Origin of the sequence: uncultured Slackia sp., assembly GCF_934630525.1 — a bacterium.
Classification (GTDB): domain Bacteria; phylum Actinomycetota; class Coriobacteriia; order Coriobacteriales; family Eggerthellaceae; genus Slackia.
This window is the reverse complement of sequence record NZ_CAKTVX010000010.1, coordinates 1-57,472: the sequence shown is the minus strand read 5'-3', so window position 1 is coordinate 57,472 and position 57,472 is coordinate 1. Positions and strand designations below refer to the sequence as shown.

At 59.5% G+C, this 57,472-nt stretch carries 50 protein-coding genes, 2 tRNA genes and 1 riboswitch (1 of these 53 cut by a window edge); of the genes, 38 read left to right on the top strand and 14 right to left on the bottom strand.

Features of this window, described 5'->3' with window-relative positions; translation table 11 throughout:
• Nucleotides 1–121: the end of a vitamin B12 dependent methionine synthase gene (locus tag Q0D41_RS08365; RefSeq protein WP_294377815.1), read on the top strand. The gene continues 575 nt to the left of window position 1, outside the view; 121 of the gene's 696 nt are visible here — the last part of the coding sequence; its start codon lies off the left edge, out of view; it ends in the stop codon at nt 119–121.
• 139 nt (nt 122–260) lie between these two features.
• Here Q0D41_RS08365 and dinD read toward each other — a convergent pair whose 3' ends face one another.
• On the bottom strand, nt 261–1,115 hold the full coding sequence (gene dinD / locus Q0D41_RS08360) for a DNA damage-inducible protein D (RefSeq protein ID WP_294377813.1): 855 nt from the start codon (nt 1,113–1,115) through the stop codon (nt 261–263).
• Nucleotides 1,116–1,304: 189 nt separating this feature from the next.
• On the opposite strand from dinD, the gene nrfD (Q0D41_RS08355) reads away from it, so the two are divergent.
• The 16 genes from nrfD (Q0D41_RS08355) (at nt 1,305) to Q0D41_RS08280 (ending at nt 21,552) form a co-directional block, all read left to right on the top strand.
• Entirely contained in the window at nt 1,305–2,228 is a 924-nt protein-coding gene (gene nrfD, locus Q0D41_RS08355; protein WP_294377811.1) for an NrfD/PsrC family molybdoenzyme membrane anchor subunit, read from the top strand.
• 14 nt (nt 2,229–2,242) lie between these two features.
• Entirely contained in the window at nt 2,243–2,716 is a 474-nt protein-coding gene (locus Q0D41_RS08350) for a GntR family transcriptional regulator (RefSeq protein ID WP_294377807.1), read from the top strand.
• A 53-nt stretch (nt 2,717–2,769) separates the two neighbouring features.
• On the top strand, nt 2,770–3,732 hold the full coding sequence (locus tag Q0D41_RS08345; RefSeq protein ID WP_294377887.1) for a slipin family protein: 963 nt from the start codon (nt 2,770–2,772) through the stop codon (nt 3,730–3,732).
• 265 nt (nt 3,733–3,997) lie between these two features.
• Complete coding sequence (locus tag Q0D41_RS08340) at nt 3,998–6,424, top strand: molybdopterin-dependent oxidoreductase (protein WP_294377804.1); 2,427 nt, start codon at nt 3,998–4,000, stop codon at nt 6,422–6,424.
• A 10-nt stretch (nt 6,425–6,434) separates the two neighbouring features.
• Nucleotides 6,435–7,052, top strand: coding sequence for a 4Fe-4S dicluster domain-containing protein (locus Q0D41_RS08335; RefSeq protein WP_294377802.1), 618 nt, complete (start codon nt 6,435–6,437; stop codon nt 7,050–7,052).
• 10 nt (nt 7,053–7,062) lie between these two features.
• Nucleotides 7,063–8,229, top strand: coding sequence for an NrfD/PsrC family molybdoenzyme membrane anchor subunit (gene nrfD / locus Q0D41_RS08330; protein WP_294377799.1), 1,167 nt, complete (start codon nt 7,063–7,065; stop codon nt 8,227–8,229).
• Between the two features lie 57 nt (nt 8,230–8,286).
• Nucleotides 8,287–8,949: a molecular chaperone gene (locus tag Q0D41_RS08325; protein WP_294377796.1), complete on the top strand. Its 663-nt coding sequence runs from the start codon at nt 8,287–8,289 to the stop codon at nt 8,947–8,949.
• 135 nt (nt 8,950–9,084) lie between these two features.
• Entirely contained in the window at nt 9,085–10,182 is a 1,098-nt protein-coding gene (locus tag Q0D41_RS08320; protein ID WP_294377793.1) for a DUF917 domain-containing protein, read from the top strand.
• A 160-nt stretch (nt 10,183–10,342) separates the two neighbouring features.
• Nucleotides 10,343–11,914 (top strand): hydantoinase/oxoprolinase family protein, encoded by a 1,572-nt coding sequence (locus Q0D41_RS08315; protein WP_294377790.1) that lies wholly within the window; start codon nt 10,343–10,345, stop codon nt 11,912–11,914.
• Nucleotides 11,915–12,408: 494 nt separating this feature from the next.
• Entirely contained in the window at nt 12,409–13,491 is a 1,083-nt protein-coding gene (locus Q0D41_RS08310) for a DUF917 domain-containing protein (protein WP_294377787.1), read from the top strand.
• A gap of 889 nt (nt 13,492–14,380) precedes the next feature.
• Nucleotides 14,381–15,610, top strand: coding sequence for a glutamine amidotransferase family protein (locus Q0D41_RS08305; RefSeq protein ID WP_294377784.1), 1,230 nt, complete (start codon nt 14,381–14,383; stop codon nt 15,608–15,610).
• A 3-nt stretch (nt 15,611–15,613) separates the two neighbouring features.
• The gene (locus Q0D41_RS08300; RefSeq protein ID WP_294377781.1) at nt 15,614–17,122 is read left to right on the top strand and encodes a glutamate synthase-related protein; all 1,509 of its coding nucleotides are present in this window, start codon (nt 15,614–15,616) and stop codon (nt 17,120–17,122) included.
• A gap of 5 nt (nt 17,123–17,127) precedes the next feature.
• Nucleotides 17,128–17,601 (top strand): 4Fe-4S dicluster domain-containing protein, encoded by a 474-nt coding sequence (locus Q0D41_RS08295; protein ID WP_294377779.1) that lies wholly within the window; start codon nt 17,128–17,130, stop codon nt 17,599–17,601.
• 1 nt (nt 17,602) lies between these two features.
• Nucleotides 17,603–18,964, top strand: a complete 1,362-nt coding sequence (locus Q0D41_RS08290) for an NAD(P)/FAD-dependent oxidoreductase (RefSeq protein ID WP_294377776.1) — start codon at nt 17,603–17,605, stop codon at nt 18,962–18,964.
• 1 nt (nt 18,965) lies between these two features.
• Nucleotides 18,966–19,742, top strand: a complete 777-nt coding sequence (locus Q0D41_RS08285; RefSeq protein WP_294377773.1) for a glutamate synthase — start codon at nt 18,966–18,968, stop codon at nt 19,740–19,742.
• A gap of 466 nt (nt 19,743–20,208) precedes the next feature.
• Nucleotides 20,209–21,552 carry an MFS transporter gene (locus Q0D41_RS08280; RefSeq protein WP_294377771.1) on the top strand — a complete coding sequence of 448 codons (1,344 nt, stop codon included), beginning with the start codon at nt 20,209–20,211 and terminating at the stop codon, nt 21,550–21,552.
• 218 nt (nt 21,553–21,770) lie between these two features.
• On the opposite strand, the gene Q0D41_RS08275 is transcribed toward Q0D41_RS08280, so the two are convergent.
• Genes Q0D41_RS08275 through Q0D41_RS08260 form a run of 4 tightly spaced genes read right to left on the bottom strand, consistent with a single transcriptional unit; the run spans nt 21,771 to nt 24,657 of the window.
• On the bottom strand, nt 21,771–22,538 hold the full coding sequence (locus tag Q0D41_RS08275) for a carboxymuconolactone decarboxylase family protein (RefSeq protein WP_294377768.1): 768 nt from the start codon (nt 22,536–22,538) through the stop codon (nt 21,771–21,773).
• Nucleotides 22,539–22,543: 5 nt separating this feature from the next.
• Nucleotides 22,544–22,777 carry a hypothetical protein gene (locus tag Q0D41_RS08270; RefSeq protein WP_294377763.1) on the bottom strand — a complete coding sequence of 78 codons (234 nt, stop codon included), beginning with the start codon at nt 22,775–22,777 and terminating at the stop codon, nt 22,544–22,546.
• A 4-nt stretch (nt 22,778–22,781) separates the two neighbouring features.
• Nucleotides 22,782–23,846, bottom strand: a complete 1,065-nt coding sequence (locus Q0D41_RS08265; protein ID WP_294377760.1) for an aldo/keto reductase — start codon at nt 23,844–23,846, stop codon at nt 22,782–22,784.
• Nucleotides 23,809–24,657 carry an aldo/keto reductase gene (locus Q0D41_RS08260; RefSeq protein WP_294377759.1) on the bottom strand — a complete coding sequence of 283 codons (849 nt, stop codon included), beginning with the start codon at nt 24,655–24,657 and terminating at the stop codon, nt 23,809–23,811. The genes Q0D41_RS08265 and Q0D41_RS08260 overlap by 38 nt, the downstream gene beginning before the upstream one ends.
• A gap of 150 nt (nt 24,658–24,807) precedes the next feature.
• Between Q0D41_RS08260 and Q0D41_RS08255 the strand changes: the two genes are divergently transcribed.
• The 11 genes from Q0D41_RS08255 (at nt 24,808) to Q0D41_RS08205 (ending at nt 36,834) form a co-directional block, all read left to right on the top strand.
• The gene (locus Q0D41_RS08255; RefSeq protein ID WP_294377757.1) at nt 24,808–25,716 is read left to right on the top strand and encodes a LysR family transcriptional regulator; all 909 of its coding nucleotides are present in this window, start codon (nt 24,808–24,810) and stop codon (nt 25,714–25,716) included.
• A gap of 334 nt (nt 25,717–26,050) precedes the next feature.
• A complete protein-coding gene (rpsB, locus tag Q0D41_RS08250) occupies nt 26,051–26,803 on the top strand; it encodes a 30S ribosomal protein S2 (RefSeq protein WP_294377753.1) in 753 nt (250 codons plus the stop codon).
• A 127-nt stretch (nt 26,804–26,930) separates the two neighbouring features.
• The gene (gene tsf, locus Q0D41_RS08245) at nt 26,931–27,800 is read left to right on the top strand and encodes a translation elongation factor Ts (RefSeq protein ID WP_294377748.1); all 870 of its coding nucleotides are present in this window, start codon (nt 26,931–26,933) and stop codon (nt 27,798–27,800) included.
• Between the two features lie 256 nt (nt 27,801–28,056).
• The gene (murA, locus tag Q0D41_RS08240; RefSeq protein WP_294377745.1) at nt 28,057–29,343 is read left to right on the top strand and encodes a UDP-N-acetylglucosamine 1-carboxyvinyltransferase; all 1,287 of its coding nucleotides are present in this window, start codon (nt 28,057–28,059) and stop codon (nt 29,341–29,343) included.
• A gap of 12 nt (nt 29,344–29,355) precedes the next feature.
• Complete coding sequence (locus Q0D41_RS08235; protein ID WP_294377744.1) at nt 29,356–30,990, top strand: LCP family protein; 1,635 nt, start codon at nt 29,356–29,358, stop codon at nt 30,988–30,990.
• Nucleotides 30,991–31,055: 65 nt separating this feature from the next.
• Nucleotides 31,056–31,898, top strand: a complete 843-nt coding sequence (gene lgt, locus Q0D41_RS08230; protein ID WP_294377742.1) for a prolipoprotein diacylglyceryl transferase — start codon at nt 31,056–31,058, stop codon at nt 31,896–31,898.
• A gap of 164 nt (nt 31,899–32,062) precedes the next feature.
• Nucleotides 32,063–32,443, top strand: a complete 381-nt coding sequence (locus Q0D41_RS08225) for a desulfoferrodoxin family protein (protein ID WP_294377741.1) — start codon at nt 32,063–32,065, stop codon at nt 32,441–32,443.
• A gap of 121 nt (nt 32,444–32,564) precedes the next feature.
• A complete protein-coding gene (locus Q0D41_RS08220; RefSeq protein ID WP_114615131.1) occupies nt 32,565–32,795 on the top strand; it encodes a NifU family protein in 231 nt (76 codons plus the stop codon).
• 334 nt (nt 32,796–33,129) lie between these two features.
• Nucleotides 33,130–33,489 (top strand): hypothetical protein, encoded by a 360-nt coding sequence (locus tag Q0D41_RS08215; RefSeq protein WP_294377739.1) that lies wholly within the window; start codon nt 33,130–33,132, stop codon nt 33,487–33,489.
• Between the two features lie 3 nt (nt 33,490–33,492).
• On the top strand, nt 33,493–35,079 hold the full coding sequence (locus Q0D41_RS08210) for an aminoacetone oxidase family FAD-binding enzyme (RefSeq protein WP_294377736.1): 1,587 nt from the start codon (nt 33,493–33,495) through the stop codon (nt 35,077–35,079).
• Nucleotides 35,080–35,082: 3 nt separating this feature from the next.
• Nucleotides 35,083–36,834, top strand: a complete 1,752-nt coding sequence (locus Q0D41_RS08205; protein ID WP_294377731.1) for an NAD(P)/FAD-dependent oxidoreductase — start codon at nt 35,083–35,085, stop codon at nt 36,832–36,834.
• A 112-nt stretch (nt 36,835–36,946) separates the two neighbouring features.
• On the opposite strand, the gene ribE is transcribed toward Q0D41_RS08205, so the two are convergent.
• The 4 genes from ribE to ribD are packed head-to-tail and all read right to left on the bottom strand — an operon-like array spanning nt 36,947 to nt 40,573.
• Nucleotides 36,947–37,411, bottom strand: a complete 465-nt coding sequence (gene ribE, locus Q0D41_RS08200; RefSeq protein ID WP_114615129.1) for a 6,7-dimethyl-8-ribityllumazine synthase — start codon at nt 37,409–37,411, stop codon at nt 36,947–36,949.
• Nucleotides 37,412–37,459: 48 nt separating this feature from the next.
• Nucleotides 37,460–38,659 carry a bifunctional 3,4-dihydroxy-2-butanone-4-phosphate synthase/GTP cyclohydrolase II gene (locus Q0D41_RS08195; RefSeq protein ID WP_294377727.1) on the bottom strand — a complete coding sequence of 400 codons (1,200 nt, stop codon included), beginning with the start codon at nt 38,657–38,659 and terminating at the stop codon, nt 37,460–37,462.
• A 40-nt stretch (nt 38,660–38,699) separates the two neighbouring features.
• Complete coding sequence (locus tag Q0D41_RS08190) at nt 38,700–39,386, bottom strand: riboflavin synthase (RefSeq protein WP_294377724.1); 687 nt, start codon at nt 39,384–39,386, stop codon at nt 38,700–38,702.
• On the bottom strand, nt 39,371–40,573 hold the full coding sequence (gene ribD / locus Q0D41_RS08185; RefSeq protein WP_294377721.1) for a bifunctional diaminohydroxyphosphoribosylaminopyrimidine deaminase/5-amino-6-(5-phosphoribosylamino)uracil reductase RibD: 1,203 nt from the start codon (nt 40,571–40,573) through the stop codon (nt 39,371–39,373). The genes Q0D41_RS08190 and ribD overlap by 16 nt, the downstream gene beginning before the upstream one ends.
• A gap of 271 nt (nt 40,574–40,844) precedes the next feature.
• A riboswitch (FMN riboswitch) is annotated at nt 40,845–40,959 on the bottom strand.
• Nucleotides 40,960–41,218: 259 nt separating this feature from the next.
• Between ribD and murB the strand changes: the two genes are divergently transcribed.
• A complete protein-coding gene (gene murB, locus Q0D41_RS08180) occupies nt 41,219–42,148 on the top strand; it encodes a UDP-N-acetylmuramate dehydrogenase (RefSeq protein WP_294377718.1) in 930 nt (309 codons plus the stop codon).
• Between the two features lie 85 nt (nt 42,149–42,233).
• On the opposite strand, the gene Q0D41_RS08175 is transcribed toward murB, so the two are convergent.
• Nucleotides 42,234–42,725, bottom strand: coding sequence for a phosphatase PAP2 family protein (locus Q0D41_RS08175; protein ID WP_294377716.1), 492 nt, complete (start codon nt 42,723–42,725; stop codon nt 42,234–42,236).
• 235 nt (nt 42,726–42,960) lie between these two features.
• Nucleotides 42,961–43,914, bottom strand: coding sequence for an L-lactate dehydrogenase (locus Q0D41_RS08170; protein ID WP_123218945.1), 954 nt, complete (start codon nt 43,912–43,914; stop codon nt 42,961–42,963).
• 329 nt (nt 43,915–44,243) lie between these two features.
• Between Q0D41_RS08170 and feoB the strand changes: the two genes are divergently transcribed.
• Entirely contained in the window at nt 44,244–46,664 is a 2,421-nt protein-coding gene (gene feoB / locus Q0D41_RS08165; RefSeq protein ID WP_294377713.1) for a ferrous iron transport protein B, read from the top strand.
• Between the two features lie 383 nt (nt 46,665–47,047).
• On the opposite strand, the gene Q0D41_RS08160 is transcribed toward feoB, so the two are convergent.
• Nucleotides 47,048–48,325: an O-acetylhomoserine aminocarboxypropyltransferase/cysteine synthase family protein gene (locus Q0D41_RS08160; RefSeq protein ID WP_294377710.1), complete on the bottom strand. Its 1,278-nt coding sequence runs from the start codon at nt 48,323–48,325 to the stop codon at nt 47,048–47,050.
• A gap of 353 nt (nt 48,326–48,678) precedes the next feature.
• Here Q0D41_RS08160 and metA point away from each other — a divergent pair, with 353 nt between their 5' ends.
• The 4 genes from metA to Q0D41_RS08140 all read left to right on the top strand — a co-directional run bounded on the left by metA (nt 48,679) and on the right by Q0D41_RS08140 (nt 53,695).
• Nucleotides 48,679–49,593 carry a homoserine O-succinyltransferase gene (gene metA / locus Q0D41_RS08155; RefSeq protein WP_114615123.1) on the top strand — a complete coding sequence of 305 codons (915 nt, stop codon included), beginning with the start codon at nt 48,679–48,681 and terminating at the stop codon, nt 49,591–49,593.
• A gap of 292 nt (nt 49,594–49,885) precedes the next feature.
• Nucleotides 49,886–50,323 carry a thioesterase family protein gene (locus Q0D41_RS08150; protein ID WP_114615122.1) on the top strand — a complete coding sequence of 146 codons (438 nt, stop codon included), beginning with the start codon at nt 49,886–49,888 and terminating at the stop codon, nt 50,321–50,323.
• A 162-nt stretch (nt 50,324–50,485) separates the two neighbouring features.
• A complete protein-coding gene (locus Q0D41_RS08145; RefSeq protein ID WP_294377705.1) occupies nt 50,486–51,811 on the top strand; it encodes a molybdopterin-binding protein in 1,326 nt (441 codons plus the stop codon).
• A gap of 51 nt (nt 51,812–51,862) precedes the next feature.
• Nucleotides 51,863–53,695 carry an ABC-F family ATP-binding cassette domain-containing protein gene (locus Q0D41_RS08140; protein ID WP_294377703.1) on the top strand — a complete coding sequence of 611 codons (1,833 nt, stop codon included), beginning with the start codon at nt 51,863–51,865 and terminating at the stop codon, nt 53,693–53,695.
• A 133-nt stretch (nt 53,696–53,828) separates the two neighbouring features.
• Here the strand turns inward: Q0D41_RS08140 and Q0D41_RS08135 are convergent, their stop codons facing one another.
• On the bottom strand, nt 53,829–54,464 hold the full coding sequence (locus Q0D41_RS08135; RefSeq protein WP_294377700.1) for a YigZ family protein: 636 nt from the start codon (nt 54,462–54,464) through the stop codon (nt 53,829–53,831).
• A gap of 152 nt (nt 54,465–54,616) precedes the next feature.
• On the opposite strand from Q0D41_RS08135, the gene trpS reads away from it, so the two are divergent.
• The gene (gene trpS, locus Q0D41_RS08130; protein ID WP_123218939.1) at nt 54,617–55,666 is read left to right on the top strand and encodes a tryptophan--tRNA ligase; all 1,050 of its coding nucleotides are present in this window, start codon (nt 54,617–54,619) and stop codon (nt 55,664–55,666) included.
• Between the two features lie 258 nt (nt 55,667–55,924).
• Here trpS and dtd read toward each other — a convergent pair whose 3' ends face one another.
• Nucleotides 55,925–56,371, bottom strand: a complete 447-nt coding sequence (dtd, locus tag Q0D41_RS08125) for a D-aminoacyl-tRNA deacylase (protein WP_294377696.1) — start codon at nt 56,369–56,371, stop codon at nt 55,925–55,927.
• A 228-nt stretch (nt 56,372–56,599) separates the two neighbouring features.
• On the opposite strand from dtd, the gene Q0D41_RS08120 reads away from it, so the two are divergent.
• The 3 genes from Q0D41_RS08120 to Q0D41_RS08110 all read left to right on the top strand — a co-directional run bounded on the left by Q0D41_RS08120 (nt 56,600) and on the right by Q0D41_RS08110 (nt 57,465).
• Nucleotides 56,600–57,253, top strand: a complete 654-nt coding sequence (locus tag Q0D41_RS08120) for an HAD family hydrolase (protein WP_294377693.1) — start codon at nt 56,600–56,602, stop codon at nt 57,251–57,253.
• A gap of 58 nt (nt 57,254–57,311) precedes the next feature.
• Nucleotides 57,312–57,388 (top strand) — tRNA-Pro (locus Q0D41_RS08115).
• A 3-nt stretch (nt 57,389–57,391) separates the two neighbouring features.
• Nucleotides 57,392–57,465, top strand: a tRNA-Gly gene (locus Q0D41_RS08110).
• Nucleotides 57,466–57,472 lie beyond the last annotated feature (7 nt).

Sequence of the window (57,472 nt, the reverse complement as noted above, 5' to 3'; positions counted from 1 at the left end):
CCTGTTCGACGCCGACGCGAACCTCGATGAAATATCGGGCGTGAAGGCAAGCTGCGATGGTTGCGCCTGTAGGCAGAACTGCACGCTGCGCGCCGCCGGCACGCCTTGCTGGAAGCGGTAGCGTACAGGCCCGGCGTTCTTCTCCCAAGAGGGAACATATACTTCGATGTGCCCATTCCTCCGCCATGTTAATGGTGGGGGAATTCTTTTATTTCCTTCTTGCGATTGTGGGTGTTTTGGGGCCATATTGTACGCCCTGCCTATTCTTCCGACGGAAACCCCTTCGATTCTTGCTCGAGCTTTCTTTTATCGCCGTCTACCTTGCGACGTAACTTCTTGACGTCCTCTTCCGCGGAAAGGTCTTCCGGTTTAATGCCTCGTTTCCCGAGCAAGTCGCGAACACCTTCGTTATTTTGAACATGTTCAACGGTAATGGATTTTTCACCATAGAGGTCGCGTTCTTCGATGTTGTGGTTGGTGAGCTCTGTCGCAAGCTGCTTTGCGGCGATTGTTACTGCTGGTAGGCGGTCGGCGAGGGGAGCGCTGTCTCTGATACCAATCCGCTTCTTCATGGATGCTGTCGAATGCCCGCCGAAAAGGGCACGGTCGCCCTTCGAACGAACGCGTCCGATGCCTGCACTGTCGACACCGCGTTCGTACACGTTAGCCGAGAACACCCTTTCGGCTTCGATGAGCCCGTCTCGTGCTGCTATTCTGGAAATCGCAAGCATGCGCTCTTCGATGAGCTCTTGCTTGCGGGTCTTCAATGCGAAATAGCTCTGCGCGAACGCAATTTCTTCTTTACGTGGATCGCCGTTCATCGCGATGAGATAGCACGCGTACCGAGTGAGCTTGTAGTCTCTTATTTTTCGTTTGCTTCCGCTACCGAGTTCGACCATTTTGCCGACCTCGGCAAAATGGTGTTCACCTGGTCTTTTTGAGGTTTTCTCGGAAATCATTGCTCTCTTGATGGCATCCTCGAAGCGCCGCCATTGCTCATAGCCAAAGAGCTCCATGATTTCTCGCGCGTACCAGAATTCAACTTCGGCGGTTTTGTCGTAGTGCGCTAAATCATCAAGCGTAAGCCTGCGATTTTCAATCTCCTTGCTGTCCATATGTGCCCCTTGCTCCTGCTTTTCCCGTTACTGCGCAGCATAGCAAACAAATGTTCTAAATAATAGCGAACAAACGGTAACGGTTCGTGACTCTCGCGTCTCTGCGCCTTTTCCGTTCTTTGTCATACGACAATCGAGTGTGATTCGGTGTATGATTTCCCAAAGGCGGTTTGGCAATGGGGGCATTCGGTGCTGAGCGACTTGGTCGTGGCATATTTGTTTTTGGGCGGCGCGGGTGCGGGCGCGTGCTTTGTCGCGTCGGTTTTGGCGCTGCGTTCGCCTCGCGGTGTCGTGGCGAACGCCGAATTCGCCCCGTATTACGGCCGATTCTACGTCGCGGCCTATTCGTGCGCGGCGGCGTGCCTCCTTGTGGGTGCGGCGTGCTTGTCGTTTGACCTGGGACGTTTCGATGCGTTGGTCGCGCTGCTCTTCTCTCCAAGAGTCAGCTATATTGCCGTTGGCTCGTTTGCCGTTCTTGCGTGCTTTGTGCTTTCGCTCGCGCTTGCGCTCGCGTGGCTGCGCATCGGCTGGCGAGGTTCAAGCGGCCGACGCTTGCGCGTGGTTTTCGCGACGCAGGCCGTCGCGCTGCTCGTTTCTTTCTGCGTCATGGCCTACACGGGGCTTTTGCTGCAGAGCATTGGCTCGGTACCGCTGTGGAATTCCCCGTTCGTGCCGGTACTGTTCGTGGCGTCGTCGGCGTCGTGCGGCTGCGCACTCGCGGTGCTTTCGGCTCATGCCGCCAATATGGCGAAAGCCTTCGACAGGGCGCTTTCGGTCATTGCAAAATGCGACGCGGCCCTTATTGCGGTAGAGGTCGCTTGTCTTGTGGCGCTCACGGTTTCGGCGTTGCATGTTGACGCTGCAAGCCAGACCCAGGCGACGCTTCTCACGTCTGCTGAGAACCTCGTGCTCGGCGATTTCGCGCCCGCGTTTTGGCTCGGTCTTATTGCGGTAGGCCTTGCGGCTCCATTGCTGTTCGACAGCCTTTGGGTGAAATCGGGCCATTCCTCGCGATTTGCGCTCGCGGCATGCGCGTGCGTACTTGTCGGCGGCATTGTCTTGCGAGTGTGCCTGGTGGGTGCGGGTGCGCATCCGGAAATATCGACCCTTTAGGCGGAAGGAACCCCATGCTTTCGTTTCAAATAGACCAAATGAGCGACGTGCCCGTGTGGGCTCAACTTTCGCGCCGCATCGCGCACCTTATCGAGACGGGCGAGCTTGCCCCGGGTGACCAGCTGCCAACGGTGCGTGGCTTGGCGTCTGAAATCTCAGTGAACTACAACACGGTGAACAAGGCGTATTTGAGCCTTGCATCCGATGGATACATCGAGTCGGTGCGTGGGCGCGGCGCGTTCGTGCGCAACATCGAAGACGAGGTGTGGTCGGAACATGCCAGCGAGGTCGATGGTGTGATTGACGATTGTATCCAGGCGTGTTTGGACATGGGACTTTCACCCGATGACGTGGTGGCCCTTGTGTCACGCAAAGTGAGCAAGCTGAAGCGAGCGGGCGCCACGGCTTCTGTCGATAAAGCGGCGAGCAGGGTGATCAAGCTCGACATGGGCGCGGGCGACGTGCCTTCGGCTAAAACGGGAGCGTGATACGCGTGGCGTTCGGAAAGAAGAGCAAGCAGCAAACCAATTTTTCGGGCGCGGTGCCCGCGACGACAGCGCCGGCGGGCCCGGCCGCGTCGGCCAAGGGCGTGGTGCCCGCGCCGCATACTGAAATGGTGGGCGAGCGTGCGAACAATGCGGGCGTGTGGTTGTTCTCGGCAACGGTGTTCGTAATTGCGTTCGCGCTGGTCGCAGGGATATGGTACGCGGTTGCGGGCCGCATTGGCGCCATTGGTATCGTGGCGGCGGCGGTTGTGGCGCTTTTGGCAATTATGGGTATTCACATTGCGCAGCAGTGGGAAAAGGTGGTCGTGCTGCGGCTGGGCAAATTCAATCGCGTCAGCGGTCCCGGCCTGTTCTGGACGTTCCCCATCATCGAGCAGAATGTGATGCGCGTCGACGGGCGCATGCGCGTGACTACATTCGGCGCCGAGGAAACGCTGACAAGCGACTTGGTGCCGCTTAATGTGAACGCCGTGCTGTTCTGGATGGTGTGGGATGCGAAGGCGGCATGCACCGAGGTGAGCGATTTCACGCGCGCGGTGGAGCTTGCCGCCCAAACGGCGCTGCGCGATGCGATTGGCCGTGCGAATGTGGCCGAGGTCGCCATTCGCCGCCAACAGCTCGACCGCGAGCTGAAAAAGGCGCTCGAAGAAAAGTGCGCCGACTGGGGCATCACGGTATTGTCGGTCGAGGTGCGTGACATTCTGCTGCCGCGCGAGTTGCACGATGCCATGTCGCTTGAGGCTCAGGCCGAGCAGCGCCGCAAGGCCCGCATCATCCTCATGGAAGGCGAGCAAGACGTGGCCGATATGCTCGACGGCATTGGGCGCGTGTACGAAAACAACGATGAAGCCCTGCGTCTGCGTGCGATGCATCTGCTGTATGAAAGCGTGCGCGAGACGGGCGGTACGGTGGTTATGCCGAGCAGCTTCAGCGAAGGATTCGGCGATGTGCTCGGCGACTCGATGAAGGATGCGCTGAAGAAGAACGCGGGCGCGTAGTCCGCTTGGGTGCTCGGGCGTCCTTCCCATGCTTCGGTTACCCCTCCCGCGTTGAATTATCCTCAAAATAGAATTGTCCTATGACAAATTGTCTTATGATAATTATTGATTGTCATAAGACAATTTCGTATATTGGTGGCATGGAATTTGGCCAATTTCAGCGAAGAAGTATTGGGGAATGCTGAGCGAATTGGTCCTGGGGGCGGCCGACGGGCCGTAAGGGGGCATTTGCGGAAAGGCATTCCGATGTTTCGAAGGGGGAGAGATGTCGGAATCGACGACGCCGCGCGCCATGATGACGCGCAGGAACTTTCTCAAAACAACCGCCGCGGTTGGCGCGGTCGGTCTCGCTGGCGCTGGCGGTATGGCGACAACGAACGGCTGGTTCGCGCCCGCCGAGGCGCATGCCGATGGCGGTGAACGGGTTGCTCATCTTTGCCATCAGTTCCATTGCTTGACTGGCTGCAATCTTAAATGCACTATTCGCGATGAACGCGTGAGCCTCATCGAGCCGAGCGACTTGGCCGAGGAAAGCCACCGCACAATCTGCCTGCGTGGCATTAATGAGGTCGCCCATATTTATTCCGAGGATCGCCTGCAGACTCCTATGAAGCGCGTGGGCGAGCGCGGCGAAGGTAAGTTCGTCCAAATAAGTTGGGATGAAGCAATCGATACCATCTATCAGGAGCTTAAGAAATCCCAGGAAACATACGGCGAGAATTCGGTATTCGTGCGCAAATCGACCGAGGCTGGTATCGGTTTTGAATGGATTACTTCGCTGATTCATGCGGAGACGGGTGGCAATTGGGGCCTCGACCGTGGCCAGGCGAATGGCACCACGCCGGCATTCGGAGCGTTCACTTTCCTTCCTGCGCGTTCTATCAAGGAATTCTCTGACGCGTCAACTATCATCCAGCTTGGCCATAATCCTCTCGAAAGCGCCATTGTGTGGTCGCGTTCGCTTATGGATGCCAAAGAGGCTGGCGTGTATATCGTGACGGTCGATCCCCGTTTCAGCGGAACGGCGTCAAAATCTGACGAATGGCTGCCGATTCTGCCGGGTTCTGATGCGGCGCTTATCCAGGGCATGATTAACTCAATCATTGAGAACAAATGGTACGATGAAAAATTCATGAAAGCGAATACTTCGGTATGCTTCTTGGTGAATCGCGAAACAGGCAAGAACTATCGCAGCGCGGACGAAATGTGTCCTAATCCGACGGTCGTCGATAAGGAAGAAGTTGGAAAGCCGTATGTATGGGATACGCTAACCGATTCCCCGAAGCTCTACGATGATCCGTCTGCGGTTCCCGCGCTTGAAGGCGAATGGGTAGTTGCCGGCGAGAAATACGTTACCGAGTTCTCCCTGATCAAAGAGTGGATTGCCAATTGCACTACCGCTTGGGCTTCTAGCGTGTCGGGTATTGACGAAGATACTATTGTCGCGCTTGCCGACCGCTATGCAAATAACGGCCCGGCGATTATCGATTTCGGCCTTGGCGGTCCCGATAAATACACTAATGCCGACGTTTTGGGCCATTCCGTATCAATCCTGACGGCTCTTACGGGTAATTTTGGAAAGAAAGGCGCGGGTTCGGGCCACTATGGGGCGGGCGGAACGAACGACCCCTCGCCGACATTCAATGCGTGGGAGCTTCCCAAAGAGTATGTGCCCTCGGAATCGCAAATCGCGCTCTACGATATGCCTTACAAAAAGAATAATGTGCATGCTGCGCTCACGTTTGGCGACGTGTTTACGCTTGAGGCGGGTAGCGCAAATGACATGCTCGAATGGGTTAAAACGCTCGACTTCTTTGCGATTTGCGATATCTATCACTCGTCTGCGGTCGATTACGCCGACATCGTGCTTCCCGCGTGCACGAAGTTCGAATGCGAGGAAAACGTCAAACAATTGCGCGCTAGCTATGGCCATGTGATGCTTGCGAATGGCATGATTGACCCGCTGTTTGAGTCGAAGAGCGATCTTCAAATTGAGCGCTTGCTGGCAGCGAAGTGGGGTCTAGAGGACCTTCTGCCGAAATCGTATGAGGAGTTGGCGCGTTTCTCGCTCGAGGGCGCTAAAGAACTCGATCCGGCGATGGAGGGCATTACCTATGATGCTTTGCTGAAGCAAGGCGGCTGCATCGCCATGCCCGAAACGGGGCCGGATTATCGTCCCGATGGATTTGCCGACCAGGTGTATCTAACGCCGTCGACGAAGATAGAGTGTTATTTCGAGACGCTTTTGGATCAAGGGCATCAGCTTCCGGTGTATGAGACGCCCGACGAGGCCTACGAAGAGAACCCTCTTAAAGAGAAATATCCGCTGTACTTTATGCAGGGTAAGAGCCGCTATCGTATCCATGCGTATTACAGCGCGTCTCCGTGGTTCCAGGAAGACTTTGGGCCGTGTGTGAATATGTGTCCGAGCGATGCCGAGGTGCGTGGCCTGAAGACCGGAGACGACGTGCGCGTGTTCAACGAACGCGGCGAATTTGTTGCAACGGTGCTCGTGAACCAGAGCCTGCGCCCGGGTGTGCTCTTTATGGCCGAAACCACGTATACGAAATACTACAAGCAGGGCTTTTTGCAGAATGTGACAAATTCGGCGCGCAACGAGCGTTGCTATGTGATGATGCATGGCCCCCAGATTCCGTATAACGACACGTTGGTCCAGGTCGAGAAAGCGTAGGTGACAAACGATGACGAAATTGGCTATAGCAATCAATCAAACGCGCTGCATCGGGTGTCAGACATGCGCGTTCGCCTGCAAAATGCAGAACGGCGTGCCCGACGGCATGCGTTGGAATCGCGTGCTCACCGAGGGCTGCGATGTGGAAGACGGTGCTTTGGGGACGTACCCCAATCTTGAGCGTGTGTATACGCCGCTTGCGTGCCAGCATTGCGAGAACCCGGCGTGTTTGCGCGTGTGCCCGACGGGTGCTACCTACAAAGACGATAAGGGCCGCGTGGAAATCGACTACGACAAGTGCATCGGCTGCCGTATGTGCATGGCCGCCTGCCCGTACAACGCTCGTGTGTTCAACTGGAGCGAACCGAAGCGTACGCCCGATTTTGTATACGGAGACGCGTCTGTTCCAACAAGACAGAAGGGCGTAATGGAGAAGTGCACGCTGTGCAAAGAGCGCACCGACCGCGGCGAAGAACCTATGTGCGTGGCATGTTGCCCCGCAAAGGCTCGAATCTATGGTGATCTTGACGATCCGGCTAGCGAAATCTCGCAGGTTATCGCGAAGCGCCATGCCTATGTGCTGCTCGAAGAGCAGGGTACGCGTCCGCAAGTCCACTACTTCAATTAGGAGGTGCGCAATGTCTAGCAAATTGAAGATGACGTACGGCATCCTGGGCGCCTTCGTGGTGGCGGGCGGTGCCGCGTGGATCTACCAGCTTATCAACGGCCTCGGCGTGACCGGTATGAACAACGGCGTGTCGTGGGGCCTGTATATTACCTGCTTCATGTTCTTCGTGGGCCTGTCGGCGGGTGGTCTTATTGTGGCCAGCTCGGCGAGCGTGTTCCATATCGCCGAGTATAAAAAAGTGGCGCTGCCTGCGGTTATCTGTTCTACCGTGTGCATTTGCCTCGCCGGCATGTTCGTGCTTATCGATCTGGGCGGCATTCAACGTGTGTGGCGCATTATTACCGGGCCCAACCCCGCGTCGGTCCTGCTGTGGGATATGGTCGTCATCACGTGCTATCTCATCATCAACATCGTGTACTTGGTGTTTATGTGCTCGAAGAAGCCTGGCGCCGAGCATAAGGTGTCTATCGTGTCGCGCTTCGCGCTGCCCATCGCCATTCTGGTGCACAGCGTGACTGCGTGGATCTTCGGCCTGCAGCTCGCCAAGGAATGGTATTCAGCCATCATGGCGCCGATTTTCGTGGCGTCCGCCATGGATTCGGGCCTGGCGCTTTTGCTGCTGTCGCTCATGGGACTGAACAAATCGGGCCTGTTCAAGGTCGAGAAAAAGCTCATTTCCAGCCTGGCCGGCCTGCTTGCCACCTGCATCGCCATCGACGCGTTCTTCATCGGCTGCGAATGCCTCACCATGGCATACCCCGGTGCGAAGGGTGCCGAGGCGCTGGGCATCATGGCCATGGGCATTACCGCGCCGTTTTTCTGGATCGAGATTATCGGTGGCCTAGTGATTCCGTTCTGCCTGATGGTTTTTGAGAAAAACCGCGCAAACATGAAGCTCGTCGGCGTGTCGTGCGTGCTGGTTATCGTGGGTGTGTTCTGTAAACGCGTGTGGTTGCTGTTCACCTCGTTCTTTACGTTCAACATCTCGGGCGCGCCCGGCGTGATTTCCGGCTCGACGGCCGCGCGCGGTGCCTCGGGCATGGATGTGTGGGCGACGCTTGGCACCTACAGCCCCACCTGGGTCGAAATTGTGGTGGTGCTCGGCGTGGTGGCCCTGGGCGTGCTCGCGTTCATCACGCTGTCGCGCAAGCTGCTGGCAGGCCGCCAGCAGGCGTAAGTATTGTGTAGGGGCGCGGCTGCGCGCTGCGCCCCAAGGTTCGAGAAAGGGTTTGTCATGAGCTACGAACAGCTTGCCGAGGCGTTTGCGTTTTGCGGGAACTCGCTGCTTGCGCCCATGACGCAAACGTCGAGCATCGGGCTCGACCCATCGTTTTGGAGGAATTTCCCCGCCTTCGACGACGGGCGGGTTGCGGCGGCGACGGAAGGCCTTGCACAATGGGCCGAAGGGTTTGCCAAGAGCGCCGAGCGCAATGGGGTCGACCCGGCTTTAATATGCGCCGTCGAATACACGCAGCTGTTCGTGGGGCCGCCCTCGCCGGCGGCGGCGCCGTGGGAAACCATGCATCGCGCGCACGGCCAGGCCGCACAAGAAGTGACCGTCGGTTTTGGCGAGCCCACCTTCGAAATGCGTGGCCTGTTGCGCGAGCTCGGCCTTGAGCTGAACAACGAGAATCGCCAGTACGAAGACCATATGGGCATCGAGCTTTTATATCTTTCGGAACTGTGCCACAGGCGCGCAGCTGGCGGCGAATGCGACGGCGAGCCTTGGAGCGACGAGCGCATTGTGGAGTTCGTCCACGACCATCCTCTCGCGTGGATTGACGCTTTCGCATCGAAGGTGCGTGAGGCCGCGCCGGATGGGTATTTCGAACGCCTGCTTGCGCTAGCCAGGGCTCTGCTCGAAGCGGTTCCTTCTGAAAGTGCTTCCCGTCTATAACAACTTTGTTACGTTCCCTTCCAAAAGCGGTCGTTCGTCGGCCGCTTTTTCGCTTTAATACGGTAAAGTAGTGCCAGGTGGATCGTGGGGCGCGACTCGGTTCGGCGCCCTGTTTTCGTTCGAAAGGGGAACATCGTGCGCACTATTGGCAAGCGCGAAGTCGAGGATATGGCGGTTGGTGCCGCGGTTCTCGCATCGGGTGGCGGCGGCGACCCGTATATCGGCAAGCTCATGGCCCTTCAGGCGATTGACGAATATGGCCCGTTCCAAATGATGTCGCTCGACGAATTGCCCGATGATGCGTTCGTCTGCGCGTCGCACATGTTGGGCGCGCCCACGGTGCTCGTGGAGAAGGTGCCCAACGGCATGGAAGGCGTAGGCGCTGTTGACGCGCTGGAGAAGCGCCTGGGCCGTAAATTCGACGCCATTATGCCGCTCGAAGCGGGCGGTCTGAACTCCCTTCTGCCGTTCCAGGTGGCTGCGGCCAAGGGCGTGCCCATCGTCGACTGCGACGGCATGGGCCGCGCGTTTCCCGAGCTGCGCCATGTGACGTGGACGCTGTTCGACATTCCCGCGTGCCCGGCTGTGGTGTGCGACGAAAAGGGCGACGTGGTTACCGTCGAGGCCGTTGATAATGCGTGGGCCGAGCGCCTTTCGCGCAACGCGGCCATTACTACGGGCGGCAGCGTGTTCATGGCCGACTACGCCATGACGGGCGCCCAGGCCAAGAAGGCCTCTATTCCTGGCACGTCGACCTACTGCGAGCAAATCGGCCGCGCCATTCGCGAGGCCCACGAGCAAAACGTCGATCCGCTGCCGGTGATTCTCGATTTGCTCGGTGCATTCGAGCTGTTCCGCGGCAAGCTTGACGACGTCGCGCGTCGAACCGAGGGTGGCTTCGTGCGCGGCTATGCGCATTTCGCGGGCATCGACGATTATGCGGGCCGCGAATGCGAGCTGCGCTTCCAAAACGAGCATCTGCTCGCCAAGTCGGGCGACGAGGTGCTGTGCTCAGCCCCCGACCTCATCGCCGTGCTCGACATTGAAACGGCGTTGCCCATTACCACTGAGGGTATGAAATACGGCGCGCGCGGCGTGGTCATTGGCATTCCCGTGCATGAGCATTGGCGCAGCGAGCGCGGCCTCGAAATCGCCGGTCCCCGTTACTTCGGCTACGACATCGACTTCGTTCCCGTTGAGGAGCGCGTTGCCGAAAGCGCGAACGAGCAGTAGGTTTTTCTGGATGAGCCAGCGGGGTTCTGGCGCGTTGAAGGTGTCGGAGTTTGACGTTTCTCGAAGCGGCTTGGCGGTCGTTTTCGGAAATGGAAAGCTTGTAGGTTCCAACGCGCTACGCAAGCTCGCATCGGCATAGATATATGAAGGGATAGACACGATGTCCAACAAAGACTGGCGCATTGGCATCGACGTTGGTGGCACCAACACTGACGCCGTTGTTCTTGACGAGAACCTGAATCTTATCTCGGCTGTGAAAAGCCCCACGACCGAAGACGTTATGAGCGGCATCGAAAACGCTATGGAGGCCGTGCTTTCCGGCGAAGGCGTCGATCGTTCCCGCATCGGCTACGCGATGCTCGGCACGACGCACTGCACGAATGCCATCGTTGAGCGCAAACGTCTCGATCGCGTTGCCGTGATTCGCATCGGCGCGCCTGCGACGCGCGCCATCAAGCCCATGATCGACTGGCCGGCAGAGCTGCGTGCGGCCATCAACGACCAGTGGTTCCTCGTGGGCGGCGGGCACGAGTTCGATGGCCGCGAAATCGCCCCTCTCGACGAGGACGAGCTGCGCCGCATTGCGAACCAGGTGAAGGGCGAATGCGACAGCGTCGCCATCACGAGCGTGTTTTCGCCGGTCGACGCAAGCCACGAGACGCGCGCCGCGGCCATCATGCGCGAGGCGCTCGGCGACGATTTCCCTATTTCCATTTCGAGCGAAATCGGCAGCGTGAGCCTGCTTGAGCGCGAAAACGCCACCATTCTGAACGCGGCGCTCGTCGACGTTGCGAAAACCACGTCGGAAAGCTTCATCGCGGCGCTTGCGGGCGAAGGCATCACCGATGCCGAGGTGTACCTGTGCCAAAACGACGGCACGCTCATGAGCGCCGAATACGCCATGCGCTACCCGATTCTCACCATTGCGTGCGGCCCCACGAACTCCATTCGCGGCGCGTCGTTTTTGACGGGCTTGAAGGACGCAGTGGTCGTCGACGTGGGCGGTACCACTACCGACCTGGGCGTTTTGACGCACGGCTTCCCGCGCGAGAGCATGCTTGCCGTGGAAATCGGCGGTGTGCGCACGAACTTCCGCATGCCCGACATTATTTCGATCGGCCTTGGCGGCGGCTCGATTGTGCGCCAGCATGAAGATGGCACCGTGACCGTCGGCCCCGATTCGGTGGGTTATCGCGTGACGAAAGAGGCGCTGTGCTTCGGCGGCCAAACGCTTACCGCGACCGACATCGTTGTGGCAGCAGGTGCTGCTGAAGGCGTGGGCGACCCTGCGCTCGTGGCCGATTTGGACCCGGAGCTCGTGAAGAAGGCCCAGGCCGTCATGACCGAGATGGTCGAAAACTGCGTCGACCGCATGAAGACGAGCGCGGGCGATATCGATGTCATCCTCGTTGGCGGCGGCTCCATTCTGGTTCCTCGCGAACTCGAAGGCGTGGCCCGCGTGCTTAAGCCGAACAACTTCGGCGAAGCAAACGCCGTGGGCAGCGCAATTTCCCAGGTGTCGGGCCAGATCGAGCGCGTATTCTCGCTCGACAAGCTTGGCCGTGCCGAAACGCTCGAGGTCGCGAAGGGCTTGGCTACCGAAGAGGCCATTAAGGCCGGTGCCGACCCCGATTCGATTCAGATTGTCGAAGTGGAAGACGTGCCGTTGGCCTACCTGCCCGGCAATGCGACTCGCGTGCGCGTGAAAGCCGTCGGCGACCTGAAGATCTAATTGCTTTCGTCGTTCGCTGTCGTTTTCGCCGTGGTCGTCCGTTTCGCCTACGACCACGGCGGACTACCGCTTCGCCTTCGGCTTCGCTATGCGTCCGCCTGGCGGTGTTTAACATTGAAATGAAATTCAAGCTTGAACACCGACGGTCTAAGACGAAATAGACGACCATGGCGGAAGCTTCCTCAATGTTGCACTCGCCGCAACCCATGCTCGCTGACTTTTGGTGCGAACGGGTCTTCCAGAAATGATGGGGCGTCTCGCTTCGCCGCGACGGGCTTATCTTAAACCGTCGGCGTTCAGACGTGCCTTTTCTTTGTAATTGAAACGCCGCCGGGTGATTGCATGGCGAGCGAAGCGAGCGGTAGCGAACCGTGATCGCAGGTATGCCTGTCACGGCGAAGCAAGGCGGACGAGTTGAGTTGGGCTTGGCCCAACTCATATTCTTTATCGAAACGCTTTAGCACTACAGTGCACTAGAGTGAAAGGAACGCCCCGTGAGATATTTGGGCGAACAAGAAGTTGAAGACATCGCGATGGGTGCAGCCGTTATGGCATCGGGCGGCGGTGGCAACCCCTATGTGGGCATTCTCATCGCGAAGCAGTGCGTGGCTGACAATGGCCCCATTCCGCTGCTCACGCTCGATGAATTGTCCGATGACGCTCGCGTCGCGGTGTCGATGGGCCTTGGCGCGCCTACGGTGCTCGTCGAAAAAGTGCCCGCCGGCCCCGAGCCTGTCTATGCGCTCGAGGCGCTTGAGCGCGAAGTGGGGCATACCTTCGATGCTCTCATTCCGTCCGAAGCGGGTGGTTGGAACTCGCTGCATCCTATGCTTCCTGCGGCGCAGCGCCACATTCCGCTGCTCGATGCCGATGGTATGGGCCGTGCGTTCCCTGAATTGCAAATGGTGACGTGGTCGATGTACGGCCAGTCGGCGAGCCCCATTGGCGTTGCTGACGAGCGCGGCAATACGCTGCTTGTGCATGCGGCTACGAATAAGTGCGGCGAAGATTTGTGCCGTGGTGCCACGGTGGAAATGGGCGGCAATATTTCTCTCGCGTGCTACGGCATGACGGGCGCCGAGGCCAAGGCGCACAGCGTGGCCGGCACCTATACGTTGTGCGAAAACGTTGGCCGCATTCTGCGCCGCGCACGCGACGAACGTTCCAGTGACATTTCCGAGCTTTGCGAGGCGCTTGGGGCGGTGGAGCTGTTCCGTGGCAAGGTCGAAGACGTGGAGCGCCGCACCATCGGCGGTTTTGCGCGCGGTTTGGTGCATCTGGAGGGCATGGATACCTACAAGGGTGATGTGCTCGATGTACGTTTCCAGAACGAATTCCTCATCGCGGAGCGCAATGGGGAAGTGGTGTGCACGGCGCCCGACCTTATCGCCATGTTCGATAGTGAAACGCTCACGCCCATCACGGGCGAAGCCTTGAAGTACGGCTGCCGCGCGATCGTGCTGGGCATTCCCTGCGCGCCGCAGTGGCGCACGCCCGAGGGCTTGGCCACGGTTGGTCCCGCCGTCTTCGGCTACGATGGCGTGGAGTTCGTGCCCGTCGAAGAGCGCTGCCAATAAAGCACGGCATGCGATGTGGCATGCGATGTGGCATTGCGCGGCCCGTGGTGGGTTTTCGCCGCAAATGCGTTAAGGGAAGAAGGTCTGAAAAGAGAGAAACACTTTCGGCAATGCTTCTCCGAAAGCGTTTCGCTGTTATACGAGACGAGCCCAATCGGGCTAATGGCCTGGCGGGGCTCGTTTTTTGTTTATGGCAAGGGTATTTGTTGTACATGTGAGCCGTGATTGCTCTCTTATTCGATATCGATTGCATTTGCGAGATGAGCTCTTGTCTATGGGGCGATTCTTAGCCCGAGGCGTGACCTCTGTCCATGGCAGGAAATGCGAGAAGGGGGCCTCATTGCATAGGAATCGTATTTCTATGCCAGGAATGGCGACTATGGGGCCTGTTTTTCGCGGGGCGGAACTTCGGTATGAAATTGATGTTGCCTCCCATCAGGCAAAACGTATTCCTCGTCGCGGACCACTCGGCTTTTCTTGAGTTATTGACCCTGCAGAAGGGCCTCATTGTGCCATTTTCTGTCACGACGCCACCGTTCGGACGCAATGGGCGATTCGGAGGAGCACGGCGTCGTTGCGCAACACCCCCGTCGTTTCCCTACGGGCGTATGCTATTCCCTTATTGCCGCATGTCGAATCTTCGTTGCGCCTCCTGTCGCCGCATGCTGAATCTCCGTTGCGCCTCCTGCGGCGTTAACGCCTTCGAAACACACATTACACTTCGCTGTAACATGCGTGTCACGTTCGTGAAATGCTGCACCCATATCCTAGAAACACTACATTCGCTACCCAGCCCTTGCGGCGCGGCGCATCGCCACGTGCCCGTCGCGACGAGGCCGCCACGCCTCGAATTGCCCGGGTTGGGCCAATGGGGGAAACGAGGTGCAGCATGCACTATGCTGAAACGCCGCAGCAGGCGGCAGCCCGCGCACGCGCGCTTGGCAGCCGCGGCCTGCGTGAAGGCGACGTGCGCATTCCCGCCGGATGCGCCATTGCCGGCATCATGGACAAGTCTGGCGCGCGCCACGACGGATGCGACATTCTGAAGGCCATCGCGCTCATGCACGATCGCAGCAATGGCTTGGGCGGAGGCTTCGCCGCGTATGGCATCTATCCGGAATACGCCGATTTCTACGCGTTCCACGTGCTCTATGAAAGCCATGAAGCGCGCATGAATACGGAAGCGTATCTCAACGAGCATTTTCTCTCCGAAAAGCAGGAGCGCATTCCCACCGCCACGGTGAAGGCGATCAAGAACCCGCCCGACACCTGGCGCTACTTCCTTACCCCGCACCCGTCGCACCATGAGCTTGAACTGGGCGAATTCGACGAGCAGGAATACGTCATGCAGTGCGTGTTCTACATCAACGCCCACATCGATGGTGCGTTCGTCGCAAGCTCGGGCAAGAATATGGGCGCATTCAAGGGCGTGGGCTACCCCGAAGAAATCGGCGAGTACTATCGCATCGACGAATACAAGGCTTGGCTGTGGACTGCGCACGGGCGTTTTCCCACAAATACGCCTGGCTGGTGGGGCGGCGCGCATCCGTTCACGCTTTTGAACTGGTCAATCGTGCACAATGGCGAGATTTCCAGCTATGACACCAACCGCCGCTACGTCGAGCAATTCGGCTACGACTGCGCGCTGCAGACCGATACTGAAGTCATCACCTATCTGTTCGACCTGCTCGTTCGCCGCCACGGCTTCTCCCAGGAAATGGCCGCGCACATCATGGCGGCCCCTTCGTGGGATGCCATCGACCGCATGCCGCCCGAACAGGCCGAATTCGAAACGGCGCTGCGCTGCGTGTACTCCGACGCGCTCGTGAACGGCCCGTTCTCGGTCATTCTGGGATCCGAGGAAGGTCTGCTGGCGCTCAACGACCGCCTGAAGCTGCGCGCGTTGATGGTCGGCGAGAAAGATTCCATGGTGTATCTGGCCAGCGAACAGGCGTCCATCGAGCTCGTGTGCCCCGATGTCGAGAATGTGCGCTCCATCGAAGGCGGCGTGCCGTTCGTGGTGCAGCTCGACGAAGTCGCGCGCGCCAAGCAGAACGCCGCTGCGGAAAACGAGCCCGACATCCATCAGCAAACGCGCATCACCCGAAAGGAGGCCTAAGCCATGCTCGATTTCACGTATCCGCGCTATAAGGTCGAGCGCGACCCCAACCAGTGCATTCAATGCGGCGTGTGTGCGCGTCAGTGCGCTAACGAGGTGCATACGGTCGATACCGACTTGGGCCGCGTGATTGCCGATCACAAGAAGTGCGTGAACTGCCAGCGTTGCGTGGTCATGTGTCCCACGAACGCGCTCGCCATTACGAATTGGCCCCAGGTCGGCAACGGTTCGAACAACTGGAACCTTGCCGCCATGCAAGACATCGCCAAGCAGGCGCAAACCGGCGCTGTGCTGCTTTCTTCCATGGGCAACCCCCAGCATTATCCGATTTACTGGGACCACCTGCTGCTCAACGCGAGCCAAGTCACCAACCCTTCCATCGACCCGCTGCGTGAGCCCATGGAGACCCGCGTGTTTTTGGGCAGCCGCCCCGAGGCGCTGCGCATCAACGAGCGCGAGCGCAAGGTGGTCTCGTCGATGCCGCCCCGCATCAAGCTCGACGTGCCCATTATGTTCTCGGCCATGAGCTTTGGCTCCATTTCGCTGAACGCCCAAAAGTCGCTCGCCATGGCGGCCGAAGAGCTGGGCACCTATTTCAACTGCGGCGAAGGCGGCCTGCATAAAGACCTCGAGAAATATGGCGACCATGCCATCGTGCAGGTGGCGTCGGGCCGTTTCGGCGTGGATATGCACTACCTCGAAACTGCGGCGATGATCGAAATCAAGATCGGCCAGGGTGCAAAGCCTGGCATCGGCGGACACCTTCCTGGCGAGAAAATCAACGACGAAGTGTCCCGCACCCGCATGATTCCGAAGGGCACCGACGCCATTAGCCCCGCGCCGCACCATGACATCTATTCCATCGAAGACTTGCGCCAGCTCATTTTCAGCCTGAAGGAGGCGACGCGCTACACCAAGCCCATTTCGGTGAAAGTGGCTGCCGTTCACAACGTGGCCGCCATCGCGAGCGGCATGGCCCGCGCGGGCGCCGACGTGATCGTGGTTGACGGCTTCCGCGGCGGCACGGGCGCAGCGCCGGCCCGTACGCGCGATAACGTGGGCATCCCCATTGAGCTTGCGCTTGCGAGCGTTGACCAGCGCCTTCGCGACGAGGGCATTCGCAGCCGCGTGAGCCTGGTGGCCGCCGGCTCCATTCGCAACTCGGCCGACATCGTGCGCGCCGTTGCCCTGGGCGCCGACGCCGTATACTGCGCAAGCTCCGCGCTTATCGCTCTGGGCTGCCATCAGTGCCAGGCGTGCGCGGGCGGCAAGTGCAATTGGGGCATCGCCACGCAGCGCGCCGACCTCACGAAGCGCCTCAATCCCGAAATTGGCGCCGAGCGCGTGGTGAATTTGGTCCGCGCGTGGAACCACGAGGTTCAGGAGCTCATGGGCGGCATGGGCATCAACGCCATCGACAGCCTGCGCGGCAATCGACTCATGCTGCGCGGCGTGGGCCTGAACGAGAAAGAACTCGAGATTCTGGGCGTGAAATACGCAGGGGAGCAGTGATCGGCATGAAGAGGATTTACGCGATTCCCGAATGGTGCGTGAATTGCCGCCGTTGCGAGGTGGCTTGCAAGGCGCAGCATTCGCCGTGGCCAGGAAACATCGTGAAGGCGTTTACGCTTGCGGGCGATGAAATCTACAACCGCGTGCGCGTCGAGGGCGACAACATCGTGAGCTTCGCGGCGAATTGCCGCCATTGCGCCAAGCCAAAGTGCGTGGAAGGCTGCATTTCGGGCGCCATGCAACGCGACCCTGCAACCGGCGTGGTCACGAGCGACCCATCGCGTTGCGTGGGCTGCCGCACGTGCGTGAGCATGTGCCCCTTCGGCGCCATCACGGTTGTTCCGTCCCCTTTGGGCGTGAAGTCCATTGCGTTGAAGTGCGATTTGTGCGGCGACGGCGCGGGTGCGCCGGGTGAGCCGAGCTGCGTTGCGGCCTGCCCGAATCGCGCGCTCATTTACGTGGAAAGCGAGGCGATGTAGCATGGCGCACCATACGTGTGATTACTTGATTATTGGCAATTCTGCGGCGGGCGTGACTGCGGCGGAATTCCTCTCTGCGGCTGCGCCGGATAAGAGCATCATCATGGTTTCCCATGAGCCGTATCGCTGCTACGGCCGCCCGCTCATCTCGTATTTGCTTGAAGGCAAAACCGATCGCGAGCATCTCGATTACAAATCGGCCGATTTCTACGAGAAGCGCGGCATCGAAACGCTGTTCGGCGCTGAGTTTGAAGCCGTGGCGCTCGATGCGGCGGCCCATGAAGTGAAGCTTGCGGGCGGGGAAGAGATTTCCTACGGGAAATGCCTGCTCGCTACGGGCTCCGTTCCTTTCGTTCCTCCTATTGCCGGCATGGAAGGGCGCGCGAACGTGCATACGTTCATTACGCTCGACGATGCGCTGGCGGCTTGGGACGACGTTCGTGCAGCAACTGAGCGTGCGCATGCGGAAGGCCGTGAAAGCCGCGTCGTGGTGATCGGCGGCGGCCTAATTGGCATGAAGGCGGCCGAGGCGTTGAGCCACCATGCCGACCGTATCGACGTGTTCGATCGCAGCCCGCGCATTTTGCCCGCTGTGCTCGATGCGGACGGTGCCGCGATTGTTTCGCGTCTTGTGGAGCCGCATGGCATTTTCTGCCACCCCAGCATGTCGGTCGACGAGATGCTCGGTGAAGGCGAGCGCGTGACGCATGTGCGCCTGACCGATGGTTCCGACGAGGCGTGCGATATGGTTATCGTCGCGGTCGGCGTGCGCCCGGCGAGCAAGCTCGCCGTCGAGGCGGGCGCCGAGCAGGGTCGAGGCCTTATATGCGGGCCCGATTTGCAAACGAGCCTGCCCGATGTGTACGCTGCGGGCGATGTGACCCAGGTGACCGATACGCTCGACGGCAGCGAGCGCCCCTTGGCGCTGTGGCCCAACGCCGTTCGTCAGGGCCGCATTGCCGCCATGCACATGGCGGGCGTGCCCGGTGCCCTTCCCGATGAGGGCAGCTTCGCGGTGAACGCGGTCGATTTCTTCGACATCACGCTTCTGACCTCGGGAATCATCAATCCGCCAGCCGATGGCGACTTCGATGTTCGCGTAGAGGTCGAAGACGACGAATATGTGAAATTCGTCATGCGCGACGGCAAGCTTGTGGGCTACGTGCTGCTGAATCGACCCGATAACGCGGGCATGTACACGGCGATGATCGAGCGCGGCGTGCCCGTGGCATCGCTTGCCGATGATACGTTTGACCGCGTTCCTCTCAATATCGATTTCCCGCAAGGAGCCGCACGTATGCATCGCGGCTATCCGTCGACGCTCAACGAGCTTGGTTGGCCCAAGGCAGAAGGCGAGGAATAACATGGCAGAATTCGGAAACCTTCCCACGACCGAGCCCGTTGTCGAAAAGCTCGATGGCAAAACGGTGGTCACGCTCGGCACGGTGCATTTCACCGAGGGCAACGCCGCGGTGCGTGCAGCTCTCGAAGACGCCGATGTGGTGGAGCTGCGCGAAACATTCGCCCAGCGCTATCTTGGGTGCGGCATGCCCGCGGGCAAGCGCCTCGAGATCCATGGCGTGCCCGGCAACGACATGGCGTGCTACATGGATGGCGGCGAAATCGAGGTCTTCGGCAATGCCCAAGACCAGGTCGCCAACACCATGAACGATGGCGACATCGTGATTCATGGGCGCGTGGGCGATGCTGCGGGCTACGGCATGCGCGGCGGCCGCATTTTGGTGCGCGACGGCTGCGGTTGGCGCGTCGGCATTCACATGAAGCAGTATGGCGACAAGGCGCCGGCTATCGTGATCGGCGGAGACGCCGGCAGCTTCCTGGGCGAATACATGGCCGGCGGCGTGATTGTGCTCATGGGCACGGCGGGCCCGTATTTGGCAACGGGCATGCATGGCGGCGTGATTTACCTGAAGCATGTGCTCGACGAACGCGATATTCCCGCTGGCCTGGTGCAAGAGCCGGTCGATGAGCACGATTGCCGCGTGCTCGCGCGCTTGCTTGGCGAATACAACGAGAAATTCGCCGAAGAAATTGGCGGTCCGGTCGATGTCTCGGGCGAGGGATTCTTCCGCCTGCGCCCCGCAAACAGCCGCCCCTACGCCAGCATGTACGCGAACTGATGGTGCGCCGTTCTGACGAACGATGCACTTGCTTGACGCTGCGCGGGATTCCGACGGTGTATTTCGTAGCCAGCTGAGCTGGCTACGCCCGCTCGGGCGCGGAAGTTTGGGATTGAATATGCCGTTTGGGCATATTCAATGGCTCGCGTACCGAAGTACGCGTCGCCTCGGCCTCGCTCGAACTACACTCGCCAGAAGCCAGAATCCCGCTCGCTGACTTTGTTCGCCCAGCGGCGGCTCGTTTTGATCATTCTATCGGCCCGCGACAACGTGGCGACCGCGTGGCCGTTTTTGGCCGGGAGAGCCTTGCGCCTCCCGGCCCTTCTTGTATCTGGGCGGCCTCTTGGGAAACTCGCACGTTTCGTGAAGGTGTGCTGAAATTCGCGAATTACCCGCATTTCAGCGGGATACTCCTTGTTCACGTGCGGAAATCGCGCGCGAAGAACTACCCAAGGAGTCCAATTCTATGCCTCAGGCATCTGCGAAATCGAACACTGTCCAATCTGGCAAGTCCAACGAACCTATTTTCACGCCGCGCTTCATTGCCGGCTTTGCGGTGAACTTCATTCTGTATATGCAGTATTACGCGCTCATGGTCGCCATGGCGGGCTATTCCGCCATGCAATTCGCGGCCGGAGCAACCGAGGGCGGCTTCACGGCGAGCGTCTTCATTTTGGGCGCGTTGTGCTCGCGCTTGTTCTTCGGTGGCGCGATCGACAAGGTCGGTCGTGGTCGCGTGCTCGTCGCGTGCATGACGGGCGAGGTTGCGTGCACGCTTCTCTATTTGGCTTTTGAACACGTGCCGGCAATTGGCGTATTTATCGTGTTGCGCTTCTTGCACGGCGCGTTTTATGGCCTGTCGCAAACAACGGTCACGTCTATCGTGAGCAGCGCCGTTCCGCTTTCCCGCAAAGGCGAGGGCGTGGGTTATTACATGCTTTCGGTCACGCTCGGCGCGGCGCTTGGCCCTCTGATGGGCTCGGCGTTCTCGAATGCGGGCGACTTCGATATGCTCTTTATCGCGTGCTTGGGCATGATCGCTGTAGGGTATATCGCGGCGCTCGGGGTTGTTTTTCCTGGTCGCAAGCAACGTGCGGAAGCGGCCAAGGCTGCTGGGGCGACCAGTGCGGCCAATGGCGCGAATGGGGCGGAAGCGACCGGCGCTGCCGAAAAGGCCGGAGCGGCCGAGAGTGCCAGCGATGCCAGCAAGCCCGCGAAAAAGCACAGGCTCAGCCTGGCGAATTTCATCGAAGTGCGCGCGCTGCCCGTGTCGGTGGCCATCATGGTGGGCTACCTCGCGTATGGCGCCCTTATCACGTATATCAATCCGTATGCGGCCGAAGTGGGGCTTACGGGTGCCGCGAGCTTCTTCTTCGTGTCATATTCCATCGCCATGTTCGTGACGCGTCCATTCACGGGGCGATGGTTCGATTCGGCTGGCGATAAAGGCATCATGACCTTGGGTTTTGCCTGTTTGGGCGCGAGCATGCTCATCATGGGCTTCGCGCAAAACGGCGCCATGCTCCTTGTGTCGGCGGCGCTTGCTGGCGTGGGCGTTGGTTCGGTGCAGCCCAATGGCCTCGTGCTTGCCATGCGTCGTTGCCCTGACGATCGTCTCACCGCCGCGAATTCCACCTATTTCGTGCTGCTCGACGTGGCTATTGGGCTGTGTCCCTTCTTGGTTGGCTGGATTGCGCCCGCGTTCGGTTATCGCGTGCTCTTCCTGGTCATGGTGCCCGTGGTGGCGGCGAGCTACGTCGTGTACATGGCGTTTCGCCGCGCTGGCCTTATTGCGGGGAAGAAGAAGTAGCGCACATCGCCCATTGTTGTATGGCGCGAAAACGCTGGCAGCAACCTCGGTGTGAAACACGGTTAAGGCAAATTGCGTTCGCTGCGTTTCTTGCGGTGCGCCGTCCTTGCTAGCATTGTGTAATCGAGAGGCCTCAAGCGCTGTCTCATCTTCTGTATTGTTCTATTGCGATTGGATGCGTTCGATTCGGGCGTCCAATCGCGTTTTGCTTCCAAGGGCTATTCCGGCTGCGATTCCAGCGCGGCGTAGGCCGCATCGTCGACGGGCTCGAGCCATTCGTTGGAGCAGTCCTCGCCGGGATACTCGAATGCCAGGTGGCTGAACCAGCTATTCGCGGCGGCGCCATGCCAGTGCTTGACGTTGGCGGGGATCTCGACGATATCGCCGGGGTGCAGGCGCTGCGCGGGCTTGCCCTCTTCCTGGTACCAGCCCTCGCCGTCGACGCAGATCAATACCTGTCCGCCGCCTTTGCTCGCGTGGTGGATATGCCAGTTGTTGCGGCAGCCCGGCTCAAAGGTGACGTTATGGATGGGCAGGTAATCGCCCGCGGCGGTCAGCGCGTTGAGATAGCTCTGCCCGATAAAGTACGGCGCGAATGCGTCGTTGGGCTCGCCGAGGCCAAACATTCCGCCGTGGGCCTCAGGGCCGTCATTTGTGTCGGCATCGTCGTCATACACTTCTTTGGCCATGTTGAAGGCCGCCCAGGCGTTGGGCCAGCCGGCGTAGAAGGCGATGTGCGTGAGGATCTCTGCCATCTCCTCGCGCGTCACACCATTCGTGCGCGCGCTGGCCAGGTGATACTTGAGCGAGCTGTCGGTAATGCCCTTGCCGATGAGGGCGCTCACGGTGACGATGCTGCGCAGTTTGAGCGGCAGCTTGTCCTCGCGGTTCCAAACCTCGCCAAAGAGGATGTCGTCGTTCAGGTGCGCGAACTCTGGAGCGAACTCGCCCAGCGCGTCGTGGCCCGCGGTCTGTTTGATGTTCATGGTGGTTACTCCTTTGACGTACGTGAACAGCACCCGGTCGAGACGCTGCGCAGCTGGTAGATGAGATAGTCAAGGCATTCGAGCTTCTTTTGCTCCGAGTGGATGCTCTCGAGCAATTCGCGACGATATTGTTTGAGAAGGCACATGCGTGCGCAGCCGCTGGCGGCCGAGGCGTACTGCTCGATGAGCTCTTCGCTGCAGCCGGCGTCGCGGAGGTTGTCGACGATGTTGCCGTCCATGGTCCTACCTTGAGGTCTTGACTTTGGTGGTGCCGGCGAGCGGCTTCTCGCCCGGGCGACTCTTGGGCCCCACGAGTGCGTGCGGCTGATAGAGCTCCTCGAGGAAATCGACCTCGGCGGTGGAGAGCGTCAGATCGAGCGCGGCTACGGCGTCGTCGACGCGTTCGGGCTTGGAACAGCCCACGATGGGGGCCTCGATCCCCCGCGCCCAGTGCCATGCCAACGCAACTTGTGGCATGGGAACGCCGTGACCGGCGGCAACCTTGGCCACGCGCTCGACGATGGGCATGTCGATGGTGCGGTCGTGGTCGTATTTGTTGACCATGGTCTTGTCGGTGGTGCCGCGCGTGCTGGCGCTCTCCCATGTGGGGCGGCAGAGATGTCCCGACGCCATGGGGCTGTACGGCGTGATTGCCATGTCGAACTGGCGGCACACGGGAATCATCTCGCGTTCGTCCTCACGGTAGAGCAGGTTGTAGTGGCATTGCATGCTCGTAAAGGGCGTCCAGCCGTTGTCGCGCGCGACAATCTGCAGGTTATGCAGCTGGTAGGCGTACATGGCGCTGACGCCGAGCGCGCGCACCTTGCCCTCGCGCACCAGGTCGTTGAGCGCTTCCATGGTCTCTTCCATGGGTACGTCGTAATCGAAGCGATGGATGATGTAGAGGTCCAAGTAATCGGTGCCGAGGCGTTTGAGCGAACCCTCGATCTCGCGTTTGATCGCTGAGGAGGAAAGGCCCCCTTCGTTGAAGTGGACCTTGCTGGCCAGCACGACGTCCTCGCGTGCGATCCCCAGGTCGCGCAGCGCGGCGCCGATGTATTCCTCGCTCGTGCCGAAGCTGTAGCAGTTGGCGGTGTCGATGAAATTGACGCCGAGGTCGAACGCGCGCTTGATGACGGCGCGAGTGTCGTCGGGGCCGATGGTCCACTGATGGAAGTCGGGGCTGGCCTCGCCAAAGCTCATGCCGCCCAAACAGAGCTTGGAGACTTTGATGCCGGAATGTCCGAGGGCGGTGTATTGCATGATGCTCCTATTTCTGGTTCTCGACGTCGGGATGCCAAGTGACATAGTGCGCGAGCTTCTCGGGCGTGCGCTCATAGAAGCGTTTCCCGCGATCGAGGGTTGCTATGGCGGTCATGTCGCTATCCGTGAGCTCGAAGTCGAAGACATCGATGTTGTCGGCGATGTGCGTCGGGTTCTTGGAGCCGGGGATGACGATATTCCCCTCTTGGATATGCCAGCGCATAATGATTTGAGCAGGTGTTTTGCCATATTTGACAGCAAGATCGCGCACGACGGGCTCGTCCATGATGTCGCTGTTGCCGCGCCCGCCGAGCGGGTACCACGCCTGCAACGCAATGTCGTGCTGGGCGAGCAACTTCTTCAGCTCGGTCTGCGGGAAATACGGATGGCACTCGACCTGAATGAGGGATGGGACGATTTCGCAATTCGCGAGAAGCTTTTCGATTTCGTTCTCGTTGAAATTGGAGATTCCGATGGCGCGGAGCTTGCCTTCTTTGTACGCGGCCTCAAGCTTCTCGTAGCCCGCCAAATAGTCGCCTGCGGGTTGGTGCAGAATCATGAGGTCGATGTAAGGCGTGTCCAGGCGCTCGAGCGTTTCGCCGACGGCGGTGTCGCTGCTGTAAAAACAGGGCCAGAGTTTGGTTTCGAGAAACACCTTTTCACGCGGCAGGTCCGATTCGCGCATGCCACGACCCACTGCCCGCTCATTCACGTATGCATTGGCGGTGTCGATGAGCTCATATCCCATGCCGAGTGCTGAGGTGACCGACGATTGGGCATCGTCGGGTTTAAGCAGATACGTGCCAAGCCCTAGCTGGGGGATTTTGACGCCGTTGTTGAGCGTGATGTAGTCCATGTGTGCCCTTTCTCGATGGTGCTCTTCCGTAAAGATACTTCTGGCATTTGTTAATGTATATTGCCTATAGCGACTTGCTAGGTATACGGAATACGTATGGAAAACGAAACGGACCGAACGGGGTTTTCCGCTGTCCGCGAAGGAGCAAACATGGAGCTGCGAACGTTGCGCTATTTTCTGGCGGTGGCGCGCGAGGAAAACATGACCGAGGCGGCAAACGTGCTGCATGTGACGCAGCCGACGCTGTCGCGTCAAATTGCCGACCTTGAGCGCGAACTGGGCGTCGAGCTGTTTGAGCGCACCAATCGGTCGTGCATGCTCACAAGCGACGGCATGCGCCTGCGCCAGCGTGCCGAGGAGATCGTCTCTCTGGTGGAGCAGACCGAGTCGGAATTGGCGGATCGGGAGCTCGGCATTGCGGGGTCTATACGCATTGGGGCGGGAGAAACCCAAGAGGTGCGAACTGTGCTCGAGACATTCGCGGGCCTTCATAATGAGCATCTAGGTGTGACAATCGATTTGTATACGGGCAACGCCGATGCGGTTGAGGAGCGCCTCGAAAGAGGACTTATCGACTTCGCGCTGCTTCTTGAACCCGTTAATTTGGATAAATATGAATGGTTGCGCATGCCGGCGGCCGATCGTGTGGGCGTGGCCGTGGCGGCGTCGGGTCGCTGGGGATCGCTTTCTTCCGCCACGCCAGCCGATGTGGCGAGCATGCCGTTGCTTCTCAGCTCGCGCACATCGAACAAAGCGGTCAATTTGGCGGCGTGGTCAAATGGCGTTTTGCGCCCCGAATCGCTGAACGTGGTAGGGCACTTCGACCTTATAGGAAACGCGTCACATCTTGTGCGCACTGGCGAAGCGTGCGCTATGGGTATCGACCACCTGCTGCAGGTGGATGAAAGCGCCGACCTGCGTTTTGTCCCGTTCGATCCGCCGCTTCAGATTGCCTCGTTTCTTGTGTGGAAGAAGTATCGCCTACGCTCGCGCGCCTGCGAGGAATTCCTTCGGCGCATGATGGAAGTGGAAGGGGTTCTTCCGCATAGCGCGAAGTGAGATGGGCTTGCCAAGTGCTTGGTCGGGCGTGTTGGGGAGGGCGTGGGCTTGGCCAAGAGCGTACGCACGAGCCGAACAGTCCAGTGGACTGTTCGTGCGGGCTCAGTTATCGTCTCTTGGACAAGCCCACGCCCTCCCCAGCGTTCAAGGGGGCTCTTCGTCTGCATATCTCCACTTCCTTGTGGATTTCTCTTGCATTGCGCCTGCAAGGTCGTATAATGCCATGGTTTCTATATTTCACATGTCCGAGCGACCTAGCGCCGCGAGTGGCCACCGAAAAAGGCTGCGGTGTCGGGGATGACCTCGGGCAGACGCTTAACGAATGGAGAATGACATGGCGAAAATCAGCGTCAAGTCCCTGCTCGAAGCAGGCGCTCACTTCGGTCACCAGACCCGTCGTTGGAACCCCAAGATGAAGCCGTACATCTTCGGCAACCGTGGTGACATCTACATCCTCGACCTCAAGCAGACCCTCGTTGGTCTCGACCAGGCTTACACCTTCGTCGAGAACACCGCTGCCAAGGGTGGCACGGTTCTGTTCGTCGGCACCAAGAAGCAGGCCCAGGAAGCTGTCGCCACTCAGGCTGACCGCTGCGGCATGCCTTACATCAACGCTCGCTGGCTCGGCGGCATGCTCACCAACTTCGTGACCATTCGCTCCCGCGTTCAGCGCATGGAAGAGCTCGAGGCCATGGAAGCCGACGGCCGCATGGAAGTTCTGCCCAAGAAGGAGCAGATCCTGCTCAAGAAGGAACTCGCCAAGCTGCAGACCAACCTCAACGGCATCCGCAACATGAAGAAGCTCCCCGACGCTATCTTCGTCGTTGACACCAACCGTGAGCAGCTCGCTATCCACGAGGCCAAGCGTCTTGGCATTCCCGTGGTGGGCACCCTCGACACCAACTGCGACCCCGACGACGTCGAGTTCGGCATTCCTGCCAACGACGACGCCATCCGTTCGGTCAACCTGCTCTGCACCTTCGTTGCCGACGCTGTGATCGCCGCTACTGGCGCTCCCGTCATCGAAGAGCAGATGGCCGCCGAGGCCGAGGCTGCTGAAGCCGCTGCCGAAGTTGCTGCTGAGTAAGTAATTAATTTACGCATACGTTGAAAGCCCAGTGCTTTCTACCAATACGTAGAGGTCGGGCCCTGTTTCTGAAGAGCGAAGCGGGGCCCGTTTTTCCAAGAGAGAACTTGAGAAAGGAACCGCAAAGATGGCAAACATCACCGCTTCCATGGTCAAGGAACTGCGCGAAATGACCGGCGCAGGCATGATGGAGTGCAAGAAGGCCCTCGCCGAGGCCGACGGCGACATGGACGGCGCCGTTGACGTTCTGCGCACCCGTGGCCTTGCCGCTGTTGCCAAGAAGGCCGGCCGCGCCACCAACGAGGGCACCGTTATGGCCCTGGTTTCCGAGGACGGCAAGACGGGCGCTCTCGTCGAGCTCAACTGCGAGACCGACTTCGTGGGCATGAACGAGAAGTTCAAGGCTTACGCTGAGAAGATCGCTCGCGCCGCTGTCGCTAACAAGCCTGCCGATCTCGACGCCCTGAAGGCTTCCGAGATTGACGGCGAGACCGTCGAGGCCGTTGTCGCCGACTGCATCCATGTGATGGGCGAGAACACCCAGCTCGCTCGCTTCGCTACGCTCGAGGCTGACGCTGTGTGCTCTTACATCCACATGGGCGGCAAGATTGGCGTTCTGGTTTCCTTCGCCACCGAGGGCGTTGACGCCACCGCTCCCGAGTTCGCTCAGTGCGGCCGCGACGTTGCCATGCAGGTCGCCGCTGTCGACCCCATCGCGACCTCTCGCGAAGATGTTGCTCCTGCTGTTGTTGAGCATGAGATGGGCATCTACAAGGCTCAGGCTGCCGAATCTGGCAAGCCCGAGGCTATCCAGGAGAAGATGGCTACCGGCCGTCTGCAGAAGTTCTACAAGGAGCAGTGCCTTGTTGAGCAGGCGTTCGTGAAGAACCCTGATCAGAGCGTTGCTGAGTACGTTGACTCCGTTGCCAAGCAGCTCGGTGGCTTCATCAAGGTCACCGGCTTCAAGCGCTTCGCGCTTGGCGAGGCTGCCGAATAATCGACGCCTTTACGATGCCGGCCTTCGGGCCGGCATTTTTATTTGCGCGGATTACGGCCATGCGCGAAACCTGAAAGGCAAGACGCCCGCGAGATTACTGCACAGTGTCGACCAGAAAACCCTTGCTGCGTGCGCAGTGGGGGTTTTCTTGTTTCGGGCTTCGTCCCTTTAACGACGCTTCCGTTCGTGCGACAATAACAGCTTGCATATACGCCGCCGATACGTTGGGGGCGCAAACGATTGCGGAGGTAATCTTATGGCAAAAGAGAAAATCGTCGTCGAAGGCGGAACGCCGCTTGCGGGCGAGGTGCATATTTCGGGCGCGAAGAATTCGGCCCTCAAGCTTATCGCGGCGGCCCTTTTGGGCCAGGGCGAAAGCGCCATTCATAACGTGCCTCTTATTTCCGACATTGTGGTTATGTCGAAGGTTATCGAGACCCTTGGCGGCAGCGTTCGCCGCGATGGCCACACGCTGTATGTCGACACTGCTGGCGTTGATACATGGGAAACGCCGTATGAGCTCGTTTCGAAGATGCGTGCATCCATTTCGGTTCTCGGCCCCTTGGTGGCTCGTTTCGGCAAGGCTCGCGTTGCCATGCCGGGCGGTTGCAACCTGGGTGCTCGTAAAATCGACATGCATATGGTTGGCATGGAGGCGCTTGGCGTTCATTTCCATACCGACCACGGCTATATCGAGGCAAGCACGCCCAACGGCTTGCATGGTGCATACGTTGCGCTCGATTTCCCCAGCGTGGGCGCCACGGAAAATACCATGATGTGCGCCGTGACGGCTCAAGGCCAAACGGTTATCGAGAACGCGGCTCGCGAGCCTGAAATCGAAGACCTTGCGAACATGCTCAATTCTATGGGCGCTCGCATTTCGGGCGCTGGCACGGCTGAAATCATCATCGATGGCGTGGAGCTTTCCAGCTTGCATCCGTGCGAGCATTCCACGGTTGGCGACCGCATTGAAGCGGGCACCTTCCTCGTGGGCGGCGCGCTTACGGGCGGCCCCGTTACCGTTCGCGGCATCGATCCGAGCTTCTTGCGCATGGCGCTTATGAAGCTTTCCGCCATGGGCTGCTCGGTCGATGTGGGTGACGATTCCATCACGGTTTCGCGCAAGGGTCCTCTGCTGCCCACCGATATTCAAACGCTGCCGCATCCAGGGTTCCCCACCGATTTGCAGGCGCAGTTCATGCTGCTCGCCTCTGTCGCGAACGGCAACTCCGTGATTACCGAGAATGTTTTCGAAAACCGCTTTATGTTTGCCGCTGAAATCGGACGCATGGGTGCCGAAATCACCATTGAAGACCATCACGCGGTTGTTGAGGGCGTGCCTACTTTGCAAGGCGCAAGCGTGAAGGCGACCGACTTGCGTTGCGGCGCCGCCTTGGTGCTTGCCGGCATTTTTGCCGAGGGCGAAACTCAGGTGCACAACATTTATCACATCGATCGCGGCTACGAAGACTACGTGGGCAAGCTCACGGGCCTGGGCGCGAATGTTCGTCGCGTTCCCGACGAAGACGATATCGACTGGTAGCGCAGGTGTTGCATGTCGCGTAAACCATCGAGCCACAACTACAAGCGATTGTCGAACCGCGTGCGCGAATCGACGATCGAGACGCACGTGTCGGCGCCCCGCCCTTCAGTGGGGCATCGCAAGGGCGCGAATCAGCGTTATGCTCGCTCGGCAGTGCGCGGCGAGATTCATCAAGTGCTGCCGAACACCACGACGCGCGAAGATCGCTTTGCCTATGAGGCGCGCATGAACCGACGTTCGTACGTCGAGCGAAATGTTGCCGCGGGCCGAAGGCGCAAAATCGCGCTCGTGGCTGCGCTTGCGGTGCTTATCGTGATCGTCGCGTGCGTCGTCGCATCGTTCGTTTTCGTGAACGGCATCAACTCTCGCCTCGTGCTCGACGATTCTTCGCTGAAATCGGCCCTCGTTGCCGATTCGGGCGAGGGGAAAGCGACGTATTCGCTGCTCTGCGCCGATTTTGACGATGGGGAAGACGGCTCGTCGCCCGATTCGATTGTCGTTATGCGCACCGATCCCGAAGCGAATACCGCCTACGCGATTTCGCTTCCCTCGAGCACGCGCGTGTCGACCAATGGCTCCTCGCGCACTTCCCTCGGCGAAATTCGAGCCTCCGAGGGCACCGTCGGCTTGGTCAACGCCGTGAACGATTTGCTCGGCATCAAGCTGTCCCATTATGCGACGATTGATGCGCATAACTTCGCCGAGCTCGTTGACGAGCTTGGCGGCATCGATGTCAATCTTCCCGAAGATATCGTCGATGCCCAGGCGGGCGATATGAAACTTTCGGCAGGCGAGCAGACTCTCAACGGCGAGCAGGCGATTTTTGCCTGTCGAGCAGATGATTATGCCGTGAACGCCGAAGAGACGCGCGGCAAGGTGCAGGCGCTCGTGGCGGTGGCCCTTATGCAGAAGGCGACCTCGGTAGAGGGCGGGCTTGGCTACTATATGCGCATGGATGGCCTTGCGAACCTCGTGCAAACCGACATGGACGTAAAGGCAATCGGGGCATTCCTCGAAGGCATTCGCTCCATTTCGACCGAGAATATGCAGGTTGCGGCTTTGCCCACGTATTCCGCGCAGTCGAGCGGGAAAACATATCAGGTGCCCGTCGACGATGCGATTACGGAAATGATGGATCGCATTCGCGCTGGTGAGACGCCGCAGGCCGACGCTGCCGACGTGTTGGGCTCTATCGATGCGGGCAGCTACACGGTTTCGGTTTACAACGGCGGCGACGTTGTGGGCGCGGCTTCAGAAGCGGCCGACATGTTGCGCCAGGTCGGTTTCAACGTGACCGATACGGGCAACACCTCCATGCAGGTATACGACGAAACGCTCGTCGTATACGGCGATGCCGATAAGGAAAATGCCGCCAATGCCGTGGTGGCTGCTCTTGGCATTGGCCGCACGCTGCAAGATACCGTTCATTATTCGTTCGACACGAACGTGTATGTGGTCATCGGCAAAGACTGGCGCACGGTGCTCGCCGCGCGCAACGAAACGGTCGACGAAGACGGCAATATCGTGCCTCTTTCGCAAAAGGATGCCTCGGCAACTTCGAGCGAAGCATCGAATTCAAGTGCGTCGAGCGATTCCGACGTCGAAGCGGAAGGTTCGTCCGCTGCTGCCGTGAATAGCGCGGCATAGCCTGTAGGCGAAACGCAATCACGCCCCGCCTTAGCGCGGGGCGAGTTTTTAGAAGGGGAGCCCCTATGACGCTCAACGATATCTATCATGCAATTGACCCCGTGGCGCTTTCTTTGGGGCCGCTGCAAATTCGTTGGTATGGACTGGCCTACGTCGCCGGCTTCATTTGTGCCTTTCTCGTTATCGCCAAACTTTCCCAACGTTGGAAGATCCGCATTAACGACGATGCCTTTTTCACGGTGGTCTTTTGCGTGATTTTCGGCGTGATTCTTGGCGGCCGTTTGGGCTATGTACTCGTATACGGCGATGGGTACTACCTGCAGCATCCCGAGAAAATTCTCGCGTTCAACGAGGGCGGCATGAGTTTCCACGGTGGACTCGTGGGCGTGATTATTGGCGGCTTTATTGCGGCGAAAATCACGAAGATCCCGTTTCTCACGTTGGCCGATATGGGCGTTGTCGGTGTGCCTATTGGCCTGTTCTTTGGTCGCTGCGCGAACTTCATCAACGGCGAGCTGTGGGGCGCTCCCACCGATGTGCCATGGGGCGTGGTGTTTGGGGGCGCCGCGGGCACGATGGCGCGCCATCCCTCGCAGCTGTATGAGGCGCTGCTCGAGGGCGTCGTGCTCTTCATTATCCTGTTTGCGCTCTCGCGTAAAACCCCGGCGCGTCCGCGCGGAACCTTCTTCGGAACGTTTTTGCTGCTCTATGGATTCTTCCGTTTTATGGTGGAGTTCATTCGCCAGCCCGATGCTCAAATTGGCTACCTTTTGGGAACCCATTGGTTCACTATGGGGCAAGCGCTTTCTATTCCGCTTATGGTTGCGGGCGTTGTTTTCCTTATATATGCGTGGAAAACGAAGAAACCCCAGATGGGCCTTCCTGATTCTGAGATAAGCCAGCCTTAGGGCGTATCCTGTTTTCGGTTGAGGCAAGGCACTCTAAAGCCACGACGTGAAACCAGGTTGGCAACGGTTTGCCCCGGCCATGCTCCAAGGATGCATAATGGAGGTGTTGAAGCTGCCTTTGCGGTAGCGCGACGCAGAATCCGTTCAAGGAAAAAGGGGGAGTCATGGACATCAAGCTGTACAAGTGCGCTCACTGCGGAAACATCGCGATTAAGGTCGTCGATTCCGGCGTACCCCTGGTGTGCTGCGGCGAGCCGATGGAGGAGCTCGTTGCGGGCGCTGTCGACGGCGCGTTCGAGAAGCACGTGCCGGCCGTCGAAATCGATGGGTCGACCGTCAAGGTTCAGGTGGGCGAAGTCGAGCACCCGATGATGGACGCCCATTACATTCAGCTCATTGTGCTCGTGACCGAAAAGGGGTATCAGATCGCGCCGCTCACGCCGGCCGATAAACCCATGGCGACGTTCGCGCTCGCCGAGGGAGATGCGCCCGTCAAAGTCTACGAGCATTGCAACCTCCATGGCCTTTGGGTGAAAGAGCTTTAACGCAGGCGGCGCCTTGCGGTTTTACGAGAAGAAAACGGACGAAAAAACGTTTCGTCGCAAGGCCCTTGGCGTCTTACGATACAATGGCGCAGACAAGAACATTCGATGTGAGGAGCTTACTATGGCTATCGATAAAGACCAAGTCAGCCGCGTGCTCGACCTTATTCGCCCGGCGCTTCAGGCCGATGGCGGCGACGTTCAGCTGGTCGACGTTGACGAAGAGGGCGTTGTCACCGTTCAGCTGCATGGCGCATGCAACGGTTGCCCCATGAGCCAGATGACGCTTGCCAATGGCGTTGAGCGCATTCTGAAAGAGCACATTCCGGGCATCACCAAGGTTGTGTCTGCTTAGTTTGGTTTCGCCGTTCTGTCGAACGGCGAAAGTCGCCGACGCTGCAAACGGCCCTGACGGTCGGCTTGACTTTCGATCGTCGCTCGCGTACCGAAACAGCAAACACGCACTGCCGACGCGGCGCTGGGTTCTAGCGATACGCTTCGGGTTCAAGCTGCGACTCGCGTATCGAAGGTGTGCGTCGCCTTGCTTTCGCATGAATCGCGCTCGTCTAAGCCTACGTATGCTGACTTTTGGTGTGAATGCAGGGTTTTTCTTTCGGAAGGTCACCGTATGGTGGCCTTCCGCTGTTTTTAGGGGCTTGTGGGCGTCTGCGCGGGCGGTATCTGGGAAAATGGCTGCAGAAGACGTGGCGGCGTGTGCCGCCGGCTTGAAGAAGGGGGTCGAAATGGCGTTGCATTGTTGGGAAACGCGCGGTTGCGACGAGGAAATGGCAAGCCGCTGCCCGCATAATATCCCGGGCGAGCGTTGCCCAGGTGACTGCAAATTCGCGGTGTGCGATCGTCCTACCCATGAAACCGCGTGGGGGCTCGATATGCTCGAAAACCCCGATGTCGACCGCGAAGTCGTGGTGAAGGAATTCTGCCTGACGTGCAAGTTCTTCATCGCGCATGGCCCAAAGGTCGGCTCTCCTGAATCAATCAAGGCGCGCGAGATCGTCGATGCGCGTCCCTATGCCGTGAAGCGAGGTTAATGTATGCCAAAAGTGGCGATCATCGGCGGTGGCGCAGCGGGCATGGCGTGCGCCATCGCGGCGGCTCGAGAAGGGGCTGAGGCCCATGTGTTCGAACGAGCCGATCGCGTCGGCAAGAAGCTGCTTGTGACGGGCAATGGCCGTTGCAACATGAGCAACGCCGACATCTTGAGCTCCGATTACAACGACCCCGAATTCGTGCAGGAAGCAATGAACGTGCTGCCGCCCGAATCGGTCATGGCTTTCTTCGAAGATTTGGGCGTGCTTGCGTTCGAAGAAGACGAAGGCCGCATTTACCCTTACAGCAACAAGGCCGCGACGGTTCTCGACATGCTGCGCTTGGGCATGAAGGAAGCTGGCGTCGTCGAGCATTGCGATCGCGAGGTTCGCGCGGTGGCGCCGCTTTCGCGCGGCGGCTGGGCGGTTGCTTTTGACGACGATGCCGTTGAAGGCTTTGACGCGGTTGTGTGCGCCGTAGGCGGCAATCCCTCGCGCGCGCTTTTGCCGAGCGATATCGCGTTCCATGCATGCACGCCTGTGCTCGCGGCGTTGAAAACCGATACGACGAACATCAAGGCGCTTTCCGGCATTCGCGTTCGCGCGCGCGTGTATCTCGATGAAGAGCCCGAAGATTTGCGCGACGCCTGGCTTGATGTGGTCGACCCCGAATTCGAGGCGAGCTATCAGGGCCCCGAAGAGCGCGGCGAAGTGCTGTTCCGCGATTGGGGCATTTCCGGCATTGCCGTGTTCGATATGTCTCGTTACGTTGAGCCTGGTCAAATGGTATTTCTTGATCTTTTGCCCGATATGGAGCCGCAAGACAAGGTCGATTTCATTTGGGACCAGTCCATGGCGCATCCGAGTCGTACCGCTGCCGAAGTGATGAGCGGCCTTTTGCCCTCTCGCGTGGCGCGCGCCGTGGTGGTTGCGGGCGGCTTGAATCCCGACGAGCCTATTATCGCCGAGCAGGAGGCTGTGGTTTTGGCCATGGTTTCCGAGTCGTTCGGCCTTTCCGTACGCGGCATTGCCGACCCCAAGCAGGCGCAGGTCACGCGCGGTGGATTCGCGACGGAATGCTTCGATGCGCATACCTTTGAGTGCCGCGAGCACGCTGGCCTTTTCGCGTGCGGCGAGGCACTCGATGTTGATGGTCGCTGCGGCGGCTACAACTTGCATTGGGCTTGGACGAGCGGCCTGCTCGCGGGCGCTTCCGCGGCCCATGTCGAAGATGCCCCTGAAGGTTCTTTCGAGGGGCTTTCGCTGAGCTCGGTCGAGGGTTTGGCGCAACGCGCGCGTCGCTCGTCGCTTTCGGGCCATGAAGGCGGTCGCGGCCAGCGCTCACATGGTCCGCGTTCGGGCGGCAAGCACGGCGATGGCGCTCGTGGCGGCGAGAAGAAGCGCGATGGAGCACCTCGCGGCCAGGCGAGCGGTCGGGGTGCCGATGCGCGCGACCAGCGCGGCAAGGGCCAAAGCGGCGGTCAGCGCGGCAAGGGCAGTCAGCGAAGCAATGCTGGAGCCTCCCGCCCCAATTGCGGCAACAACGGCGGAAAAGGGCCCAACGGACGCCCGAAGCTGAATCTAGGAAGGTAATCGATGCTCGAAGCAAGCAATGTGTATCTGCCGCTCGACGCGGCGCTTCCAAGCTGTGCCGGCATGGCGCAGGCGGAGCTTGCCCACGCATTGGGCATTCGCTATGCGGATATCACTTCGTGGAAGTTCTCGAAGCTTTCGGTCGATGCGCGTCGGAAAAACGATGTCCATTTCACGGCGTCGTTCGTTTTCGAAGTAGCCGATCCGGAAATCGAAGAAGCTCTGGCGGGCAAGCGAACGAAAACGAAAATCCAGGTCAAGCGCCATGTTCCCTATGAGGGTTATCGCGTTGGCGAATGGCTTGGGGGCGACGCTCGTCCCATCGTGGTGGGCATGGGCCCGGCGGGCTTGTTCGCGGCATGGTCCCTTGCGAAATCGGGCGCGGCGCCCATCGTGCTTGAGCGCGGCGAAGACGTCGATGCGCGCATGGCTTCCGTCGCCGCCTTCAAAGAAGGCGGCGCCCTGAACCCCGAATCGAACGTGCAATTTGGCGAGGGCGGCGCAGGCACATTTTCCGACGGCAAGCTCACCACGAACATCAAGAACCCTCGTTGCCGCGACGTGCTGCATATTTTCGCGCAGGCGGGTGCCCCTGAAGAAATCCTTTGGGAAGGCAAGCCGCACATCGGCACCGACAAGCTCGTGGATGTCGTGAAAACCATGCGCGAGCAGATTATCGCGTGGGGCGGCGAGGTGCGCTTCGGCGCGCGTTTTGAAGGCATGAAATTCGAGGGCGGACGCATCGTTGCTGTGCGAGGCTCTCAGCGCCAAGAAGACGGCACGCGCGAGAAATTCGTTCTGCCGGCACGTGATGTGGTTCTCGCGTGCGGCCATTCGGCGCGCGACGTGTTCGACCGCGTGCGCAATGCGGGCCTGCTCATGGAGCGCAAGCCGTTTGCGGTGGGCGTGCGAATCGAGCATCCCCAGAAGCTCATCGATAAGGCGCAATACGGCAATGCGGCGGGCCATCCGGCACTTGGCGCGGCCGACTACAAAATGGCGGTGCATTTGCGCAACGACCGCAGCGTGTACACGTTCTGCATGTGCCCGGGCGGCGAGGTTATGTGCTCGGCGTCGGAGCTGGGCGGCGTTGTGGTGAACGGCGCGAGCCGCCATGCCCGCAATGGGCGCAACGCGAATGCGGCGCTGCTCGTGAACGTCGAAGACCGCGACTTGCGTGGCGACGACGTGTTGGCGGGCGTGAAGCTTCAGCGTCGCATGGAAACGGCGGCATATCGCGCGGCCGGTGAAGGCTACAAAGCGCCGGCCCAGCGCGTGGGCGATTTCATGGCTTCGGCCGGGAAGTTCAACCGCGGCCAAAGCGAGCATCGCTCACGGCTCGAGGTCGAGCCTACGTATGCGCGCGGTGTTGAATGGGTTGATTTAAACCAGGTGTTGCCGCCGTTCGTGGCACGCTCGCTGCATGCGGCGATTCCCCTGTTCAATGGGCGCATTCGTGGCTTCAGCGACCCGAATGCCGTGCTTACGGGCGTCGAAACCCGCAGCTCGAGCCCCGTTCGCATCGTGCGCGACAAAGCGACGTGCCAGGCGCTGTTTTCGCAAACGACCGACTGCGGCCTGAAGATCGCCGATGAGTCGGCCGGGGTTGCGGCGGCTTCTCGCACGGCGGAAGGCGAGCCTATCGCGGGCGGCTTTTACCCGTGCGGCGAGGGAGCAGGCTATGCAGGCGGCATCATGAGCGCCGCGGTCGATGGCCTTCGCGTGGCGGAAGCGATTATCGCTTCATACGAATAAAGAAACGAAACGGACGGCTCGCAAGGGCCGTCCGTTCTCTTTCTGTGTCAAATCGTTCGCGTCTCCCCGCCCGCCCTGAGAGGCCTTTCAGGGGCACGCTCGGCTGGCCGTTTTACGCCATTTCGCGAAGCAGGTTCACCATTTCGATGGCACCCTGTGCGCATTCGGCGCCCTTGTTGCCTGCTTTCGTGCCGGCGCGCTCGATTGCCTGCTCGATCGTGTCGGTGGTAAGCACGCCGAACATCACGGGAATGTCAGCGCCGAGGGCGACGTTCGCCACGCCCTTGGAAACTTCGGAGCATACGAAGTCGTAGTGGCTCGTGGCTCCACGAATCACGGCGCCCAAGGTGATGACGGCGTCGTATTTGCCGCTTTCGGCCATACGCTTCGCTGCCAGCGGAATCTCGAAAGCGCCCGGAACCCATGCCAGGGCGATGTCCTCATCGGCAACGCCATGGCGCACGAGCGCATCCTGCGCGCCCGAGACGAGCTTCGAGACGATGAATTCGTTGAAGCGGGCGGCGACGATGCCGATTTTGATGTCTTCCGATACGACTTTTCCTTCATAGAGTTTCATGATGTGGTGCCTTTCTTTGTGGTTGCTTGCTTGCGAATTCTTCGGTAATTACACGGTGAGCAGGTGGCCCATGCGGTCGCGTTTCGTTTCCAGGTAATGTTTGTCGCATTCCGTGGGGGCGATTTCGATGGGCACGCGTTCGGCAATGGTGAGGCCGTAGCCCGAAAGCTGATAGAGCTTGTCGGGGTTGTTGGTGAGCAGTCGCATGCTCTTCACGCCGAGGTCGCGCAAGATTTGGGCGCCGATGTAGTACTCGCGCGCATCGGCCGGGAATCCAAGCGCGAGGTTCGCGTCGAGCGTGTCCATGCCCTGGTCTTGCAGCTCGTAGGCGCGCAGCTTATTCAGAAGGCCAATGCCGCGGCCTTCCTGGCGCATGTACAAAACCACGCCGCGTCCTTCTTGTTCGATCTGACGCATGCTTGCGGCGAGCTGCTCGCCGCAGTCGCAGCGCAGCGACCCGAACGCATCGCCCGTGAGGCATTCCGAATGCACGCGTACGAGCACGTTTTCCCCGTCGCCGATATCGCCCTTCACAAGCGCCACATGGTGTTCGCCGTTGAGCGTGTTGCGGAAGCCGTGCGCGACGAACGTGCCGTATGCGGTCGGCATTTTGGCCGCCGCGACGGGTTCGACCAGGTGGTCGTGCGTTTTGCGGTATTCCTGCAGGTCTTTGATCGTGATGAACGCCAAGCCCCATTCTTTGGCCTTCTCGGCGAGCTCGCTTGCGCGCATCATGGTGCCGTCGTCGCGCATGATTTCGCAGCACAGGCCGCACTGCTCAAGGCCGGCGAGGCGGCACAAATCGACGGTCGCTTCGGTGTGCCCATTGCGCTCGAGCACGCCGCCCGCTTTGGCGAGCAGGGGGAACATGTGCCCCGGGCGGCGGAAATCTTGCGGTTGGGCGTCGGGGTCGACGCACTTCATGGCCGTGACCGATCGCTCGGCAGCAGAAATGCCCGTGGTCGTGTCAACGTGGTCGATCGATACGGTGAAAGCCGTTTCGTGGTTGTCGGTGTTGCGGGCGACCATCTGCGGCAGCGCGAGCTTGGCGATGTACTCGTCGTTCATGGGCATGCAGATGAGGCCCTTGGCGTGGGTCGCCATGAAGTTGATGTTCTCGGTGGTGGCGAATTGCGCCGCGCAAATGAGGTCGCCTTCGTTTTCGCGTTCGGGGTCGTCGGTGCACATGATGAGTCGGCCGGCGCGCAACTCATCGAGCGCGTGTTCGATGGTGGAGTATTCGATCATGAGGGGTTCCTTTCGGTATGCCGAGGCGGCGTGGTGCGGTTTAGAAGAAGCCGTTGCTTGCAAGGAAGTCGGCGGTGAGCGTCGATTGCGCCTTGTCTGCGCGATTGGTCGCGTGCGATTTGTCGACGGGACTTGCTCGACCCGGGGAAAGAAGCTTTTCGACGTATTTGCCGATGATGTCGCATTCCAAATTCACGATGTCGCCTGCCCGTTTGCGTCCAAACGCGGTTACGTCGGCGGTGTGGGGAATCATCGAAATCGAGAAGCCATTTTCGGAAACGCGTGCCACGGTGAGGCTGACGCCGTCAATGGCGATGGAGCCCTTCTCAACGACGTAGCGGGTGATGGCCTCGGGCGCCTCGATGTCGTACCACACGGCAACGTCGTCGCGCCGCGTGGAGGCGATGCGTCCCGTGCCATCGATGTGGCCCGACACGATGTGTCCGCCGAAGCGGCCATTGGCTGGCATGGCGCGCTCGAGGTTCACGGCACTGCCGGCGCTCAGCGCTCCGAGCGACGATCGCTGCAGCGTTTCGTGCATCACGTCGGCGCAAAAGCCCGCATCGTCCACGCGCGTCGCGGTGAGGCATACGCCATTGGTAGCGATGCTGTCGCCGATGCGCACGCCTTGCATAATCGCCGGCGCTTCGATGGAAAGCACCGAGCTTGCCGCGCCGCGTTTGATGGAACGCACGCGGCCCACGGTTTCGACTAGTCCTGTGAACATGCGTCCTCCTTCGGCTCAGCGTTTGCGATTTCGCCATCATGTGCGGCTGCCGCATGCTCTGGCACGGCGTCTTCGGCGGCTACGACGTCTCCTTCGATAAGCATGTCGTCGCCAAGGCGTTCGATGGTGGTTGCGGAAAGCGTCCATGCCTGGTCGGGCACATCGACTCCCGTGCCACCAAGCGGAGAGGGTGCGCCGGTGCCTGCGAAAATCTTTGGCGCGATGAACGCCTGCACGTGGTTGACGATGCCGGCCTCGAGGGCGCATGCGGCGAGCGTGGCGCCTCCCTCGATGAAGACGCTGTCGATGCCGCGCTTTCCAAGGGCCGCCATGAGCTGCGGCAAATCGATGCGTCCGTCGCGCTCAGGGGTGCGCACAATTTCGCAACCTGCCCCTTCGAGCTTTGAGGCGCGATCGTCTGATGCGTCGGGAGCGCATGCGATAATCGTCGGCACGTCGTGGGCGGATTGGGCTATCGCGGAAGTTATGGGCGTGCGAAGGCGCGAGTCGCATATAACGCGCAGGGGATTTCGTCCGCCTTCGATTCGGCAGGTGAGTTGCGGATCGTCGGCGAGCACGGTGCCGATGCCGACCATGATGGCGGCGTGCCTCAGGCGCTCGGCATGCACACGCTCTCGTGCGGTGGGGCCGGTAATCCAGCGTGATGCGCCGGTTCTCGTGGCGATTTTGCCATCGAGCGTCATGGCATATTTCAGCGTGACATAGGGCGTGCGGTGCGTGATGAAATGGAAGAAGATGGGGTTGAGAGCATCGCATTCCGCTTGCGCGACGCCCTCGTCGACCGTGATGCCGGCTGCGCGAAGTTGCTCGCAGCCTCGTCCCGCGACAAGCGGATTGGGGTCGGCCGATCCCACGACGACGCGTGCGATGTCCGCTTCGATGACGGCTTCGGTGCACGGAGGCTGCTTGCCGGTGTGGCAGCATGGCTCGAGGGTTACGTAGAGGGTTGCGCCTTCGGGCGAGGTGTTGCGGGCTTGGCAGTTGGCAAGAGCGGCGCGTTCCGCATGAAGATCGCCGCAGCGTGCGTGCCAGCCTTCCGCGATGATTTCGCCATCGCGCACGAGCACGGCGCCTACGAGTGGGTTGGGATTCGCGAATCCCGTGCCGCGGCGCGCGAGCTCAATGGCTCGGCGCATGTATTCGATATCGGCTTCGCTGTGTGCCACGACTGCCTCCTGCTTATGCCTCGTATCAGGGCGTTTGCAGAAGGAAGGGGCTTGCGGTTTGCGATTTCCGACGTGCGGGCGCTGATGCGCATGATGCCGAAATCGACGGCCGATCAACTCGCGTGGGTTTGGAGCGGATGGGCGATGGATGCCCGGTGACGCTCGGCTCTCACGAGTCCAAACTCCCGAAATCCCGCCAATGCAAAAAGCCCTGAAACGCGAACGTTTCAGGGCTCGTAAATGCACTGGTGCGCGGCATGCTGCCGCGTGGTGCAATCTTCTTTCATCCAGACTGTACTGTCGGCTTCGGAGTTTCACCGAATCAACCTTGCGGTTCGTGGGCTGTAACCACCGGTGGGGAATTTCACCCCGCCCTGAAGATTGGTATTTCGTTGGCAGGGACTATACCGCTGCGCTTTTTGCGGTGTCAATAAGAAATCCGAAAAAGTTTGCGAGAGACTTTGAGCTTCGAACCTGCTCAATGCTCGTAGCGTTTAACGGGTTGGCGTCTGGCGGTGCGTTTTCGGCGAACTTCGGCGCGCCTGCGCCAATGCCGTTACAATGGTTCGCGAGCATTGAACGATTGGTTGCGCGTTGAATACGCGCCCTAAGAAGAAGTAACGCACCCTCGACAAGGAGGTTCGTATGCCCGAACAGAAATGGACGCCGAGCCAGGCGCTGCTCGATGCGCTTTGCGAGATTGTTGGTGTCGAAAATGTGAGCGTCGGCGAGCCCATGGCCGCGCACGTCACGTTTCGCATTGGCGGTCCTGCGGCCGTTATGGTGTCGCCTCAGTCGCTCGAACAGGTCGCCGAGGCGGTTCGCGCATGCGCTGCAGCCGAAGCCCCGATGCGCGTCATTGGCTTGGGAAGCGATTTGCTTATTGCCGATGGGGGTCTCGTGTGTGTCGTGATGCGTTTGGCGGAAAACCTGAATGCGGTTCGCGTCGAAGGCAATCGTGTGATTGCTCAGGCGGGTGCCACCAATCTGTCGGTTGCCGAAGCTGCGTGCGCGGCGGGCCTTGCTGGCTACGAATTCGCCGAGGGCATTCCGGGAACCATTGGCGGCGCCGCCATCATGAATGCAGGCGCCTATGTGGGCGATTTCTCTACGGCGGCCGTGTCGTTGAAGTGCGTCTCGCCTGAAGGCGAAATCGTTGAAGTAACGCGTGACCAGGCGCAATGGGGCTACCGTCATTCTATGATGGCCGATGCGGGCTATGTTGTAGTTGAAGCCACGCTCGAGCTTTCGCCCGATGCACAAGTCGAAATTCAGGCGCGCATGGACGATTTCCACGCGCGTCGCGTAGAAAAGCAGCCGCTTGAAATGCCGAGCGCCGGCTCGACCTTCAAGCGCCCCGAGGGCTATTTCGCAGGCAAACTCATTCAAGATGCCGGCTTGCGTGGCTATAAGGTCGGCGGTGCGCAGGTGTCGGAAAAGCACACAGGCTTCGTGGTTAATGCCGGGGGTGCCACCGCTGCTGACGTGCGCCAGCTCATTGCCGATGTGCAAGCGCGCGTGAAAGAAGAATTCGGCGTTGAGCTTGAACCTGAAGTGAAAATGTGGGGCTTTTAATGCATTGAGCCCCCTTGCGAGAAAGGCGCCGTTCGTTTGCTGCGAGCGGCGCCTTTCTGTTTCTGTGGCTTTGAATTGGCTTTGCTTAGGCTTTGCGGCCCTTCCTGCGCGATTCGATTGCTTTCACAATGCAAACGGCGAGGCGTCCGCATGCGATGCCGAGCAGCGCGCCGAAAATGACGTCGGTGGGGTTGTGCACGGCCAAATACAGGCGCGAGAACGCGATTGCCGCAGCTGCTGCCATCGCAATGGGCTTCAGCCAACGATGCGCGAGTGGTGCGAGACATATCACGGTTGCGGCCGCGAATGACGATGACGTATGGCCCGATGGGCACGAGAAACTGCCGGGCAGCGATATGAGCGACGTCGTGAGTACGGGGTCGACCAGGAAAGGCCTCGGGCGTTCTATGACGTTTTTCAGCCCTATGTCGCCAATGACGAATGCGAGCGCAATCGCTACGAAAATGGCGATGCCGAACGTTCGGTGCTTATTTAAGGCGATCATTATTGCGCCGACGATCGCCCATAAAGCGCCAAATTCGCCGAGCGTGGTAAAGCCGACCATGAATGTGTCCAAGGTGGGGCTTGCTGCCCCCTGAATGGCGTGCAGAATGGACAAATCTGCGTTCTGTATTGTTTCAATCATCATGGTTCCAAGCATACGCGAGATGCTTGGAAGAAACTTTGCGACGATTTGACAAACAGGCAACGCCTGCAACGAAAACGCGAGGTTTTCACAGGTGGGGCAGGCGAGCAGTGAGGTGGGCGGATGCATGGGGCGCAACGGGCCCGCCCCATGCATCAACGAAGGCCTACAGGTCCAACGTTTCGATGACTTCTTTCATCGTTTTCGCCGATTCATGCAGCTGGGCGAGCTCTTGCGCGTTGAACGGTGCGGGCACTTTGTACTCGACGCCGCCGCGACCCACGATGGCGGGCATGGAAAGCACCACGTCGTCCAGCCCGTATTCGCCATTCTGGTAATTCGATACGGGAATGATGGTCTTCTCATCGCGCGCAATGGCCTCGCAAATGCGCTTTACCGTCATGGCGATGCCGTAATACGTCGCGTGCTTCTTCTCAATGATTTCGTATGCGGAGTTTTTCACGTCTTCTGCGATGCGCTTCATGGCCGCTTCGTGGTCATAGTGGCCGCGAAGCTCGCAGAAATCGTGAATCGGAATGCCCGAGATGTTCGCGGTCGACCATACGGCGACCTCGGAATCGCCGTGCTCGCCCACGATGCGCGCATGCACGTTGCGCGGGTCGACGCTCAGGTGCTCGCCGAGGATGTACTTGAAGCGCGCCGAGTCGAGCACGGTGCCGCTGCCGAGAACGCGGGTTGCCGGCATGCCCGAAAGCTTTAGCGTGACGTACGTCAGAATATCGACCGGGTTGCTGACTACCAAAATGATGCCCTGATAATTGCGCTCGCTAATCTGGGGAATAATCGTCTTGAAAATAGCGACGTTCTTTTGGACCAGGTCAAGACGCGTTTCGCCGGGCTTTTGATTCGCGCCGGCGGTAATCACGATAATCGCGGCGTCGTCGATGTCGTTGTAATCGCCCGCGTAGATTTTGCAGGGGTGGGCGAACGGCATGCCGTGGCTAATGTCGAGCGCCTCGCCTTCGGCGCGGTTTCGGTCGACATCGACGAGCACGATTTCGCTGAACAGGCCGCCCTGCATGAGCGCGAATGCGCTCGACGAGCCCACGAATCCGCATCCGATAATGGCAACTTTGCGATCATTGATTGGTTTGGACATGCGCAACCCTTTCTGTCCTGCGTGGTGCGAAGCGTTTCGGGCAATTATATGCGTGTGCGGTTGTTTATCGCCGGCGAACGGCGCAAATGTGGAGACACCATGATGCGGTCTTTCCCATATCCCGCAATTATGCGGGGTGGGAGGGCTTGCGTGGCTGAAGGGGGGGGTGGTCCGAGTGCAGCGCGAGCTGTCATTGTCCTGCTTCGTAAAGCTGCTGGATTCAGCTTCGCAATTTGGGGATTTTCCGACCCTCTTCACAAACCGCAAGTCACCCTTGCGTTACTCGATTGTCGTGCGTGAAGATACCCTACGTTAACGAAAAGCAGGAGATGTTGAACGTGGGCGAAAACGGCAAGGCGAGCATGACGCTCGATGCGCTCGAGGTGGGCGCGTGCGCGATAATCGATGAGGTCAATGGGTCGGGCGAGCTGCGGCGCCATTTGCTCGATATGGGCCTAACGCCTGGCGTCGGCGTGCGATTGCGCAAAGTGGCGCCTATGGGCGACCCTCTGCAAGTTGAGTTGCGCGGCTACGAACTCACTCTGCGCGTTTCCGATGCCCAGCAGGTGGCGATAACGCCTGTCGATGAGCTCCCCGCGCCTTCGTATGGCGCCGCGCCCATCGCGCCGGTGGTTGCCGCTGGGCATCCGGGCATTGGCGAGGCGGGCGCTGCGGGCGACGAGGGCGTTCGCAATGTGGGCGCGCCCATCGCGAAGGGCCAGCCCATAACGTTCGCCTTGGCCGGCAATCAGAACTGCGGCAAAACCACGCTCTTCAACCAGCTCACAGGCGCGAACCAGCATGTGGGCAATTTCCCGGGCGTGACGGTCGACAAAAAAGAAGGCCAGCTGCGTCGCCATCCCGAGGCGACCGTGGTCGACCTTCCGGGCGTATATTCGCTGTCGCCGTATTCGAATGAGGAAGTCGTTACGCGTGATTTCCTTATCGACGATGCACCTACCGCCATTATCAATATCGTCGACGCGACCAACATCGAGCGAAACCTCTACCTTACGCTGCAGCTCATGGAGCTCAATATTCCCATGGTGCTTGCGCTGAACATGATGGACGAACTTCGCGCCAACGGCGGATCGGTGCGCATCAACGAGCTCGAGGCCGCGCTTGGCATTCCCGTGGTACCCGTTTCCGCGGTAAAGAACGAAGGCATCGACGAACTCGTCGATCATGCGATGCACGTTGCGCTGAATCGAGAGGTGCCCAAGCGCGTCGATTTCTGCCCGGCCGATACGGCTGAAGGCGATCCGCTTGGTGAGGTGCACCGTTGCATTCACGCGCTCATGCACGTGCTTGAGCCGGCGGCGCGCAAGGCCGGGCTGCCGCTTCGATTCGCCGCGACGAAAATGGTTGAGGGCGACTCGCTTATCGAGCGCTCGCTTGCGCTGCCCGCGGCGGAAAATGCCGCGTTGAATCAGCTCGTAGACGCGCTCGAACGCGAAGGCGGGCTCGATCGCGAGGCCGCGATGGCCAATATGCGGTTCTCGTTCATCGAGCGACTGTGCGCTACCACGGTAGTGCGCCCGCATGAAAGCCGCGAACATAAGCGCTCGGTCGCCGCGGACCGCATTCTTACAGGGCGATTCACGGCCATTCCGTGCTTCATTTTGATTATGGCGTTCGTGTTCCTTATGACATTCAGCTGGCTCGGCGCGTTTTTATCCGATTGGCTCCAACAGGGCATCGATGTGGCGATTGCCGCGATCGGCGACGCGCTTGCGGCGGCCGAGGTGGCGCCCATGTTGTGCTCGCTCGTAACCGATGGCGTGTGCGGCGGCGTGGGCGCCGTTATTGGCTTTCTGCCGACGATCGTCACGCTGTTTTTCTTCCTGTCGATTTTGGAAGACTCGGGCTATATGGCTCGCGTGGCGTTCGTGATGGACAAGCCGCTGCGCCGCCTGGGCCTTTCGGGGCGCAGCTTTGTGCCGATGCTCATGGGCTTTGGCTGCTCGGTTCCGGCCATTATGTCGGCGCGCACCCTCTCGAGCGAGCGCGACCGCAAAATGACGATTCTTCTTGTGCCGTTTATGAGCTGTTCGGCGAAGCTGCCGATTTACGGCTTCATCGCGGCCGCGTTGTTCGAGCCCGCTGCGCGCGGCTGGGTGGTGCTGTCGTTGTACCTGCTTGGCATGGTGGTGGGCGTGCTGTATGCGCTCGCGCTGAAGCGGCTGAAATTCCACGGCGAGCCCGTGCCGTTCGTGATGGAGCTGCCGAACTATCGTCTTCCGAGCGCGAAGAGCGTGGCGCGCCTTGTGTGGGATAAGGCGAAGGGATTCATTCAGAAGGCGTTCACGGTTGTGTTCATCGCGACGCTCGTCGTGTGGTTCCTGCAAACGTTCGACGCAAGCCTGTCTGTGGCGGAATCGCCCGATTCCAGCTTGCTTGCGGCTATCGGCGGCGTACTCGCGCCCCTGTTCGCGCCGTTGGGTTTTGGCGATTGGCGCGCATCGACGGCTTTGCTCACGGGCTTTATGGCGAAAGAGAGCGTCGTGTCTACGCTTACGGTGCTGCTTGGCGGCGATGTGAGCTTGTTGCCCACGATTTTCACGCCTGCGACGGCATATGCGTTCCTCGTGTTCACGTTGTTGTACACGCCGTGCGTTGCGGCTATCGCGACGGTGAAAAAAGAAACGAACGGTCGCACGGCGGCGAAGCTCGTTGTCGCTCAATGCGCCGTCGCGTGGGTGGTTGCGTTCTGCATCCACGCTGGCTGCCTGGCGTTTGGAATCGTGTAACGCGGATCTGGGGCGGTTCGGGTGCCGGGCGGGGCGACCTTCGGGGCCACGGTCGGCTACCGTTCGCCTTCGGCTCACTATGCGCCGCTCTGGCGGTGCTTCATTTTGGAATGAAGAGCAAGAATGAACACCGACGACCCCGAAGACCGCCCCGCCCGGCACCCGAACCGCGATGATGAAGCGGACGGCCTCGGCGGCATGGCCCGCAAAGGTCGTCCGAGTTCAAACTTGCTTTTCATATAAAAGCTGAACGAGGCCAGGCGAGCGCATAGTGAGCGAAGCGAACGGTAGCGAGCCGTGGCCTTTGCGGGCCATGCCGCCGAGGCCGTCCTCGGAGGGAAGCAAGAAAGCGCCGCTGGAACCATCCGGCGGCGCTTTCTGCATTAAATCGTGTCCAAGGCTTGTGCGACGTCGGCGATCAAGTCGTCGGTCGCTTCAAGGCCGCAGCTCAAACGCACCATATCGGGGCTGATGCCGCACGCCTCGAGCTCGGCATCGTTCATTTGGCGATGCGTGGCATTGGCGGGGTGCAGGCAGCACGTGCGCGCATCGGCTACATGCGTGGCAATTTGCGCGAGCTTCAGGCTCTTCATGAACTGCTCGGCTGCTGCGCGTCCGCCGGTGAAGCCGAAGCTCACCACGCCGCAGGTGCCATTCGGCATGTATTTTTTCGCCAGGTCGTAGTACTTGTCGCCTTCGAGGCCCGGGTAGCTTACGAAGCGAATCTTCGGGTGGCTCTTCAGGAATTCCGCCATGGCCAGGCCGTTCTTGCAATGCTGAGGCATGCGCACATGCAGGCTTTCCAGCGAACTGTTCAGGAAGAACGCCGCTTGCGGGTTCTGCATGGGGCCCAGGTCGCGCATCAGTTGAGCGGTGGCCTTCGTGATGAATGCGCCCTCGAGGCCGAATTTTTCCGCATACGTTACGCCGTGATAGCTTTCGTCGGGCGTGGTGAGGCCAGGGAATTTATCGGCATGCGCCATCCAGTCGAATTTGCCGGCGTCAACAATTGCGCCGCCAAGATAGGCTGCGTGGCCGTCCATGTATTTGGTGGTGGAGTGCGTCACGATGTCGGCGCCCCATTCGATGGGACGGCAATTCACAGGCGTGGGGAAGGTATTGTCGATCATGAGCGGCACGCCATGCGCATGCGCGGCGTTTGCGAATCGCTCGATATCGAGTACGGCGAGCGCGGGGTTGGCGATCGTTTCGCCGAACACGAGCTTGGTGTTGGGCTGGAAGGCCGCCTCGAGCTCCTCGTCGGTGCAGTCAGGGGCAACGAACGTGCAGCTCAGACCCATGCGGCCCATGGTATGGGCAAGCAGGTTATACGTGCCGCCGTAAATGGCCGAGCTCGCCACCACGTGGTCGCCCATGCCGGCGACATTGAAGATGGCCAAGAAGTTTGCCGCCATGCCAGAGCTTGTGAGCATGGCTGCCGCGCCACCTTCCATTTCGGCGATTTTTGCGGCAACGAGGTCGCATGTGGGGTTTTGCAGGCGGCTGTAGAAATAGCCCGACTCTTCTAGGTCGAAGAGTTTGCCCATGTGCTCTGAGGTGTCATATTTCCAGGTGGTCGACTGGTAAATGGGGATCTGGCGCGGTTCGGCGTCGCCGGGATGGTAACCGCCTTGCACGCATGTAGTACCGAGTTCGGTCATAGCGTTGCCTCCTTCAGGTGTGCCGCCCTTCGACGGCGCATTGTATGGTGCGAAAAAGTATAAACCCCAATACGCTTAGGTATTAAGTGTTTCTATCGGGTGACGAAAGAACGCATGAATCGCTTGGAAACCTGTGCGGACGTTGTCGGACCTGCGGCATCGCGAGTTCGTATGGGGCTTCTGTGGCAGCGACCGCCTTCCCTCTTTTATTTCTTGCCTATATGGTCGCTGCCGTTGCTATTTTCTTGCTCGTGATGCCGCTCTGCCTTATTTCCCTGGTTAACATAGCGCTACAATGACAGGCGGTTTAACGAGCGGCTCGTCCGCTTCCCTATATATGTTAGGAGCATGCCATGCCCATTCGAATTCCCGATGCCCTGCCAGCGACTTCTATTCTGGAGGGGGAGAATATCTTCGTCATGACGGAGCATCGTGCGATGCACCAGGATATTCGTCCGCTGCGTGTGCTGCTGCTCAACCTCATGCCCACCAAAATCGTCACTGAAACGCAGATCATGCGTAAACTGTCGAACACCCCGCTGCAAATTGAGGTCGACCTGCTTCGCATTGCGAGCCATAAGTCAAAAAATGTCTCAGCCGATCACCTTGAGACGTTTTATCGCACGTTTGACCAGGTGCGCGACCTTCGCTACGACGGCATGATCATTACAGGAGCCCCCGTTGAGACCCTCGACTTCGAGAGCGTTGACTACTGGCCCGAGCTCGTTGAAATCATGGACTGGAGCCTTACCAATGTTCACAGCGTGCTCCATGTGTGTTGGGGCGCGCAGGCTGCGCTGTACCATCACTACGGCGTGCCCAAGCACAATCTTTCCGAGAAGTGCTTTGGCGTTTTCGAAAATCGCCTGATCAAGCCTTCGTCTCCTCTGGTGCGCGGTTTTAACGATGTTTCCATGATGCCGCACTCGCGCAACTCCGAAACGCGCTATGAGGATATCGTCGCCAACCAGAAGCTCGAGGTTATCTCTTATTCCGACGAATGCGGCGTCTCGATTGCCAAGAGTACTGATTCCAAGCACTTCTTTGTGTTCGGCCACCCCGAATACGATCGCGATACCCTCAAGCTTGAGTACGATCGCGACGTTGCCAAGGGTATCGATATCAAGGTTCCGAAGAACTACTACCCCAACGACGACCCCTCGCAAGATCCCATTGTGAGTTGGCGTGCTGAGGGCCAGCTTATTTACACGAATTGGCTGAACTACTATGTGTATCAGACTACGCCTTACGACTTGGGCACGTTGTAACGTTTGGGACGGCCGGGGGCTGGAGTGCCTTCGGCCGCTTTGCGTAAACGAAGCCCGCGAAAAGTGACAAAAGTTGCGAATCCGGGGGCATCGTCTACCTCGTTGGCCGACTGGGGACCCATAAAAGCAATGTATCTATGGCATTTTAGAGCCGTGGGAGCCAATTTTGGGTATTCCAAAGGGCCTATAGGGCCGAAATCGATGCCAGAGTGCTATTTGGCGCCCCCGGATTCGCAACTTTTGTCACTTTTTGGCTCATTCGTTTACGCTGATGCGATTGAAGGGTTGTTTGATGGTTGTTGAAACTGAAATTCCGGTGCGCTATGCCGAAACCGATGCCATGGGCGTGGTGTATCACGCGAATTACCTGCTGTATTTCGAGGTTGCTCGCACCGACTTTCTTGAGAAAATCGGGTATCCCTATGCGCGCATTGAGTCTGAAGGGCTCATGTCTCCTGTGGTTGACGTACATTTGAAGTATGGATCGCCGCTTCGCTACGGCGACACAGCTCTCGTTCGCACGAAAGTGACGAAAGTGACTCCCGTTAAAACCACGTATACCTGTGAGGTTTATCGCAAAGGGCAAGACGTTGAGCACGAAAAGCCCTGCGTGGTCGGGGAAACGGTGCTTACGCTCGTTGATAAGCAAACGTTCAAGCCGGTGAGCCAAAAACGTGAGCTTCCAAGTTTGTATGAAATGTATCAACAGGTGCTTGAGCCTTCGGAATAGTCAAAAACAATCGGCCCTACGGGGCCGATTTTGTTTTATTCTCTACCGAGGACATTCGATATGGAATAAGGGGCCGGTCGTCGCCTTGAGCGGCGAAGGCCTTTCCTCGAAGCTGCTGTCGCCTGTGTGGTGGCAAGCTTCTCGATTTTGGAAGAGGCGAACATGAGGGATCATTCCAGCCATATTGAGCTTACGCGCGAAGAGGCCGTACGCCGAATGCTTGAGACAAGCGGGTTTGCAGACGTTGTGGGCAATCCAGGTGAGTCGCCTTTGCGTGTCGAGCGAATTGCGGTTGCCGATGCGGCGGGCCGCGTGCTCGCGCGCGATGTCGAGGCGCAGTTCGACGCTCCGAACGCCCTTACCTGTGCGCTTGATTCCATTGCGGTACGATACGACGATTTCGAGGACGGGAAAATACCCGATACGTCCGCTTGGACGCGTGGCGTGAACTGGGATTTCGCTAATACGGGAGTCGCTATGCCCGAGGGGTTTGATACGGCGATTGTCATTGAGCACGTAAAGGTGTCTCCTGATGAACAGCATGTTGAAATTAATGCGGTGCCCTCGAAGCGTTTCGCGGGCACCCGCCCCGTGGGGTCGCGCATGCATGCGGGCGATATTTTGGCCCATGCCGGCGAGCAAATCACGCCCGAGGTGGCAGCTCGCATTGCGGGTGGCAACGTCGTGAGTGTGCCCGTTCTTGCGAAACCGCGCGTGGCGTTTATCCCTACGGGCGACGAGCTTCAAATTCCTGGCAGCGCATTTGTCGCACGGGGCAAAAACATCGAGACGAATTCCCTTGTTGTAAAAATGAAAACCGAAGCATGGGGCGGCGAATTCGTGCCGATGCAGGTTGTGTCCGATAGCCCCTCGGCTATCGAGGCTGCGATTCGCGAAGCGTGCGCCGTGGCCGATATCGTCGTGCTCAACGCGGGCTCGTCGAAAGGGTCGGGCGACTGGGCGTGCGAGGTTATGGAGAGCATCGGTACGATGATATGCCACCAAACCAACCATGGCCCTGGACACCATAGCTCCTACGCCATGGTCGATGGCGTGCCTATCGTAGGCATATCGGGTCCGTCAGCGGGCGCAGCCGTTACGCTCGGCTTCTATTTGCGGCCGCTTATTCGCGCGGCGCTTTCGCTCAATCCGGCCCCCATCGTCGTGAAGGCGACGCTTGTAGAAGAAATGCCCGCCCCTCGCCGCGGCGGCGCTGCTGATATTCAATCTGAGAAAGAAAAGAAGCCTGCCGGGGAAGACCGTCCCCTGGAGGCCACGGGTCCGACCGACGTGTTCTTCGGGCTCAAGCCCATGAGCTTGTTTGTTTCTGCCGAGGGTCGAATGGAAGTGCGCCCAGTGCATGGCCATTGGGGCACGCCTGCGGCAAATGCCGCGAATGCCCTGTTCATGATGCCGTCGGGAGGCGGAGCGGCGCCTGTGCAGGTTGGCGATCTTCTTGAGGTTGAGATCATCGGTCCAGTGTATTAGCTCGTCTGCGTGCTATCATCGACGGGTTACACGAAAAGAAAGGACCCATCGGTGGCGTTTCTTATGGGGTGCGAAGGCGCCCATCTCGAATTTCCCGCAAAGCTTGTGCTCGACGATGTAACGCTCGGCGTGCATGAAGGCGATCGCATCGGCATTGTCGGAAAGAACGGCGACGGAAAATCGACGCTGCTTGGCGTGCTCGCCGGGCAAATCGAGCTTGAGGGCGGGCTTGTGCGCCGCACGCGCGGGCTCACCGTCGGCGTGCTCGGTCAAACCGATTCGCTTTCCGACGACGCCACCGTGGGCTATTCGGTGGTGGGCGACGCGCCCGAGTACGAATGGGCGAGCGACCCCCGCATTCGCGAGATTATCTCTGAGCTCATCGCTGATATCGATTGGAACGCGAAGGTCGGAACGCTTTCGGGCGGACAACGCCGAAGGGTCGATCTTGCGCGCCTGCTTATCGGCGATTACGACGTCATCATGATGGATGAGCCCACCAACCACTTGGACATTCGCGCCATTGCGTGGCTTGCGCGGCATCTCAATAGCCGCTGGCAGCGTAATTCCGGTGCGCTTTTGTGCGTCACGCACGATCGCTGGTTCCTCGACGAGGTATGCACGGGCATGTGGGAGGTGCACGATGGCGAAGTCGAGCCGTTCGAGGGTGGCTATTCCGCCTATGTGCTGCAGCGCGTTGAGCGCGAGCGCATCGAGCGTGTGACCGAGGAGCGCCGCCAAAACCTCATGCGCAAAGAGCTTGCGTGGCTTTCGCGCGGTGCCCGAGCCCGTTCAACCAAGCCGAAATTTCACGTGGCGCTTGCCGAGGAGCTTATCGCTGGCGAGCCTCCTGTGCGCAATACTCTCGAGTTGCGCGCTATGGCCATGCAGCGTTTGGGCAAGCAGGTGGTTGAATTCACGAACGTCACCGAGAAATTCGGCGACAAAACGGTGCTCGACCATATCGACTGGCACGTGGGGCCGGGCGACCGCTACGGCATTCTGGGCGAAAACGGCGCCGGCAAAACCACGCTGCTTTCGGTGCTCGACGGCTCGTTGCGTCCGAGCTCGGGCTTTGTGAAAATCGGCAAAACCGTGAAGCTCGCTGTGCTCTCCCAGCGCCTTGATGAACTGAACGAGCTGGGAAAATATCGCGTGACCGAGGTACTCTCGCGCCACAAGAGCCGCATTGTAGTCGATGGAAAGGAAACCACGCCCGCCAAGCTGCTCGAACGCCTCGGCTTTTCGTCGAAGCACTTGTATACGCGTATCGATGATTTGTCGGGCGGTCAAAAGCGCCGTTTGCAGCTGTTGCTCATTCTTCTGGAAGAACCTAATGTGCTCATTCTCGACGAGCCGGGCAACGACCTTGACACCGATATGCTTGCCGTATTGGAGGATTTGCTCGATACATGGGCGGGCACGCTTGTCATGGTGACGCACGATCGCTATTTGATGGAGCGCGTGACCGACGACCAGTTCGCGCTGATCGACGGCCACTTGCGCCATTGCCCGCGCGGCGTGGACGAATACCTCGAGCTTCTCGATGAGCGCGATGCTGTGCGCTCGGGCGGTCGCTCGTTTGCCGAAATTGCTGGTCAGGTTAGCAAAGAAGCGCCTGCGACTGCGACGGGTGCCGATGAGGCCCCGAAATATTCGAACCAGGAGCTTCGCGAGATGAAGAAGCGCCTGGCGAGCATCAACCGCAAAATGGGTACCGCGGGCGATAAGGTGAAGGCGAAAGAGGCCGAGATGGCTGCCGCCGACCCGACCGACTTTGTGCGCCTAGGCGAACTGCAGGCCGAACTCAATGACTTGAAGGCGAAAAAAGAAGCTATGGAAGACGAGTGGCTTGAGCTCGCCGAAGCGCTGGGCGTGGAGTAGGCGAAAACGCGATAAGGACAGGCCTCTGCCGTGCCGGCTGATGGGGCATTTCTGCAAAATGGGATTATGGGGCGGGCCGGCTTCATGTTCTGCGAGATTGGCTCGAAAGGGGTTTCGCTCAAGGCCGGTTTTTTTAAAGCATCGCGTCGATGGGGTCGCCGACTTCGACCCGTTCTTGGCCTCGGCACAGCTCCGTGATTTTGTCGAGCAGGGGTTGCTGGGTGCCGTCGAGCATGCGCAGCTTGAGCGTGACCGCTTCGGCATATTGCGTATCGAGCACTTTTGCGCCGCAGTCAGAGGCGATGCGGGACATTTGATCGTAGAGCGGGTATTCGATGCGCACGGAAATATCGACGCAGCTCGACACCACGACTTTCGTTGCGGCTTCGATGCCCGCCTGCGTGGCGCCCGTGTAGGCGCGCACAAGCCCGCCCGTGCCCAGGAGCACGCCGCCGAAATAGCGAGTGACCACGCAAATCACATCGGTGAGCCCCGCATGTTGCAGCGCTTCAAGCGTTGGCATGCCGGCGGTTTTCTGTGGCTCGCCGTCGTCTGAGTAGCGCACACGGCCAGCTGCGCCTGCGCCACCCTCGCGCAGCACGTAAGCGTACACATTGTGGCGCGCCATGCGGTTGGCGACGCGAATTTCGTCAAGGAATGCGAGTGCTTCTTCTTCAGTCTCGACATGTGCGAGGCTTGCGATGAAGCGGCTCTTCTTCTCTTCGATTTCTGCGACGGCGCGTCCGTCAATGGTGGTGTAAGAATTCATGCCTGCAACTATACCATGGTGGAGCGGCCCTTGCCGTTTTTGCCAGGGAAAGTCGTGGTACCATAGCAAAGTTCGAGATAGGGTCGCGATGCTTCCAGCGCGCGACTCGCTGATAAATCGTTTTTATTAATCGTGAATAGAAAGGGCCCATTATGGCCAACGAAGGAAGCTACGAAGCGGCATCGAAGCGCAGCGACGAAATTGCCGCAGACCTCGAGGTCCACCCCGAGAAATACACCATGCTCACGGGCGACCGCCCCACGGGCCGCCTGCATTTGGGCCACTATTTCGGCACGCTGAAAGGCCGTGTCGAGCTGCAGGAAAAAGGCTGCCGCACCAATGTGCTCATTGCCGACTACCAGGTTATTACCGACCGCGACACTACCGAGCATATTCAAGACAACGTGTACAACATGGTTATGGATTACTTGGCGTGCGGCCTCGATCCGAACAAGACCATGATTTACTGCCACTCTGCAGTGCCGGCGTGCAACCAGCTCATGCTGCCTTTCCTCTCGCTTGTGAGCGAGGCCGAGCTGCAGCGCAACCCCACGGTGAAGGCCGAGATGGAGGCGTCGGGCCACGAGCTCACGGGCCTTCTGCTCACCTATCCCGTCCATCAGGCATGCGACATTCTGTTCTGCAAGGGCAATGTGGTGCCGGTCGGTCGCGACCAGCTGCCCCACATCGAGCTCACGCGCACCATTGCCCGTCGCTTCAACAACCGCTACGGCAAGGTGTTCCCCGAGGTCGACGCACTGCTCTCTGACGTGCCGCTGCTTCCAGGCCTCGACGGTCGCAAGATGTCGAAGAGCTACGGCAATGCCATTTCCATTTCCATGACGGCCGAAGAAACCGCCAAGCGCATCAAGAAGAGCCAGACCGACTCCGAGCGCATGATTACGTTCGACCCCGAGAATCGTCCTGGCGTGTCGGGCCTGCTTTCTACGGCGGCGATTTGCACCGGTCGCGATGCTGCGGAAATCGCCGAGGAAATCGGCATGGGTGGTTCGGGCCAGCTGAAGAAATACACGACTGAGGCCGTGAATAACTACTTTGAGCCCATTCGCGAGCGCCGTCACCAGTTCGAGGCCGATCTCGATTACGTGAAAGACGTGCTGCATGAGGGCAATCGTCGTGCAAACGAAGTCGCCGAGAAAACGCTTGGTGAAGTGCAAGAAGCCATGGGCATGGTGTACTAGGCGAAAAAGCCCCGCGTTCGCGGCGAAAACGATTGCGAAGCAAGAAAGGAGCCGATTGGCTCCTTTCTTTTTGGGTTGTGGGCGCCATCCGCGCAGCGCGCGTGAATGCGGGCGACGCCGTTTGGCAGAAGCCGCATGTCTTGCTCGATTCGTTGTTTGACGCTTGTCATTCCGCGTTGTTGCGCAGGCGCTACCTGCATGCTGTGCGCCTTATGCGCTTGTAGCGCGGGTGAGAGGGGCGGCGAGCAAGCTTTTGCTTTACAGCGTATCGGTATCGAGCCAAATGGTGAATGGGCCGTCGTTGACGAGCTCGACTTGCATCATCGCGCCGAACGATCCCGTTTCCACATGGCCCAAATCGCGCGCGACGAGGCTTACGAAATACTCGTAAAGGCGATTCGCCTCGTCGGGAGCGCCTGCGTCGGTAAACGACGGGCGATTGCCGCGCTTGCAGTTCGCGTAGAGCGTGAATTGGCTCACTACGAGCACTTCGCCGCGCACGTCCGCGAGGCTCAGGTTGGTCTTGCCATTCTCGTCTTCGAAAATGCGCATTTTCGAGATCTTGCTCCACAGCTTGTCGGCCTGCGCCTCGGCGTCTTCGTGCCCGACGCCGAGCAAAATCAAGAATCCGTCGTTGATGGTGCCAATCGTTTCGTCTTCGACCGTCACGCTTGCGTGCGTGACGCGCTGCACCAAAGCCCTCATGTCATGCTCCTATCGCGGAAAGCTCGCCACGCGCCCGCGCGGCGGCGATGGTTCGTATATGGTGGTGCAATAATACGGCATCGTGCCGCCGCGTGCGGCCTTGCGGGCGCGCGGGCACGGCAATGGCAGAACTGCCGTTGCGGGGGCGAAGGTAAGTGCGTTGCGGCTTCCATGGCGGCGGGGCCGATTTGTTTGGATGAAAAGCAGCGCGATTAGAAAGAAGATACGGTGGCACTAACCACGATTTTGCTCGACAACGATGGCACGCTTGTCGATACCTACACCATGATTCTCGAAAGCTTCAAGCATGCCACGCAAGAAGTGCTGGGAAAGCAGTTTTCCGAAGCGGAATATATGGCGAAGGTTGGCCAGCCGCTCGCGACGCAGATGCTCGACTTCGCGCGCAACAGCGAAGAGCAGCAGCGCTTGCTGAAGGCGTATCGATCCCATAACGAAGCAACGCACGACCAGCTCATAAGGGCTTTCCCAGGAGTTGTCGACGAATTGGCGGCTCTTCGCGCGGAGGGCTTCGAGATGGGCGTGGTGACCTCGAAAATGCATGCACTCGCATGGCGCGGGCTTCAGGTGGTTGGGGCGGCTCCCTATCTTGGGTGCCTCATCGGCGCCGACGATTGCGCGAAACACAAGCCCGATCCGGCGCCGATTCTGCTGGGCTGCGAGCGCATGGGCGCGCAGCCCGAGGAATGCGTGTATGTGGGCGATTCTCCGTTTGACATCGCGGCGGGCAATGCTGCCGGCTGTAAGACCATTGCGGTTACATGGGGCATGTTCTGCGAGGAAGAACTCGCGGTCGAGAATCCGACGGCGATCATCCATGAGGTAGCCGAATTGGCGGCGGCGATTCGGGCGCTTTCGAATTAAGCGAAATTTTCTTGAACATACGCCTCGCTTTGTTATAATAGCCAAGCTGAACGGTCGACGGGACGTGGCGCAGTTTGGTAGCGCGCCTGCTTTGGGAGCAGGATGTCGCAGGTTCGAATCCTGTCGTCCCGACCATACGCGGGTGTGGTTCAATGGTAGAACTGAAGCCTTCCAAGCTTCTAACGCGGGTTCGATTCCCGTCACCCGCTCCATTAAAAC

Coding starts and splice junctions, on each gene's coding strand:
- dinD (WP_294377813.1), bottom strand. CDS start 1,115: ATGGACAGCAAGGAGATTGAAAATCGCAGGCTTACGCTTGATGATTTA.
- Q0D41_RS08350 (WP_294377807.1), top strand. CDS start 2,243: ATGCTTTCGTTTCAAATAGACCAAATGAGCGACGTGCCCGTGTGGGCT.
- Q0D41_RS08340 (WP_294377804.1), top strand. CDS start 3,998: ATGTCGGAATCGACGACGCCGCGCGCCATGATGACGCGCAGGAACTTT.
- Q0D41_RS08335 (WP_294377802.1), top strand. CDS start 6,435: ATGACGAAATTGGCTATAGCAATCAATCAAACGCGCTGCATCGGGTGT.
- nrfD (WP_294377799.1), top strand. CDS start 7,063: ATGTCTAGCAAATTGAAGATGACGTACGGCATCCTGGGCGCCTTCGTG.
- Q0D41_RS08325 (WP_294377796.1), top strand. CDS start 8,287: ATGAGCTACGAACAGCTTGCCGAGGCGTTTGCGTTTTGCGGGAACTCG.
- Q0D41_RS08315 (WP_294377790.1), top strand. CDS start 10,343: ATGTCCAACAAAGACTGGCGCATTGGCATCGACGTTGGTGGCACCAAC.
- Q0D41_RS08305 (WP_294377784.1), top strand. CDS start 14,381: ATGCACTATGCTGAAACGCCGCAGCAGGCGGCAGCCCGCGCACGCGCG.
- Q0D41_RS08300 (WP_294377781.1), top strand. CDS start 15,614: ATGCTCGATTTCACGTATCCGCGCTATAAGGTCGAGCGCGACCCCAAC.
- Q0D41_RS08295 (WP_294377779.1), top strand. CDS start 17,128: ATGAAGAGGATTTACGCGATTCCCGAATGGTGCGTGAATTGCCGCCGT.
- Q0D41_RS08290 (WP_294377776.1), top strand. CDS start 17,603: ATGGCGCACCATACGTGTGATTACTTGATTATTGGCAATTCTGCGGCG.
- Q0D41_RS08285 (WP_294377773.1), top strand. CDS start 18,966: ATGGCAGAATTCGGAAACCTTCCCACGACCGAGCCCGTTGTCGAAAAG.
- Q0D41_RS08280 (WP_294377771.1), top strand. CDS start 20,209: ATGCCTCAGGCATCTGCGAAATCGAACACTGTCCAATCTGGCAAGTCC.
- Q0D41_RS08275 (WP_294377768.1), bottom strand. CDS start 22,538: ATGAACATCAAACAGACCGCGGGCCACGACGCGCTGGGCGAGTTCGCT.
- Q0D41_RS08270 (WP_294377763.1), bottom strand. CDS start 22,777: ATGGACGGCAACATCGTCGACAACCTCCGCGACGCCGGCTGCAGCGAA.
- Q0D41_RS08265 (WP_294377760.1), bottom strand. CDS start 23,846: ATGTCACTTGGCATCCCGACGTCGAGAACCAGAAATAGGAGCATCATG.
- Q0D41_RS08260 (WP_294377759.1), bottom strand. CDS start 24,657: ATGGACTACATCACGCTCAACAACGGCGTCAAAATCCCCCAGCTAGGG.
- Q0D41_RS08255 (WP_294377757.1), top strand. CDS start 24,808: ATGGAGCTGCGAACGTTGCGCTATTTTCTGGCGGTGGCGCGCGAGGAA.
- rpsB (WP_294377753.1), top strand. CDS start 26,051: ATGGCGAAAATCAGCGTCAAGTCCCTGCTCGAAGCAGGCGCTCACTTC.
- tsf (WP_294377748.1), top strand. CDS start 26,931: ATGGCAAACATCACCGCTTCCATGGTCAAGGAACTGCGCGAAATGACC.
- murA (WP_294377745.1), top strand. CDS start 28,057: ATGGCAAAAGAGAAAATCGTCGTCGAAGGCGGAACGCCGCTTGCGGGC.
- Q0D41_RS08235 (WP_294377744.1), top strand. CDS start 29,356: ATGTCGCGTAAACCATCGAGCCACAACTACAAGCGATTGTCGAACCGC.
- lgt (WP_294377742.1), top strand. CDS start 31,056: ATGACGCTCAACGATATCTATCATGCAATTGACCCCGTGGCGCTTTCT.
- Q0D41_RS08225 (WP_294377741.1), top strand. CDS start 32,063: ATGGACATCAAGCTGTACAAGTGCGCTCACTGCGGAAACATCGCGATT.
- Q0D41_RS08220 (WP_114615131.1), top strand. CDS start 32,565: ATGGCTATCGATAAAGACCAAGTCAGCCGCGTGCTCGACCTTATTCGC.
- Q0D41_RS08215 (WP_294377739.1), top strand. CDS start 33,130: ATGGCTGCAGAAGACGTGGCGGCGTGTGCCGCCGGCTTGAAGAAGGGG.
- Q0D41_RS08210 (WP_294377736.1), top strand. CDS start 33,493: ATGCCAAAAGTGGCGATCATCGGCGGTGGCGCAGCGGGCATGGCGTGC.
- Q0D41_RS08205 (WP_294377731.1), top strand. CDS start 35,083: ATGCTCGAAGCAAGCAATGTGTATCTGCCGCTCGACGCGGCGCTTCCA.
- ribE (WP_114615129.1), bottom strand. CDS start 37,411: ATGAAACTCTATGAAGGAAAAGTCGTATCGGAAGACATCAAAATCGGC.
- Q0D41_RS08195 (WP_294377727.1), bottom strand. CDS start 38,659: ATGATCGAATACTCCACCATCGAACACGCGCTCGATGAGTTGCGCGCC.
- Q0D41_RS08190 (WP_294377724.1), bottom strand. CDS start 39,386: ATGTTCACAGGACTAGTCGAAACCGTGGGCCGCGTGCGTTCCATCAAA.
- murB (WP_294377718.1), top strand. CDS start 41,219: ATGCCCGAACAGAAATGGACGCCGAGCCAGGCGCTGCTCGATGCGCTT.
- Q0D41_RS08170 (WP_123218945.1), bottom strand. CDS start 43,914: ATGTCCAAACCAATCAATGATCGCAAAGTTGCCATTATCGGATGCGGA.
- feoB (WP_294377713.1), top strand. CDS start 44,244: ATGTTGAACGTGGGCGAAAACGGCAAGGCGAGCATGACGCTCGATGCG.
- Q0D41_RS08160 (WP_294377710.1), bottom strand. CDS start 48,325: ATGACCGAACTCGGTACTACATGCGTGCAAGGCGGTTACCATCCCGGC.
- metA (WP_114615123.1), top strand. CDS start 48,679: ATGCCCATTCGAATTCCCGATGCCCTGCCAGCGACTTCTATTCTGGAG.
- Q0D41_RS08150 (WP_114615122.1), top strand. CDS start 49,886: ATGGTTGTTGAAACTGAAATTCCGGTGCGCTATGCCGAAACCGATGCC.
- Q0D41_RS08145 (WP_294377705.1), top strand. CDS start 50,486: ATGAGGGATCATTCCAGCCATATTGAGCTTACGCGCGAAGAGGCCGTA.
- Q0D41_RS08135 (WP_294377700.1), bottom strand. CDS start 54,464: ATGAATTCTTACACCACCATTGACGGACGCGCCGTCGCAGAAATCGAA.
- trpS (WP_123218939.1), top strand. CDS start 54,617: ATGGCCAACGAAGGAAGCTACGAAGCGGCATCGAAGCGCAGCGACGAA.
- dtd (WP_294377696.1), bottom strand. CDS start 56,371: ATGAGGGCTTTGGTGCAGCGCGTCACGCACGCAAGCGTGACGGTCGAA.